Below are 40,650 nucleotides of genomic sequence, written 5' to 3'. Positions count from 1 at the left end.
TTAAAGTCTGGCGACCATAGCGAGGTGGTCCCACTCCTTCCCATCCCGAACAGGACAGTGAAACACCTTAGCGCCGATGATAGTGCAGATTACCTGTGTGAAAGTAGGTCATTGCCAGACACCCCATTAGTAGTAAAGACGTAGTAAACAAACCCCCGTACTCGAAAGAGACGGGGATTTTGTTTTGGGCGCAAGAAAAGTGTCCGAAGCGTAACGACCACCTTCTGTGCTTTGCTGTCGGGGTATGCATAATGCTGTTATCCCGATCTGTCCGGTTGGTTTTTTCAGATCTACCCACGGCAAAACTGTGTTTAAGTTTTAAGCTGCGTATGTTTTTTATTCTTTATTCCTGGATATTCTCTATTGCCCTGTATTTTTAAAAATACAGGGGTCTAAGTTTTCTCAAGGTTTTGTACTCCTCCAACTTCAGAATTATCTAAATTTTTGAACTAGAATTAATTGTGTCTGCATTTGGCTGTAAGAGTGTGCCGTGTCTTATCTATTGGGATGATCGCTGGTGATGGGCATTCATTCTTACGGATCGCATCAATAAATATTGAGGCGGGGGTATAGGGGGCTGATGAGTGGGGTACGTGGTGTGCAAACTAAAATAAAATTACTTTCGGGTGCAGAGGTATCGTCAGAATTTCAGCAGAAGCTTGCTGCAATTTCTGATGTGCATCTTCGTACCTTAGAGCAGAGTAAACAGAAACAACGGGAAACGGACGCAAATTATAAAAGTATTTTGAATTTTTCATCAGAAGCATTACTTCTGATTAATGCAGATGGAAAAATTATTTGGGCAAACCAAGCTTTTGCCGTTTTATTTTCATCTTCACCTTCTGTTTTTGCGGGAGTTGGGGCGGAGCAATTGCTGGTGGCTGATCAGAGAAAAGCATTTTTAGAGCAGCTGGATAGTTTTTCTTTGATGAGTGACGGGGAACAGTTAAGTGATAGCGCTACTTTTTCATGGCAATATTTAAATAGTGAAGTGTTTAGTGCTGAAATGCGTTTGCATTTGTTGCCGCATCAGAGTGAAGAGGGCGCGAGTATCTGTTTGTTAATCGCGGTTAACCCTTTGCTTAGTGATGCAATGAAAGCGCAAGAGCGGATTAAACAAATATTAGATGAAACATTGAGAATAAAAAGGGATTTCCTGGCTAATATCAGCCATGAAATTCGCACGCCGATGAATGCAATTATTGGTATGACTCATTTGGTGCTAAAAACCGATTTGAATATAAGACAGAAAAATTATATAGAGGTAATTCAAAGATCAAGCGAGCATTTATTAAGTATTGTGAATGATATGTTCGATTTTTCAAAGATGGAAGAAGGGAAGCTTAAATTAGAATTTTCCGCATTTTATTTACATCCTATTTTAGATGATGTGCTGAACAGACTTGGTGTTGAGGCCAAAGCAAAAGGGTTGATTTTGCTTTCCCAAATTTCCCCTTTATTACCTTCGTCTGTAATGGGGGATGCTAAGCGTTTAGAGAAAATTTTATTGCACTTAATTGAAAACGCGGTGAAGTTTACATCAGAAGGTAAGATTGAACTGATTGTTGATCTTGAATCAGAGGATGAAAATGAAGTAAACGTTAAGTTTTCAATTGTTGATACAGGCGTTGGAATAAGCAAGGAGCAGCAGGTTCAATTGTTTCAGGCATTTAATCAGGCCGATACCTCTGCAACCCGGAAATTTGGCGGTTTAGGCCTAGGGCTGGTTATTTCTAAGCAATTGGTTAATTTAATGAATGGCAATATTGGATTAATCAGCGAAGAAAATAAGGGAAGCTGTTTTTGGTTTAGTGTTCCTTTAAAGAAAAATAAGCAGGATGTGGAAGATATTTCACCTTCCGTATTAAAAAATCAGCAGCAGCATGCTTTAGCAAGCCGTTATGGATCGCGTATTTTATTAGTTGAGGATAATGCTTTAAACCAGCAGGTGGCGAGTGAGATATTGGTGGAGGCCGGGATGCAGGTTGCAGTCGTTGGCGATGGGCAACAGGCCTTGCAGATTATAGAAAAAGAAACATTTGATCTGATCCTTATGGATATTCAGATGCCGGTCATGGATGGCTGGCGTGCCTCTGCGGCAATACGTGCTGGCCGGCATTTAAAAGAGGTACCTATTATTGCGCTCACTGCGTTGGCGATGGATGAAGATAAGCAAAAGTGCAAAGAATCAGGGATGAGTGATCATTTGCTTAAACCAATTGATCCCGATTTATTGACAGAAAAACTGATTCAATGGTTGCCAGAAGTTAAAAGAGAATTTGTTGAAAAAGTAACTACCCCTGTTGTGAGCGATAGCCCGGCGGCTGCGGGCTTGCCTTTCTGTATTACGGGGCTAAATATGGAAGTTGGCCTCAAATACGCAATGGGAAATCCTGATTTTTATCGGCGATTATTAATTAAAGTACTGGATGAAATGCCGAAAATTCAACTTAGCTTAGTTGACACACTTAATACAGGAAATGGAATGGATGCCAAGCGGCATGCGCACACCTTAAAAGGAATTGCTGCAACGATAGGGGCAGATGTTTTGCAAAAAGTAGCTGCAGAGCTTGAGCTTGCTTTGGATAAAGGTGAAATTAATGAGCAGACTTACAAATTGCAACACGCGCTTTCTTTAGTTATGAATGAGCTGGTTGATGATTTGAATTCATTTTATTTTACACAAGACAACCTTAGTCTCGCAACCGTATCTCTTGCCAGTACTGAAGAGCTGTCTTTGGATCAGGATGAAAAAAAGAAGTTGTTTGAGGATTTAAAACGCTTATTACAAGAAGGTGATGCTTCCGCGGTCGAGTTTTTTGAAGAGAATCAGTTGGGATTTAAGCTCTTATGGCCAGGGCAAAGCCAGGACTTATTAAGGCTTATTAATCAGTTTGCATTTAATGATGCGCTTGAATGGATGAATAAATTTCCGATTTAATTGTATGAAAATGCTTAAGATGTAAGGAGTCAATATGGAACAGCTGCATATGCCTGAAAACAGGTCAACAATCTTGGTTGTTGACGATACGCCTGATAACCTGATGTTGCTCAATGGTTTGTTGAGGGAAAAATATCGTGTGAAAGTTGCGAATCATGGAGAAGTTGCTTTACGGCTGGTGCTGGCTGATCCACGGCCTGATCTTATTTTATTAGATGTAATGATGCCGGATTTAAATGGCTACGAGGTATGTAAGAAATTAAAGGCAAATCAGGAGACGGAAGATATCCCTGTTATTTTTCTGACGGCTAAAACCGCGATTGAAGATGAGGAAGAAGGTTTTTCGGCAGGTGGAGCCGATTATATAAGTAAGCCTATTATTCCTTCTATTTTGCTGGCACGTGTACAAACTCAATTAGCTTTAAAAGCTGCTCAGGTATTTTTAAAAAATCAGAATCAATATCTGGAACATTTAGTTCAGGAGAGAACGCGGGAGCTGGCTCATTTGCAGCAAGCAACGATTTTAGCGATGGCATCATTGGCAGAAACGCGGGATAACGAAACGGGTAAGCATTTACGGCGTACTCAGCATTTTGTGGCGCTGCTGGCTTTGGAATTATCGGATGATCCACGCTATAGCGATGAATTAACGCCAGCCAATATACAGTGGCTCTATAAATCTGCACCTATGCATGATATTGGCAAAGTGGGGGTACCTGATCATATTTTGTTAAAGCCGGGCAAATTGACAGATGAAGAGTTTAATTTAATGAAAATGCATACCGTCTATGGGCGGGATGTCATTACTTCGGTAGAGAGTTATTTAGGGACAAAAGAAGATAAATTTTTGCATTATGCGCGGGAAATTGCATACAGCCATCAGGAAAAATGGGATGGAAGTGGCTATCCGCAGGGCTTGAAGGGCGAAGAGATTCCATTATCGGCAAGGCTAATGGCGGTGGCCGATGTTTATGATGCACTGGTCTCCAAGCGGGTCTATAAACCTGCGTTTTCACATGATGAGGCGATGAATATTATTGTAAAAGGCGGTGGCTCGCATTTTGATCCTGCTGTTGTTGGAGCTTTATTGCGGATTCAATTTTCTTTCCCTGATATTTCACTTTTATTTGCGGATGATGAATCAGAGCCGCATCATTGATCTGAAATTATTTATTGAGTGGCTTGTTTGTTTGCTGATAAAAGCTCTTTTAACTGAGTTTTGATTGATGCAAATAAAGGGCGTTTATTTATATCGGGATGCGCACAGTCTGTTTGTAATTGCTTGAGCGAGCTTGTATCTGCTGTGTCTGTGAGATTGATTAATTCTTCAAGCAGGTAAGAAAACGCGCGCACTTCAATATTTTGCAGCAGCGTTTGCCCGGCGGTATAGAAAGACGCTGCACCAAAGTCTCCCAGCTTTGTTTCACCTTCCCCATTAATTAAAATATTATGCGCATATAAATCGCCATGCAAAATGCATGATGAATGCAGGTGGGCTGCAGCATCTGCAATACTGAGGGCGATATTCAATGTGGTTGCTAGTTTAAAGCGCTGATTTTCAGTGTAAATATCCCGCGTGCATGATTTCAGACTTGGGGGCGCTGCTAAATTGCGATAGTGCTCATCAATAAATGGCATCAGCAGCGCGGTGGCATTATCGGGATGATCCGTTACTTTGCCAATAGAGCCAATAAGATTCGGGTGCTGCCCGGCCGCAATGCATGCGGCCATTTCACATTGTGGCAGTCCGTCACTGGTAAGAGTGCCTTTAAATAGCTTGATTGCCACTGGTGAGCCACTGGCATGCTGCCAGTGCGCTTTATAAATAACGCCAGAAGCGCCTTCCCCTAGTTTTTCTTTGATGCTGAGATCTTGCCAGCGTACAGGCGAAGAAGCTTGCTCCGTTGCGGCTTGGCAAAATGGATTGCCCGCAAAAGCGAGCCATGCCAGCTTAGGCAGGCCCAATAGCCAGTTGGGTAAGTCAGACAGCTGGTTGGCAGAAATGCGGATCAGCTCTAGATTGGTACACTCCGCCAGCGTATCGGGTAAGGATTGCAGCCGGTTACCGGCCAGCATGAGTTTTTGCAAGGCATGGCAACGGCCCAGCTCATCTGGTAAATGGCTGATTTGATTGTCGGTAAGGATCAGCCAGCGCAGCTCAGAGGGCAGTGCGGCGGCACTGACTGTTTGAATTTGATTGGCTTTAAATCCCACCATAGTGAGCCTGCTGCAGCGCCCCAGCACTTCTGGTAAATGATCGAATTGATTATCCGAGCAAAATATCACTTTCAAATGCTTTAGCCGCGGCAAATCATCGGGCAGACTGGATAGCGCATTGCCAGATAAATTAAGTATCTCTAAAGAATCTGCCAGAGAAAAAATTTCTTCTGGGAACGTGGTCAGGCCACAAGATAAATCCAGCCGTTTAATGCCTTTGAGTTGCCCGGAGCGAAGTTGTGAAAGTGTGTGCATGCAAGAATGGCTGGGCGAAAGAAAGAGGGGATTATCCAGCAAAGAGCGGGGGTGTGCAGCTAAGCACATGGGTATTATGCTGTGTTTTCAGATTAAATGGCCCGCCACACGCTGGCTAGCCAAGGCTGCTGTTCTCGCGGGAGGCCTGCGGGGCGGTAGTAGTGCTCTAACTCGGTAAATCCTGCTGCGATTAAATATTTTTGCCAGGTTGCCAGATTGTAATAAGCACCGTAGCGGCCTTGATTCCAGCCCTCTTCATTATTGCCGCGTGGGTTGGAGCTAAATAGCACGCCGCCCGGTTTGAGTGTGGCATGAAGCTGGCTTAAAACGCGTGGCAGTTCCTGGCTGGGGATATGAAATAAAACGGCGTTGGCAAATATGCCGTCAAAGCGGGCTGCTGGTAAATCGAGCGCCAGAAAATCCTGCTGCCACACCTCTGCGCCGCTGTCTGCCTTCGCCATTTCTACAAAACGGGCCGTGCCGTCCAGCCCTACGGGGCGATGGCCAAGCGCCACAAACTGCTGCAGATCCCGGCCTGGGCCGCAGCCAAAATCCAGAATATCGAAAGGCGCGGCAGTGTGGACATGGCGCAGCAGCGCTGCAATATTCTGGCTGACATCATGGTTTGCCGTACCTGCTTTAAAGCCTTCTGCACTGGCCTGATAGTGGGCCAGTGTTTGTTGGCTGATCAGGCTAAGCGAAGGGTGTGTTTCTGAGCTCATTGTGTTCTCTCTGTATGCCGCGCTCTTGCTGCTAGCCGCAGTTGCCGGAAGATCGATATTTCTTTACTCTGGCCGATGGGTAGCTGTCTTGGTGCTTGTCTTATTGTAATTAATCTTTGCATCGGCCTTGCGCCTCTTTGTCTTATTACACACTAGCCTTTTATGTTTTCTCTGTGTTCTGCTTATAAACTTTGTGCTCTCTGTGCCCACAGATTTTAGGTCCGTGGTGATCAGAAGCGTTTCAATTAAATAGGAAGCAAATGAAAATTCACTCATGGCTTTTGGGCGTTTTACTCAGCAGCTCTGTCTATGCAGCCGATTATGCGGGTTTGGGCGCTGAAAGTGTCAGTAAAGAAACCATCGAAGCGTTTCGCCCTAAGCCACTTGAGCCTGCTTTATCGCGGCAGATTCAAAGCATGCTGGATATTTCCAGCCCATCGGCGGGCCTCTTAAGCCCCGATGGCGGGCGGCTGTATTTTAACTGGCGTGTAACGGGCGTGAGCCAGGTTTGGCGCCTGGATGGCCCGCAGCGTTTCCCCGTGCAAATGACTGGCGGGGAAGACGCCACTCAAATTGCAGGGATCAGCCCGGATGGGCAGACTTTAGTGATTCAGCGGGATCGCAAGGGTGAAGAGAACCCTGGTCTTTATTTGCAGCCCGCAGCAGGCGGGGCACTTAAAGAAATCCAGCACATTGCCGGAGTGCAAAGCCGCTTTGCTTTTGTTTCTGATGATAACCAGTACGTGTATTACAGCGCCAACGATAAGCAAAAAGACAGCTATACCATTTACCGCTATCACATTGCCAGTGGCTCTAAGCAGGCCGTATTTGATCAGCCGGGCTTATGGAATATTGCAGATCAGCGCCATGGGCGCATCTTGCTGGAAAAAACCATTACCAATCTGGCCGCAGAATATTACGAGTTGAATAATGGCGAGCTAAAGCCGCTGTTTGGTCAGGATGAAAAAGAAGAATACCAAGCTGCTTATGGCGCGGGTGCAGATGAGCTGATTGTGCAAACCTCAAAATTTGGCAATTTCCGCCGGCTTTATCAATGGAAAGCAGGGCAGTTCAAGCCGGTTTCCCCTGAGATTAATTGGGATGTGAGCAGCTTTCAGCTGGATCAATCCCGCAGGCATATCAGCTATAGCGTGAACGAAGCGGGCTATACCCGCAGCTTTGCGCTGGATGCCAATAGTTTGCAGCCGATTAAGCTGCCTGCATTTAAAGACGCCGACCATGTCATTATCAGCGGGCATAGCCCGGATGGGCGCTTTAGCCTGATCAGTGTTGAAACGGCCAAGTCGCCACGCTTAAGTTATCGCTATGAATGGGCGACGGGCAAGCTGCTGCAGTGGCAGCAGGCCATGAGCCCGGAAGTCGATACACAGCGCTTTGCCAGAGCCAGCCTAGAGTCTTATCCCGCAAGAGATGGCACACCGATTCCGATGTTTGTGCGCAGACCGGCGCAGTGCGCAACAGTGACTTGCCCGGTGGTGGTGCATTTTCATGGCGGGCCGGAAGGGCAGACCAAGGCGGGCTTTTCCCCTGTGGCGCAGCTCTATGTGGATGCGGGGTTTATTTTTGTTGAGCCGAATGTACGTGGCTCGGATGGCTATGGTAAAGCGTGGCTGGCGATGGATGATGGACCCAAACGCCTGCAGGTGGTGAGCGATATCGAAGACGCCTCGCGTTATATCCGCGCCAAGTGGGGCAAGGGCGGTCAAGAGCCTAAGGTGGGGATTATCGGCGGCAGCTACGGTGGTTATTCCACCCTGGCTGGCATGACTATGTTTGCGGGCAGCTACGACGCAGGTGTTTCTACGGTGGGCATCTCTAATTTTATGAGCTTCTTACAAAACACTGCGCCTTATCGTCGAGCGCTGCGTATCGCTGAATATGGCGATCCGGTGAAAGATCGTGAGGCCTTAATCCAGCTTTCGCCGATTAACCATATCGACAAACTGATCGCCCCGCTGATGCTGATCCAGGGCGTGAGTGATCCGCGTGTGCCGGTGGGGGAGGCTGTGCAAATGTATGAAGCAGCAAAAAAACGCAATGTGCCCGCCGAGCTGATGCTGTTTGCCGACGAAGGCCACGGCGCAGCCAAGCGCGAAAATCGCGTTTATTCGATTGGGCATACAATAAGGTTTTTGGAGACGTATTTAAAACCGCAGAAGTAATCCAACTTGTAGCTGGTTTGGTACTCCCCCCACAAAACCAGCTCATTTTTAAGCAGCATTTTTTCGCAGTCTTTGAGGCGTTCAGTATGAACGCCTCAGGCCATTGATCAAGTCAGATTCTGGCGATTTTAAAGCCAGCCGAAGCCGGTTCGACCGTTCCTGATCTATGCCGAGAGCACGATTTCTGCCTCTTTCTACAAGTGGAGCGCTAAGTTTGGCGGCATAGATATTTCGATGATGGTGCGCAGGGCGCGGCTATCTGCGGGCATTGGTAAGTGCAAGGGCTGATGCTTGCCGCATTTCATCAAATAACACGTGCATGGGCTGTATTTGTGTTTCGTCTGGTTCGTTTTTTCTGGCCCAGAACGCGGCAAGACGTACTAGCTCCGATAGTCATGCATGGGTTGCTCGGTAGTACCACGCCTGCTTACGGTGCAATAGGCCACTTTCAATACAAAACAATTGCCCGCGCAAATGGCTGTGCCAGTCGTACTCGCGGGTGCCGAGTAGAAACTGCCTGTCCTCATGCTCGGCACTCCACCGCTCGATCATGGGTGGCTTGCTCTTACTCACTAAAGTCTGGCCCGGCTAACTCTGGCTTGTCGCTTGTCATGGCTCAAACTCAGTATTTTTTGTCTTGATACTGTTATCTCATCTGGCATAAAGCGTCCAATAATAGGCCATCACCAATAAGTATGGGATGCCCGCATGATGAAGTCTCCAGTACGTGTTGCCATTATTGGCGCTGGCCCAGCCGGGTTGTGTCTGGCGCAAGGCCTGAAAAAACAAGGTATTACGGCACAGGTTTACGAGAAAAATGCAGCACTTTCGCCGCGCCATCAGGGCTATCGTCTGCGGATTGACGCCATAGGACAAGCCGCATTAGCGCAATGCCTGCCTGCTTCCTTGTTTGAGCTGTTTATTGCCAGCTGCGCTGCGCCAGCCACTGTGCAAACCCTGGACGCAGAGTTAAATGCAGTATCAGAAAAGTGGGTGGATCATTGGCACCGCACACCACATCAACCTGATCTGCGCGCTGATCGTCAGCTTCTGCGCGAGCTGCTGATGACGGATCTGGACGGGCAGCTGCACTTTGCTAAGGCGCTAAGCCGTTACGAGTGGCTGCCAGATCAAAGCATTGCGGCTTATTTTGAGGATGGTAGCGTGGCTGTGGCAGATATTTTGGTGGGGGCTGATGGCGTGCACTCCAGCGTAATGGCCTTGCGTTTTCCTGGGCTGCAAGCCGTCGATACTGGCGAGGTCTGCTGCTATGGCAAAACGTTGTTGAATCAAGCCACCTGCAATGCCATTGCCGCAAAGCTGCAAACGGGAACCTCTGTCATCTTTGAACAAGGTCTGGCGGTGGTTGTCGATGTAATGCGATTTGCCGCCACCACTGCTCACACCGCTTGGCACCCGCCCCATGACTATATCTACTGGGCGCTGATCGGCAAGCGCGCGCGCTTTGGTGTTGCTGCTGATGACAATTTGCGATACACCGATGCACAACTGCGCGGCCTGATCGCCAGCTTGAGTCGCTCATGGCCAGCAGAGCTGCGTGCCTTGTTTGAATTGGCTGCGCCGCAGGCAGCCATGTTGGTGCCTGTGAGAAGTATGCCGCGTATAGCGCCTTGGCCCGCCACTCAGGTAACAGCTATTGGCGATGCGCTGCATGTGATGAGCCCAGCGAGTGGTTTGGGGGTGAACGCGGCGCTTTTTGATGCCGCATCACTGTCGTCGGCGATTGCTGAAATCTACCGGGGCACGATGTCACTATTGCAAGCCATTACCGAGCATGAAAATCGGGTGCGTGCGCATAGCTTTGCCGCAGTTGAATTATCTGGGAAGGGTAACTGGCAATTGTTTGGCGAATCTCAGGCGCATCAGGGGGCGGAGCAATGAAATTAAACCACTTAAGCCTGCCAACAGCACACCCGGCAGAGCTGGCAGATTTTTTTGTTAGCTACTTTGATTTTGTTATCACTAGGCAAAAATCTGATTGCAGCATGATTGCACTGACTTACGACGGGTTTGATCTGGTGATTCAGGCCAGCGGCGCGGGCGGGGGCAGCTACCCCAAAGATTTTCATTTTGGTTTTATCTTAGGTGATATGGAGCAAGTTCAAGCGGCCCACGCACGCTTAAAGCTGCTGGAGATAAACAAAGTTGGCCAGATCGTGCATGGCGGGCGCGGTGCACAATTCTTTGTTACTGGGCCAGACGGAATCAATATTGAGATTGCTTGCCATATTTAGCAAATTGTCTTCGGCCTGATGAGTCTTCGTAAGGCTTGGCGAAGTGGGGGTGGGCTGGCGAATTAATGCTTATGCAATCTTTGCTGAGGGTAAATTTGAAAAAGAGGCGCTTAATTGTTTTCTCTCATTTAAGCGCTGTTATCCAAGAAAGCTAATTCAGGTGTCAGCACTGCCAACGCCAGCGGTTTTGGTGCAAATATCGAGTCTGCTTCGCGCAGGCATGGTGATCGGGTTGATCGAATTGTTCTGGAGTAGCTTTCTGCCTAGATGGCAAATACCAGTGTCTGACTGGCTTGCGGCCAAACCTGTGCTGGCGCTGGCGTGTTTAATTTATTACCACTCAGAAGCGCTAAAAAGCAAACAGGCGAACCACGAAAAACACTCAAAGGTACGAACAGAAGGCTTATTGATCCTGGTTTTTTCTTTGAAACTTCGTGCTCTTCGTGGTCGGAAATTTAGGCTTGGTTGCGTACCCAAGCCCCTGTCTTAATTCAAACCATTATGTCTCAGCAAAGCGGCCACTTCAGGCTTTCTGCCACGGAAGGCGGTGAAGGAGTCAATGGCCGGGCGGCTGCCACCCATGGCGAGGACTTCTTTTCTGAAGCGTGCGCCGGTTTCTGGATCCAGAATCGATTTGCCTGCGGCGGCGGCTTCTTCAAACGCAGAATAGGCATCGGCAGACAGCACTTCCGCCCATTTATAGCTGTAATAACCCGCTGCATAGCCACCGGCAAAAATATGGCTAAAGGTGTTAAACCAGCGGTTATAGCTTGGGGCGACCGGGGTTTCGAATTCGGCGACCAGCGCGGCATTTTGCGCGGTGGCGTCAATTGCCTCGGTGCTGGCGTGCAGCTCCATATCAAACAGTGAGAGCAAGACCTGGCGCACCATGGCACTGCCGCTCATAAAGTTTTTGGCCGCCAGCATCTTGTCGAACAGCTCGCGCGGCAGGGCTGCGCCGCTGTCTACATGGTGAGTCAGATCAGGCAAGACTTGCCATTCCCAGCAGAAGTTTTCCATAAACTGGCTGGGCAATTCTACCGCATCCCATTCCACGCCGTTGATACCGGATACGCCGGATTCATCCACTTCGGTGAGCAGATGATGCAGAGCATGGCCAAATTCGTGGAAGAGAGTAATGACATCGTCGTGCGTCAGAAGGGCCGGTTTGCCATCTACCCCAGCCGAGAAATTACATACCACCAGCGCTACAGGATTTTGTAAGTCGTCGCCTTTGCGATCACGGCTGAGTACATCGTTCATCCATGCGCCGCCTTGCTTGCCGGTGCGTGCATAGAGATCCAGATAGAGGCCACCCACGGCGCTGCCATCTAGGTTTTGCAGGGCGTAGTAACTGACATCCGGGTGCCATACCGGCGCGCTGGCCCTCACAAAGCGCAGGCTGTACAAGGATTCAATTACTTTAAATAGGCCAGATAAAACCGTTGGCTCGGTAAAGTAAGCTTTCACTTCCTGGGCGGAGAAGGCGTATTTTGCTTCGGATAACTTCTCGGCTGCAAAGCCATAATCCCATACGGCCAGCTCGTCCAAGCCCAGTTGTTCTTTGGCAAAGGCTTTGAGTTCCGCACGGTCTTTGGCGGCAAAAGGTTTGGCACCGTGGCCCAGATTACGCAGAAATTCAGCCACTTCAGCGGGGGTATCGGCCATTTTGGTGGCCAGCGATTCTTCGCCGTAATTATTAAAGCCTAGCAATTGTGCGGCTTCGGTACGTAAGGCGTGGATGCGGTTAATCAGCGGGCCATTGTCGCGCTCTGCGGGGCCAAACTCGGAGGCACGGGTGGTGTTGGCGTGGTAAACCGTTTCGCGCAGTTTGCGGTTGCTGCAGAACTGCATCACAGGGCCCTGGCTGGGCTGCTTAAGCGTGACTTTGTAGCCGGTTTTTCCATCCGCCTCAGCGGCAGATTTTGCGGCAGACAGCCAGTCTTGCGGCAGGCCATCCAGCTCAGCGATGTCTTCAATATAGAGGCCCCACTCATCGGTGGCATCCATCACGTTCTGGCCAAATTTTACCGTCAGCTCGGAAAGCTCTTCGGCGATTTCGGCAAAGCGCTGTTTTTGCGCTTCGGGCAGCTCGGCACCGCTCAGGCGGAAGTCGCGGAGCGTGTCTTCAATAATGGTTTTTCTGGCTGCGTTGTAGCCTGCGAATTCGGCGCTGGCGGCAATCAGCTTGTATTGCGCATACAGCAGCTCATTCTGGCCCAGCTCGGTATAAAAATTGGAGATGCGTGCGATATTGGTGTTGTACACCTCACGTAGCTCAGGTGTGGTCACCACGCTTTCTAAATGAGCAACTACGCCCCAGGCTAAGTTGAGCTTGTCCAGTGCCGCATCCAGTGGCTCTACAAAGCTCGCCCATGTCGGGTTTTGCACTTGCTCGGCAGCGGCAACAGCGGCAGCGGAGCTGGCTAAGAGCGTGTCCAGCGCCGGGCTGACGTGTTCAGGTTTAACGCTTGGATAGTCGGGTAATTTACCGCTTAAATCGAGAAGTGGATTAGTCATTCGGCAGGCTCGTGTGTAGTGATGTGGATATTTGTATCGTAGATGCGAGCGGTGTGCCTTTATTTCAAGCCATGAATGGATGGTTGTCCCATATTTGCCTAGCCCACATCAAAACCCAAATATTGAACCACAGAGAAAAACAGAAGAAAAAGAGGTTTTCTCCGTGTAACTCTGTGTCCTCTGTGCTCTCTGTGTTTCAAGGTTTGGGTTTTTACTGCGCAGTAGCGATTGCTTTTCAAGCCAGAATCAGGTGGTTATCCCATTTGACGCCGGGGTGGCTGGATACCGGGGTGAGTGTGCCATCTTGCGGGTCAAGCAGGGTAATCACCCCCAGCTCGGTACTGATATAGGCTTTATTCCCCCATGGTGCGATGCCTGCTGGGCGCAGCAGGCCGCATTGTCTTTGGGCTTTGCCCTGTCTGTCCCAAATAGCCAGCGCGTTGCCTTCCAGGCAGCTAAGGATAAATTGTGTGCCGACGGCGGCGATGCTGGCGGCGTAGCCTCCGAGGCCTGGCACGGTTTCAGCAAGGCTCAGCTTGCCATCCCGCAAGATAGCCAGGAGTGGCGCATCGTCTACGCTATCGCCAGCAGGCGATTCGGCCTGAATGGCAATGCCAAGCGCACCATCGCTGCTGAGGGCCAGATGGCGCAGGCTGAGGGTGGTGTCGGGCAGAATATGCTCGCTTTTCTTTTGCCCTGATGGCCAGGCAAGCAGCACGACGCTGGGCTGCATGGTGGCCAGATTCAGCTTTTCACGCCCGCTTTTTGGTAGCGTAAGGATGCCGCCGTTGGCAATTGCCAGTGTTTGCCTGTCAATAAACAGCAGCTCGTGCGGGCCAATGCCGTGGCTGGGCAGCTCGCCTAATCTTTGCAGTGTTTGCGGCTGATAAAGGCCAATGATGCCCTGGCCGGTTTGGGTATTGTTTTCGCTGGTGAGTAGGGTGCGGCCATCGGGGCTGAGTACGGCGTGGCCAAAGAAATGGCGGTTTTCTGCGGCGGAGACTTGCCGGATGATCTCTCCCGTTTGCCAGTTGATGCGCATCATCCAGTAGCCGGGGCGGCGCGCCATAAGGATGGCTTCGCTGCCTGCAATGGGGATAATGCCGTGGCCGCGTGTGGGGGTGGCAATCGCCTCGCCGCCCACTGCGCCAAAGTGTTTACCCAGCTGTGCGGCAAGCAAAACAGGTGCGGTTTCGCCCGCCGCCCATGCGGGCAGCGGCAGGGCTAAGAGCGCCAGGCTTTGCAGCAGGCGGCGGCGGGGAAGGTCAATCACCATCAGACTCAGACAATCCCAAGGTCAGGTCTAAAGCTTCGGCCACGTCAGTTTCGATGCTGTGTTTCAGTAGCTTAATGCTGGCCAAATAATTGCCGCGAGCTACGCTTGCTGCCGGGCTGTCAAATGCATCTGGGATGCTGGCTTGGGCTGATTTGGCCTGGCTAAGGGCTTGTTTTACTTTGGCGATTACATCGGGTTTATCGGCAAGCAAGCTGGCGATGCCACCGCTTGGGCTAAACAAGGTACTGCCGATGGCATTCAGCACGGCTGCAGAGCTTGCTTTGCCTGTGCCGCTGCGCCATTCGGCAAAGGCGGTCCGTTGTGCTTCTTTGGGCAGGCGTTTAGCCTGGCTGTCCAGCGCGCCCAGCATCAGGTTGAGTGTTTCTGGCAGTAAATTCTGGCGGAAAAATGGGTTTTCAGCGCCCAATTGCTCGCGGTAATAGCCCCAGCCATCGTTGAGCAGCGCGATGTCGCTGACAATGCGCTCACTGATACCCACAAGATAAAGGCAGCGCTGCTTTTCTTTCAGCTTTGTCAGTTGCGCTTTGGGATCATTATTCCCCCAGAGCAGGTATTCGGCGGCGGGCAGGCCGCGTGCCCCTACATTTCTTTCGTCCAAACCCTTGGGAATCATGGCTTCAATATCATCTGGGCGAGTTGGCCAAAAGTCTATTTTACGGCCCGTTCTTTCTAAAACAATCGGGCCACCGGGCGCGGCATCCATGGCATGCCAGGCTAAGGCCGTTTTTTTCCAGGCATGACGGGTGCTGATGAGGTTTTTTTCTGTTGGGGCCGCGCACAAGGCTTGGCTCTCAGTAGCAAAGGCATTGCTGGCTTTTACCAGTGCCTGATGGCGGGGCAAATAGGCTTCATCCAGCCAGCGCACGCTGAATTCAGGCGAGGGCAGAACAGGCTCTGCATAGGCTGGTGCCATGCAAATCATCAGGGCGGCAGTGATGCATTGTTTAAGTTGCATGGGGGTACCCAGTGTAAGGTAAGCGTATTTCTAAATTAAACTTGTGCCATGGAAAACATAAAAGACGCAAACACACAGGTTTTCTTCTGTGCGCCTTCCGCGCCCTCTGTGTTCTCCGTGGTTCAAGATTCAGGTTTTTGTGCGCTTTACAGCGACTGCAAAAACTTCAGTAAATTGTCTCTGTCGGCCTTGGATAATTTCAACACCGCTTGCTTGGCGTTTTCGGCTTCTCCGCCATGCCAAAGTACCGCTTCCATCAAATTACGTGCACGGCCATCGTGCAGGTAATTGCTGTGCTCATTGACGGCAGGTACCAGCCCCAGCCCCCAGAGCGGCGGGGTTTTCCACTGCTGGCCATTGGCTTTGCCGTCAGGGCGGCCATCGGCTAAGCCTGATCCCATGTCATGCAAAAGCAAGTCTGTATAGGGCCAGATTTTCTGTGCAGATAAGACGGGCACAGGTTTAAAGTTGCCTGTGGTATAGCTGGGTGTATGACAGCTTACGCAGTTGCTTTCTTTAAAGATTTGCTTGCCGCGCAGCACATCCGGGTTTTGCGGGTCGCGGCGCGAGGGCACGGCTAAGGTGCGGCTGTATAAAATGACTTTATCCAGCGTTTTTTCGCTGATTTCAGGCCTGCCGCCATTGGGTGCACGCAGGCAGTCTTTTTGGGCTGGCATGCATTCTTCCTTAGGGAAGTGCTTGGAGGTAATACCAATATCGCCATTGAATGCACCTGCAGACTGGTGTGCCACGGTGGCAACATTGGCCTTCCAGCCAAAGCGGCCCAGCATGGTTTTATTGGCGTAAACATCGTGCACATAATTAGGCTGGCCCTTAATGCCTAGGCCTTCTGCTTTTTGCCTTGCCGCATTAGCCAGAATGTCTTTTTCATTGATGGCTTCAAGTAAGCCAAGGCCGATCATTTGCGGGGCTACGCGGGGCGAGATCATCAGCTTAGGGTGGGTTTTGCCATAGGCCAGATCTGTCAGCGTGTAAGTGGGGGCGCGAAGGCTGTATTTTTCGCCGTCAGCAAATTGCCCGGCGATTTCCCGGTAAGTGATTTGAACTTTTCCCTCAGGCTTTACACCATCTACCGCATCATTATTAAACTGGCCGCCATAGCGCGGATCAGGCTTATTGCCGGGGACAGACAGGCGCAGCAGCAGTGAGAGCGGTTGCTCATCCTGTACGCCATTGCTAAATGCAGGCGGCGAGCCACGGCCATCTTCGGTATGACAGGCTCCACAGGAGCGGGCAACAAAGTGCGGGCCTAGGCCATCTCTGGCCGTGGTGGACGAGGGTGAGGCCACCCATGGTTTTTTAAAGAAGGAATTGCCTATGGCAAAGTCGGTTTTTTGCTGCTCGCTCAGCGCCTCTGCATCCAGCGAAAAAGCGTTGCGGCCATGGTCTTCGCTGGTTGCGTTTTCACCGCCCGGGCGGTCTTCGCCTGCTTCAAACAGGGCAAGAGGTGCGGTGCCATAGGCAATGGCGGCCGTTGCAAATAGCGTACTGCAAAAAGCAGCAAGGCGAATGGGGGTGATCTTGAAAATCATAGTCAGCTCATCAATAGCAAATGCCCTGCCACGAGTGATCGCTGGCAGGGCTGAATTGGGGGATCTGTTTGCGCATCTGTTCATGCAAAACCCAAATCTCACAACACGGAGTTACACGGAGAAAACACCTGTACTGATGTTTTTCTCCGTGTTCTCCTTAATTTTGTGGTTTAAGGTTTGGGTTTTGCAAGGGATTTTCTGCGTGGTACTTGCTTAAGGCTGCTTGGTCGTTAAGCGTTTAATTCCCAGTGTTTCTGCTGCAGCCACCAGATCTTTACCCTGTTTTTTAAGCGCATCAATCACGGCTTGCACGCGCTTACGGCCTGGCGCATCTTTTTTACCGATGATTTCCTGATCAAATGGAGCCTGAATTTCATTGGCGAGTTTTAAGCTTTGTGCAATATCTGCACTCACCAAATCTGCAACAGCAGGGTTCTTTTGTGCGACCAGTGCTTTCAGGCTGGCCCCTTCCAGTGTCTTGCCGTCTTTCCCAGTGTAGCGGCCTTCCCATACGTTTTGCATGCCAATGATATCGCCAACAACGTCGCGGTGGGTGTTGTCAGAGAAGCAGGAATGCTCGTCTTCCTGGTTTTGCGTGTCCATTGCCACTTCCATACGCTGCCCCGCCAGCTCGCCACGGGTGAGTACGCCAAGGCCCGTGAGGGCTTTTTTCAGGCTTTCTTTATCCCCGGCGATAAACTTGCTGCGGTAGTTTTGCTCCGCAGGGGCCCATTGTTTGGCCACGTTTTCCAGGTCTTCGATCATTAAGCCGGTAACTACTTTCATATACTGGCGGCGGCGGTCTGCATTGGGCGCTTTACCGTCAACAAAGTCTGTGAACTGACGATCGCCTGGGCCTTTAGCATTAAAATCCTGGCCCCAGAGTAAAAACTCAATCGCGTGCCAGCCGGTGGATACGTTTTCTTCGCCGCCTTTTTCATTAAGAGATTTCAGCTTTTCTTTGGTGATGGCCACTTTAGGATTATTGATAATCCCTGCTTTGGCTTTGCCTTTCACATAATCAATATAGCTTTCATCGATTGGCCAAGCATTGATCCGCGCTTCCGGGCCCTGGGCATCATCAATCGGGCCGGAATAAAAGCGGTAGGCTTCGGTTGGCAGATAGAATTCACGGGCGGCCAGCCAGGCTTTGCGTGCCGCAGCAAGGCTTTCTTCACTTGGCGCGGTTAAAAAAGCGTCAATCACGGTTTGCATTTCACGGGCGGCAGCAATGCTATCGCTGTAACTGGCATAAACCACGCTTGAATAGTGTTCGAGTACGGCGCTGTTTGTAATGTCTGCGGCCTGGGAGGTGACAGGCATAGAAAACAGGCCAGCAGCAAGGGCACCGCAAAGAATCTGATTCAATCGTTTCATTTAATAAGCTCAGGCAGATGGCATAAAAAATGAATGATAATGATTCTTATGGTGTATGCAATACATTATTAAAAATATATTGTGGACGATCACTTACAATAAGCGTTTTCAGGGGATAAAAATCATGGCAATAGGCTTATTCGATGGCATCAAGCCCGAAGTAAAAGCGGGTGCTTGGGTACATGATTCGGCGCAAGTGATAGGGGATGTGGTGCTGGGTGAAAACGCTTCGGTATGGCCGGGAGCGGTGATTCGGGGCGATGTTAATGCGATCCGCATCGGCAAAGAAAGTAATGTGCAGGATTGTGCCGTTTTGCACGTTACCCATAAACGCGCCGATGATCCGGAAGGTGCGCCATTAGTGATTGGCGATCGGGTAACGATTGGCCACGGCGTGATGCTGCATGGCTGCACGATTGGCAATGAATGCCTGATCGGCATGGGCACGATTGTGCTGGACAGGGTGGTCATTGAAGACAGAGTGATGATTGGTGCGGGTTCTTTAGTACCGCCGAATCGCCGCCTGGAATCAGGCTGGCTGTATACGGGCCGCCCGGCAGAGAAAAAACGCTTGTTGAATGAAGCTGAACTGGCCAATTTTAATTATTCAGCCGCGCATTATGTGCGGCTGATGGCAAAGTATCGAGATGCAGCGTAATCATTGAAGCGGCCGGGTGAGAATGAATCACCCGGCGCAAATCATCTCAGGCGAAAACGTGTGACAGAGGCACTGAGTTGTTTGGCCATATTATCCAAACCCAAAATGGATGAACTCATGCTACGCACGGCCACGGCATTTTCTTCTGTCATTTGGGCAATTCTTTCTACGCTGAGTGCCAGGTCGCGTGCGGCGGTGCGCTGCTGCTGCATCTGATCGGTGATATTGGTGACCGATCCCATTACATCGTGGCTGCTGTTGTTGATTTTAAGAATGCTTTCCCGTGCCTGATTGGTCAGCGTAAGGCCGTCTTCTACGCGGCGATGGCCATTTTGCATACTGCCAATTGCGTCATGCGCCCCCTGCTGAATGGCACTGACCATGCTGGTGATTTGTGCTGCAGATGAGGTGGTGCGTTCGGCCAGCTTTCTGACTTCATCGGCAACCACGGCAAACCCCCGGCCTTGTTCACCCGCTCTGGCGGCTTCAATGGCGGCATTTAAAGCCAGTAAATTGGTCTGATCGGCCACTTCACGAATCACCACCACAATGCTGCCAATTTCTTCAATTTGCTTGCCCAAGCCCTCAATTTTCTCTGAAGCACTACCCACATCCGTGGCGATTTGCTCCATTTCTTTGGCGGCGGCCTGTACATCGCTGCTGCCTGATTCGGCTAATGAGCCTGCTGCATGCGCTTGGCTGCCTACGTCTTCGGTATTGGATGCCACCTGATCCATGCTGGTGCTCATTTCCTCTACCGCCGCGGCCATCGAGCTGGCAGAGGATGTTTGCTGATCGGTGCTGGCAGAGACTTGCTGCGATGCGGCAGCCAGCTCTCTGGCTGCAGATGAAACAGATTGCGCATTATCAATCATCATTTGAATAATGCCGCTAAGGTTGCTCTGCATGTCTTTAATATCATTTTGTAAATGGCCAATTTCATCTTTATAAATCGTTATATTTTGCCAGTTATAAGAAAGATTACCCGCGGCAATTTGTTTGGCCACTTCAGCCACTTGTAATAAAGGGGCCGTAATTAAATTCGCGATATATAAAGCGATAATGATGCCTAATGCCAGCGCAGCCAGGCTGGCCGTAATGACCACGGTTCTGGCCGATGCATAGCTTTCATAGGCTGTGCTTTTGCCCTTTTCCATTAACTCTTCCTGAAAAGCAGCGAGTTCACGTAATGCTTTTACATAGGTATTATTGTTGGGGGCAATTTGGGTTTTAATATAGGGCCAGGCAGCAGCATGATCGTCAGCTATTTTCAGAAATTCATCAAATTTTTTATCCAGTACATTTTCAGACTGGCTGACGGTTTGGAAGAGTTCTTTTCCCTTAGGGGTGCTCAGTCTTTTTTCCAGATTAAGTAATTTATCTTTAGTTTTATTTCTGTTTTCAGTCAGGATGCCTAGTGCTTTAGCATCATCTTCTTTATCGTCAGACAGGGCGATATTACGAATCTGCCTGCCGCTATCGAGCGTGAGCACCATTAACTCATTTGAGATCGCTATTTTAGGATAACGGTCTTCCATTAAATCCCGAATTGCATCATCAATTTGCCCCATGCTTTTTAAGCTAAGCAGTGCCATAAAGGCCAGCAGAATTAAAACCACAGCAAAGCCAAGAAAAAGTTTGTTTTTAACACTCATATTATGCATGGCGAAATCCTTTGGCAGAATCGATGGCTGTGGTCAAAATCAGGCAATATCTGCGTTATTCCTATTAAGGGTGAATGACAATCGCGGTACAGCTTACCTAGCGTGCTTATAGGAAGTTGTAAGCTGTAAATGTGAGAAAACAAGCTGCGTTTATCAGTTTGTCCTGTTGAACGGTATTCATTTTTAGTGGCTGATTTTTGTGCGTTAAAAAAGTGAAAAGAAACAAGCTTTTAATGAAAGAATCAAATGGCTAAAGTGCGCACTGGCTTTATAATCGAGGCTTGTTCTCAGACAGGTTTTAGTAATGTCCCAGCATGTGATTGCCCCGCCAGCGCAAGGTACCAGCCCTAAGGCTTGGTACCAGGGCCTGAGCGCCAGCCCAAGTTTTATTCCTGATCCGGCTCAGGCCGAAGCCATTGAGCGGCTGGATGCGCTATACCATCAGCTTTTACATTTCAAAACCAAGCGCAGCCGCTTGTTTGGTAAATCATTGCTGCCACAGCCCGATTTACCGCGTGGCCTGTATTTTTGGGGCGGAGTGGGGCGGGGTAAAAGCTTTTTGATGGATGCGTTTTATGCGGCTCTGCCTTATAAACGTAAGAAAAGGCTGCATTTTCATCAGTTTATGCAAGAAGTTCATCATGAATTGCGTCAGTTAAAAAGCGAAACTGACCCGCTGGCGGCGGTGGCTAGTAAGATTGCCAAATCGGTGCGTGTGCTGTGTTTTGATGAATTTCATGTTTCTGATATTGCGGACGCCATGATTCTGGGCCGCCTGATGGAGCATTTATTCAAGCGTGGCGTGGTACTGGTGACTACCTCCAATTACCCGCCTGATGGCTTGTATCCGCATGGGCTGCAGCGCAATAATTTTTTGCCGACGATTGCTTTACTCAATAGCACGCTGGATGTGTTTAATCTTGATGGCGGCAATGACTACCGTATGCGTACGCTCACCCAGGCCAGAACCTATCTCACGCCTAATACGGCAGAAAGCAGCGCAGAGCTGGACGCCTTGTTTTCGGCGATGGCCACCAGCAAAGACGGGTCCCCTCAGCTAAAAATCGAAGGTCGTACCATTAAAGCCCGGCGGGTTGCTGCAGGCGTGGTGTGGTTTGATTTTTTTGCAATTTGTGGCGATACCCGCGGGCAGGCCGATTATTTGCAAATTGCGCATACCTATCACACCGTGATTGTGTCTGATATTCCTAAACTGGCCAGTAATCAGGCATCCGAAGCGCGGCGCTTCACCTGGCTGGTGGATGTGTTTTACGACCACCGCGTTAAGCTGATTATCTCGGCAGAAGTGCCCGTGGACGATCTTTACCAGGATGGCGTGCAAGCCAGTGAATTCTTCCGCACGGCCAGCCGTTTGACTGAAATGCAGGCCGAGGAATATCTGGCCCTGCCGCATCAGTCGATTGCGGCGCAGCTGACGGGGATTAGTGAGACTTAGTTTTCTGGTTATAGACTGATGCTATGCAACAAAAACCCAAATCTTGAACCTCGGAGGCCACAGAGAACACGGAGTTTCACGGAGAAAAGCATTTTGAATTGAGCTGTTTATTTGGGTTTGATTCGTTTCAACCTCGTAAAAGTAGATTTTAACGTGGCTCTTTGCACGGGGCTTAAATCACCCCTTGAAGCACGCCGAGCCGATTATTCGCAGTGAGGGGCCTTCGTGCTTTTGGGGTTGCGGTTTTGCTTCCTTTCTTGGCCGTTCAAGAAAGGAAGTCCCCTGCGGGGGATTCCCGCACCTAAATTAACGTGCCGGAGGCACTAAAAAGAGGGGCACTGCGTAACATCAGTTATAAAGAGTCTTCAGCCTGCCTTGATAGAATGCTAAACCTTGAACCACAGAGGAAAACGAGAACACAGAGCCCACGGAGAAAACCTTCAGATGATTGCTTTTCTCTGTGGGGATCGACGTGCTTAAAAATCTGGGTTATGCCACATCCGCTATCTATCCAATGCCCCTACTCAAACGCCCCCAAACGTTTTTGCTCCTGTACCGAGAAATACTGATCACGCAGTTTTTGGATGGCGGTGTTTTGCCCGGCCAGGGGCAGGGTGTTGAGTGCGTTATTTCTGGCTGCTAAGTAAGTTTCTATTTTGCTTTGCCACTGGCTTTCTTCCTTGTCTAAAGCGGCAAGGCGGTTTGCTGCATCTTCCCCTAAGCTTTGGCTGCGTATTTGGTGCAGTTGCTCAGTGCTCGCCCCGGCTTGCCTAGCTGTGTCAATCCGTGCGGCCAGTGTGAGGTGCTGTATCAGCTCTGCCCTTGCTTGCTGCGTGGCCGGGCTGAGTTGGGCATCGAGTGCTGCAAGTTTTTGTGCTTTTTGCGCTGTGCTTAGCCGGGTATTCTGGCTGATGGCTAAGCGCTCCAGCAGCAGATTATCCTGCTGATCATCTTCACCAAATAAGGCTGCGATTTCCTGGCGGCTAAAATAACGGCTGCGCGTGTCCTGGATGGCGGTAAGACGCAAACGAATGGTGTCTAAGGCTTGCCCTTCCAGCGCAGGGTTTTTAGCCAGCTCGCCTAAGGCCCGCTTAAATTGCAGATATTGCGCCAGAATCCGCCGTGCTTCTTTGGCGGCCTTAGGTTTTAACTTATGGTCTAAATCCCGGCCGATTTGGGCCATGATTTCGGCCAGCGGGCGCTCTCCTGTGGCAGACAAATAATAATCAAAGCGCATTAACAGCGCCTGATTCAGCTGCAAATCACCCTTGCCATGCGCAATTTCTCCATCGGCCTCAGTGCCGGATAGAGAAGGCGCAAAGGCAACCGATGGCTTTGCTGGCTGCAGCGCAGTGTGGCTGGCTGGGGCGGGTTTGAGTGACCAGGCCGCAGCCGCCACCAGAATAACGGTGGCGGCCATGCCTGCAAAGAGCCAGCGCAGCATCAGAGGCCTGCGTTTTTCAGGCGGTTGGCGTGCTGGCGGAATACGCTGACCGGGTTGGTTTCAAACAGGCTGACAATGCCCACAAATTGATTCACTTCATCGAGGTGATTCATCTGGTAATCATCACGCAGCACCTGGCCCAAATGGCTGGAGCAGGATGAAACCAGCCCGTCATTTTTTTCTTTAAAAGCCAGTGAAGTTAACCCCATTGCGGCATCGCTGACATCAATAATATTTGTGGCCGGGCTGGCACCGCTCCAGGAGTAATAGCGCACGCCATTCACCTGATAAGCACCTTCATTACAAGCCCCTTGTGGCAGGCCTTCGGGGAATTTGGCGTTGAATTTTTCCGAGCCCTGGGTAGTCAGTGCGTCGAGCGCTGCATTGGCATTTTGGGGCAGCGATCCATCTTTGGAGGCTAGGCCGATGAGTTTGGCTAGGCCTTCGGCAATCAATATGGCTACCGATTCGCTGACCGTGCCGGGCGCTGCGGTTTTTCTGATTACATCCGCCACTTTAGAGCCCTTGTTTACCCCTGCAATATTGGTGACAGATGCCACTAAATCAGGCCTTACCGAAGCCACATAACGTGTGGTTGGCCCGCCGTGGCTGTGGCCGATCAGGTTCACTTTACTAGCACCCGTGATGGCTAAAATTTGTTTTACCTGCGCTAAAAGCTGCTCGCCGCGTAATTCGCTGGAGTTCGTTGCTGAAACTTGCGCTACATAGACTTTGGCGCCATCCGCTTGTAAGGCTTGCGGCACTTTATAAAAGTAATCGACACCCAGCAGCTGATCAAAACCAAATAAACCATGGACTAAAACGATGGGATAGCGTGTTTCGGTGTAGCCCGTTGCAAGGGCTGGCATAGCAAGAGAGAACAGCAGCGCGAAGCATTTCAGCACAAATTTCATTCTAAGATCCTTATGATATTGAGCGTACCGGGGCGCCGGAGTGGCGCGTTTAAAACAGAGTTAAACGTGTGTTTTATCTGCTTGCTTACGTCATAGAATATTTTTTAAATTAATCCCATTTAAAACAGCAATTATTTTGTAATGAAAAACTGACAGGGTGCTGGCAATTGATTTTCAGATTTTCGTCGCCATCTTTGAGGCAGAGGTCAGCGATCTCTCTTTTTTCCTTCCTTAACAAGCAGGTTGCTATGCACGCTGTCATTCAAGAAAATCAAACTTTATTGCTGGGGGATGCTGCATTGCCAAAAGCTGCTGCCGGGCAATTACTCGTTCGTGTACACGCCGCCGGGATTAATCGCGCCGATTTAGCCCAAGCCGCAGGTCGCTATCCGCCGCCAGCAGGGGATTCAACAATTCTGGGTTTAGAAATAGCCGGTGTAGTAGAGGCGCTGGGCGAGGGCGTAGCCGGTTTTGCCGTGGGCGATGAGGTTTTGGGTTTGGTGGGCGGTGGTGCCTATGCAGAGTTTTGCCTGCTGGAATCCGCGCTTGCGATTAAAAAGCCAGCGAATTTGTCATTGATTGATGCAGCCAGCCTGCCAGAAGTGTGGATGACGGCATGGTTTAATCTGGTCGAAATCGGCAAGCTGGCAGCAGGCCAGCGGGTGTTGATCCATGCTGGGGCAAGCGGCGTGGGCGCGGCCAGCATTCAGCTGGCCAAATATCTGGGCGCTTGGGTAGCCACTACCGCAGGCGGGGCAAAGAAAACGGAATTTTGCCGCCAGCTGGGGGCAGATTTGGTGGTGGATTATAAGCAGCAAGATTTTGCCGCCTTGATCAAAGAAGCGGGTGGTGTGGATTTAATTTTGGATGGGGTAGGCGGGGATTACTTGGCAAAAAATCAGGCTTGCCTGAATACCGACGGGCAAATTGTACTGATTGGTTTATTAAGAGGCATCAGCACAGAAATTAATCTGGGCCAGCTTTTAATGAAACGCCAGCGCCTGACCGGATCAACGCTCAGAGCCCAGCCATTAAAGGTAAAGGAAAAGCTCGCCACGGCACTAAGGGATACGATTTTACCGGCCATTGTTTCCGGGCAATTAAAAATAACGGTTGATCGTGTTTTTAATTGGCAGGAAGCGGCGATTGCCCATAAATATATTGCAGATAATCAAAATATTGGCAAAGTGCTGCTGCAAGTTTCTTAAGAGTTGGGGATATCGTCATTCCCGCGTACAGTTGGCGGGAATCCAGCTAGGCTGCTGGATCCCCGATAAAAACATTCGGTGATGACGATTTTTAGGATTATTTAAGCGGCATCATCCGCTTTCATGGCTATATCAGGATGGCTCCAGCCGGGCAGCTGGAAAATCGCCGCCAGCCAGCGTTTAATATTGGGATAATCAGCTACATCTATGCCTGCCTGATCCAGCCAAAATAAATAAGCCGAGCAGCTGATATCCGCAATACTTGGCCCTGATTCTAAAAGAAATTCCCGCGCTGCTAGTTTTTCATTCAGCGTATTTAAATCAGCTAATACACGCTGCTGCAAATAGCGCATCACTTCCGGCGGCTGGGGCTGCCAATGCAGAGCAAAGCGATAATTCGGCAGGCTAAAGCCAATGCGGTTAGATTCCCAAGACAGCCATTCCTGCGCGCCTTGCCATTCATTCCCGCCTGTGAATTGCCCGCTTTTTTGTGCCAGATAAATAAGAATGGCATTCGATTGGCAAAACACCTGCCCCTGATCAAGCAATACGGGCACTTCGCCAAAAGGGCTAATGGCTAAAAATGCGGTGGGCTTATTGCTTAAATCTATCCATTGGTAATCATGGATTGTGTTTGTTAAAAGCAGAAAAGATCTGATTTTGTAAGAATGCCCTGAATCGCTGCTGCCAAAGAGTTTCATATAGATCTTCTGCTTAAATTTGTGATGAAAAAGTCAGTGTTTCCTGGCTGTCAGGCTCTTGTGTTTATCTTCTCATCATAATCTCAAAAAACTGCCATTCTGAACGTGGGTCTGTACGGGGAAGTATTCCGGTGTAATTGATTGTGATGGCATAAAAAATCTTAAATGGATAATGAATAAATATTGAATGCTAAATATGCTTTTAGTTTGTAATTTAAATGGCTTAAGATATTGTAAGTAAATCAGTTGATTGATTTTTATTAAATGCAAGTTATTGATTTTAATGTAATTATTTTTTTAAGAGGTAAGTGCGGCTTGGGGTTTGTGTACTAGGGGCCTTCTTGCTTAGAGAGTGCATTCTGCTAGGGTTAATTGCTAATTACTATTGATGAAATCTTAATCATACATCAATAAACAGCAGCGCTGAAGCATCAGTCCACTTTCTTTAAAAGGAATTGCAATGAGCAAGCTTGCCGCACTAATCGCCATGACCTTTGCCAGTATTGGCGTATCTGCCCAGGAAGGGGCCAGCCTTGATATTGGCAGCACGGAAACGGTGATTAATCATTTTATTGCACAGAATATTAATCCTCAGTCTGTATTGAGCCGATCATTGGGCGGGGTTAATTTGGGCGCTAATGTCAGCGACTACTTTTATAAAAATGGTCTTATTTCGGTGACAGGTACGGCGATTGATTCTAAAAATTCTGTGTTTGTATTAAAGGGCAGCAAGCAAAAATTATATGGCTATTTGGTTTTACACGATAGTAAAAAAGCATTTGAATATACCACCAACAGCAAGGGCATTGTATCTGTAACAGAAGTGCCTCTTAGCAAAATATATCCTGATCTGGATGAGCATTTTCCTATGCAAACCCAAGCCTTTGCCAATCTTGCTGTGGCTCATCCTCAATATAGCACTATGGCTCTGCGCCAGGCCCCGCATATCGGCCCATATCAGAATGAAGATGTGACTAAATTAGAAAGTAAACCGGGCAGCCCCTATGTTTTTTATTTAAATACAGCCTCCGTGATGAATGGATCAACCCCCTTAAATGGTGTAACAAAAGAGCAAATGTATCGCACATGGCAATCGGTTGCTGATCAGTATTCAATGCTGAATATGAATATCACCACTAATCTGGCTGTTTATAACGCGGCCAAAGCCAGTAATGTGCTTCGTACCGGGGTGATTAATTATGTTAATCAGGATGGCAGATCTAATGCGCCGGTCCATTCATTTGGCACGACGGCTGCGGGTACTTTATATCGTAATCCTTCGGCGGGTTTTGATTATGGTTACGGCATCGGGATGACGGCAGCGCATGAAATAGGGCATCAGATGGGTATGCAGCATGACCATGGCGGTAAAGGCGGTGAATATTTTGAAGGAATTGCCGCATTTCAGTGGGGGCCGATTATGGGCAATTACTGGATGGGGGGCAGCTGGGCTAATCAATTATTTACCTGGAGCAAGGGCGAATATAACACTGCAACTAATTTTGAAGATGATTTAAATATTATGAATTCTGGCGAATCCGTGCCCTATGCCACAGATGATAATCCAAGTGGCAAGCCTTTATTGCTGGAGGCAAATGGGGACATTAATCCGCAGCGCAATTTTGGCCAGATTGAGCGCAATACAGATAGCGATAGTTTTATGTTTAGTTTGAGTTCGGCGGGTACTTTGAACGCAAGAATCGATCCGATTGAATATTTGCGGATGCTCGATGTAGAGGCGCTGGTTTATGACAGCGGCGATAAGGTGGTGGCCAGGAGTAATTTAGCGGTAAATCGCTCAGCCGAATTTAATAATCTGATTTTAGCTGCGGGTAATTATCGCCTAGTGATTAAAGGCGGAGCCGAGGGCACACCACAGAATGGCTTTTCAAATTATTCGTCCCTGGGTTATTACGCAATCAAAGGCTCCTTGCTGGGTAAGGTGGCAGATACTGATCCCGTATTAAATAGCGGCGTACCGCTGACGGGGCAAGCAGGGGCAACGGGCGGCTGGAAGCATTATGTGATCGATGTGCCGGCAGGGATGGCTAAGCTGCAGTTCAGTATTGCCGGGGGCAATGGCGATGCAGATCTTTACGCACAGCTAGGGGCGCGCGCCACGACGACGAGCTACCTTTGTAAATCGGATGGCAGCACCAGCAATGAAACATGCAGCCTTAATCAGCCAGTGGCCGGTAAATATTACTTAAGCATCTATGGCTATGCTGCGTATTCGGCTTTAAGCGTGAGTGCCAGTTTTAGTCAGTGATGTTATGCAGCGTAACCCAACATTTATGCGTAAACAGAATGTTGGGTTACGCGATAAAGCCCGCTAACCCAAGCTGTGAATGCCACTTAAGTTGCCAGGGTTGGGGGCGACAGGCACGGCATATCTTTACACAAAGCCACCAAGTGAATGCATTCTTTAAGTCTGTGCAGAGAATATTAACTGCCCACCTTAGGCTTTGTTCATCGCAACTTACTAGCGGGCTGGGATTCAGAGACAAATAGCGAAAGTGATGTATGGCTTTGGTATGATGAGTGATTTGGTTTAAAGAGAACTCAAATGTTTTCCTGGCGCTGGTTTTTTGTTGTGGTACTTGTATTGGGGGCTTGGTATCAATGCCAGCACCGCGCACAGAAGCCGTTTCATCAGGCCAATGGCGTTTTGGTGCAGGGTGAGCCCGTGCAAAGCATGCTTGATCGTGGTGAGGTCTGGCAGAAAGATAATTACACCATCAAAGCCCTGGCGGATTTTGATATTGAAGCCCGTGTATTGTCTAAAGAAACGTACTCCAGTGGGCGCGAAGCTGATTTGTCCCCTGTCGATCTGGCTTTAGGCTGGGGGCCGATGTCCGATTCTGAAGTTTTGTCTGAATTAAGTATTTCTCAGAGCAATCGTTTTTATTTTTATCGTTGGGAAAACCAGCCGCCACGCCCTCCTGAGGAGATCGCCCGCCACAGCGCTAATATGCATATGATTCCGGCGGATGCTCAGATCGAAAAAATATTGAAAGCGGTCAGGCCAGGTCAAATCATTCGTTTACACGGCAAGCTTGTTGAAGTGAGTGCGCCCGATGGCTGGCGTTGGCAGTCTTCGCTGACGCGTGATGATACTGGCGCGGGTGCTTGTGAGTTGTTTCGGGTGGAAAGCGCTGAAATTCGCTGAAGCCGATCAGTCTTGCTTGTTTTTTAAATGTAAGTTCAGCGTTACTTTTTAAACTAGCGATCAGATCTTGCAGTGATACAATCAAAGCCATGAAAAAAGCGTGGCTTTTCTTTTTGTTGCTGTCAGTCCTTGCCTTGAACACGGCCATGGCGGGCTGGGTTGCGCCTGCGCCCGGCAAGGTTTGCCACATGATGCAAATGCCATCCGCTGAAAAATGCCAGATGGATCAGTCTTTGTTAATGGCCGATTGCCTGCAAACTTGCATGAGCCATTACACGGCTTTGCCCGTCGCTTTTAGTTTTGCTCCTCCAATCCTATTGCCGCCGGTATTCAATGCCGTGGCTCAGCTGCACCTGCCAGACCCTCTGCTTAAATCCCCCGATAAGCCGCCCAAATCAGCCTGATTGCTGATTAATTAAGCCTCAATTCATTGAATAACCTGCCATTGCAGGCCGCTTGCGGCTGGCTGGCTTATGGGAAAACCCATCATGAAAAAAATATTATTTATCCTTGCATTAACTTTATTGGCTCAGCCTGCGCTGGCCGCGATTAACGCGACTTTGTATAAAAGCCCGGCTTGCGGTTGCTGCGAAGAATATGTGAAGTATCTGGAAAAAAATGGCTTTAAAGTCAAAGCCATTAATAGCAACGATATGTCGGCGATTAAAGCGCAGTATGGCTCGTCCAATTTGGCAAGCTGCCACACCACCCGTATTGGCAATTACACGGTAGAGGGCCATGTGCCGGTGGCGGCGATTCAAAAATTGCTGCGTGAAAAGCCTGCTATTGCGGGGATTAGCGCGCCGGGTATGCCACAAAACGCCCCAGGTATGGGGCCGGAAATTAAAGGCACTTTAAAGATTTATCAGCTGGGCAATGCTGCCGTGCCTAAGCTATTTTCTGTTGAATAAGGGCTAAGCATCATGAATCGCAGACACTTCTTACATGCAGCATTGGGTTCAGCGGGCCTGGCTTTGGCTTCAAATCCGCTTTGGGCGGCGATAAATCATGGCGGGCACGCCGGACACGCCTCTGGCACGCCAGCCATGCCGCTTAAAATGGCGCCAGAAAATATCAGCTTATTGCCAGTCAATGCCCTGCCAGCCGGTCAGCCGCACGCTATTTTGTTCCGCCTGCCTAATCTCAGCTCTAAACCTGCCGTGGTTGCGGCCACTATTACCGCCGAGCCCTATGAGGCAGAGCTGATCCCCGGTAAAAAAACCGTGGTCTGGGCTTATAACCGCAGTATTCCCGGCCCGCTGATCGAGGCTTTTGAAGGCGATACGGTAGAAATTCGCTTTGTGAATAAGCTGGCACAAGCATCCACAGTGCATTGGCACGGCATGCCCGTGCCTGCCGATCAGGATGGCAACCCGCAAGATGCCGTGCCAGCTGGGGGTGAGCGGCTTTATCGCTTTACCTTGCCGATTGGATCGGCAGGCACTTACTGGTATCACCCGCATCCGCATGGCGACACGCCCGAGCAGGTGTATCGCGGCTTAGCGGGCCTTTTTATTGTGCGGACTAAAAATGATGTGCTGGCGCATCTGCCTGAACAGCACCTGGTGATTTCTGATTTGCGCCTCGCAAGTGACGGCAGTATTCCAGACAACAATATGAACGATTGGATGAATGGCCGCGAAGGGCAGTTTGCCTTGGTGAATGGCCAGCGTGAGCCGGTGATTACAGTAGGTGAAGCGCAGCGCTGGCGCATCTGGAATGCCTGCAGCGCCCGTTATTTACGGCTTAGCATTCCTGGCAGAAAAATCATTCTGGTTGGCAGTGACGGTGGTCTTTTAGAGCGGGCGCAAGAAGTGAGCGAGCTGCTGCTTGCACCGGGCGAGCGGGCCGAATGGATAGTCGCGGGGCCAGCGGGGGCCGTCAGCCTGATGGCGCTGACTTACGACAGAAGCAAAATGGGCAAGGTAGCGCCTGAGCAAGATATCAGGCTGGCCAGCATTCAATTTAGCCAGGATAGCGCAGCCAAACTGCCAGAGCGCTTACGCACCCTGCCGCCCAGGGTCAAGCCCGTGGCCAAAAAACGTGTGGTGTTTAGCGAGATCATGAGTATGGAAGGCGGCCAGCACAGCATGCAATTCTTAGTGAATGGCAAAAGCTACGATATGCAGCGGGTGGATTTGACCAGCCGCCTTGGCGATACCGAGCTATGGGAGATCGTGAATGACTCACATATGGATCATCCTTTCCATATTCATGGTACGCAGTTTGAGGTGTTGGATACCACGCTCAAAGGTAAAACCACGCCTGCGCCGTGGCGGGCCCCAAAAGACACCTTTAATCTGAAGCCCTATCAAAGCGCCCGTATTTTAATCACCCAAAAACACCTGGGCCTGCGTATGTACCACTGCCATATTCTGGAGCATGAAGGGCAGGGCATGATGGGGCAGGTGTTGGTGAAGTAAGGGGTACGTCATTCGTTGGGTGGGAAAAGCTCGCGTATTTGCATGCGGGGGTTTCCCATCCGCGTTAACCAAAGTCAAAAAGATCTTTTTAGTGCCTTTGGCACCTTGATTTAGGTGTGGGCATCCCGCTGGACCTTCCTTTCTTGTGCGGCCAAGACACGAAGCCAAGCCACAACCCCAATAGCACGAAGGCCCCCCAGCTGCGGACAATCGAGCGGGGGCTGCGGAACTCGCTTCGCTCAAACAGGCATCAAAGAAACCCCGCTTGTTCCTCGCTTCTGCGTGCTTCAAGGGGGGGTAAGTCCCGTGCCACTCGCTGCGGTATGAGTCCAGATTTCAAAGGTTGAAAAATACTAAAAACTTACAAAACAACTTCATTCAAGCCTTGTTTCCCTCCGTGAAACGCTGCGTTTTCTGTAGTTCAATGTATATACTTTTATTTTTTATATCAGTGGCTTAAGGAAAAAGCGGTTATTAGGGCGTTAGCAAAGAGGTTTTTAATGGGCTGCGTTATGCCGTATGGGCTTGGTGAGTACACGGCGCAATGCGTCTGAAAAAACCCAGGTTTATTACGCCCTACGGCTTAACATTGGCTTCACTGGTTGTATGCGATAAGCCTTAATCGCCATAACAATCGCCAGCAAAATCAGCCCTGCAGCAAGGACGAAGGTGATGTTCAGGCCGTGAGTCACCGCTTCGGGGCTGGCAGAGCTGAAGGTGTTTGTGCCTGCTGCCATAACAAACACTGCGCCCATCAGGGATGCGCCGGTGATCAGGCCAAGGTTGCGAGATAGATTAAGCAGGCCGGAAATCAGGCCGCGCTGACCTTTGCTAATCCCGCCCATCACCGCGGTATTGTTTGCGGTTTGGAACAGGGCGTAGCCGCTGGTGATCAGTACCATGGGGGAGATATAGCCGCCCAATGATGCAGGCAGCAGCGCCAGTGCAAAGCAACCGGCCGCCATGCTGCTCAGCCCGATCAGGGTGGAGGGCAGCGTGCCCAAATGATCTGTTATTTTGCCGGCAGGCACACCTGTTAACGCGGCAGCGATGGGGCCGATGGACATCAGCAGCCCCACATGGGTGGCGTCCAGCCCAAATGCGCGGGACAGATAAAATGGCCCCACCACCAGCGTTGCCATGATCACGGTGGCGACCAGTGCGCTCGTAGCAAGGCCGGTATTCAGCGCAACATTGCGTAATAAATCTAAGCGGATCAAAGGGGCGGCAGCGCTTTTTTCTGCAACGATAAACAGGCCGGTTCCGCAAGCCGCAGCCAATAATAAGGCCACATTCAGCAGCCCAAAATGGCCTCGCCCCATCGTCATGGCCAGCGCATAAGCCGCAAGGGTGAAGGCCAGCAAGAGCGTGCCCAAGTGATCGAAACGAGGGCGCCGGGCAGCAGGCCGGTCAAGCGGCAAATGGCGCTGCGCCAGTAAAAAAGCCAAAATGCCGGGCGGAATATTAATCAAAAAAATCGCCTGCCAGCCTGGCCCCGCAATCAACACGCCGCCCAGCGACGGCCCCAACGCCGTGCCCACGGCCGACATACTGCCCAGCAGCCCCATAGCGCTGCCGGTTTTTTCTTTTGGAATCACCTCGCCCACAAAAGCCATGGTTAAGCTCATCATCATGGCAGCCCCCAAGCCCTGAACGGCGCGCGCGGCAATCAGCCAATTGAGCGTGGGTGCGATGGCGCACAGGATGGAGGCCAGCGTAAACAGCAAAATCCCCGTCATCAGCAGCCGCCTGCGCCCAGCCAGTTCACCCAGCCTGCCCACGCTGACAATCAAAGTGGTCATCGCCAGTAAGTAAGCGATCACCACCCATTGCACCTGTTGAAAAGTCGCGTTAAACGCCTGCGCCAAAGCAGGCAAGCCCACATTGGCGATGCTGGTGCTTAGCGATGGCAGCAAAATAGCCAGCGACAGGCTGGCGAGTACCCAGCGCGCTGAGGCTGCGTTTTGCATCACGGCTGGATTAGGTGGATATAGTTTCAAAATGAGCACCTTAAGGGTTATCAGATGTATGCCATGCATCCCGCTGCGCGTTTGCAAACATCAAATCATCGCAGGGCGGGTTTCACCCCAATCCTGTTAACGTAAGAAAAACCAACGGGAGAGGGGACTTTTGTAGATACAAGGTTGGGTTACGTGATAAAGCCCGCTAACCCAAGCTATGAATCCCCCTTAAGTCGATAGGATTGCGTTTCACCCGCCCCACAAAAGCCACTCACTGCAAGATAGCCCCTTGTTTGGAGTGGCGGAAGACGCATGGTATGCACTTTATTCATGCATTTAACGCCATAGCAAATTAGGCTAATATCCAGCGATGACGACACCAGACTTCAATTTGCTGATTACTCTTAATGCCGTGCTGGCCGAGGGCAGTGTGGCTAAAGCTGCCAAAAGGCTTGGCCTTAGCCCCTCGGCGATGAGCCGTGCCTTGGCACGCTTGCGGGATACGATGGGCGACCCGCTGCTGGTCAGAGCCGGGCGCGGCCTTGTGTCTACGCCGCGCGCACTTGAGCTGCGGGAGCAGGTCAGCCAGTTAGTGCAAGACGCAGAAGCCGTGCTTCGCCCCGCCGGTCAACTTGATCTTAAGCAGCTGGCCAGAACATTTACCTTAAGAAGCAGCGACGGCTTTGTAGAGAATTTTGGCCCCGCGCTGATCGCCCGCATCAGTGCGGAAGCACCCGGCGTGCGGCTGCGCTTTGTGCAAAAGCTAAATAAAGACAGCGCTTCGCTAAGGGATGGCTCGGTTGATTTAGAAACCGGCGTAATCAGCGAAACCACAGGCCCCGAGGTGCGCACCCGGGCCTTATTCAGGGATCACTTTATCGGCGTGGTGCGGATGGGGCATATACTTAGCCAAGTGGAAATCACTGCCGAGCGATTTGCCGCCAGCTCGCATATTCTAGTTTCAAGGCGCGGCTTGGATAGGGGCTTGATCGATGAAGCCTTGCAGCCCTTGGGTCTTACGCGAAAAATCACCACTATCGTCAGTGATTTTTCCGCAGCGCTGGCACTTGCCAGATCCACAGACCTGATCGCCACCGTGCCAGAACGCCATACTCAAGCTTTGAGCGCCGGAATGCACCTCTTCCCCCTGCCTTTCCCCGCCCCGGAAATCACCATATCCATGTTATGGCACCACATGAAATTAGCTGGATGTTGCAGTGCCCTAATACGCGCTGCGTAGGATGTTTGCAATGCTTAGCGAGCGCACATTTTTGTATGTGGATTCAGTAAAGCGGGCATCTTTTGGTGTCTTGAACATATATGCCCGTAAAGTATACTTACTGTTGGCATAATGGATAGTGACAATATAAAAAAGTAAAAAGAAAGAATATAGTTTTATTTTGTTAAATTGTGGAAGTAAATTTCTTTGTTTATTGTAAACTTACAGCCATTAAGAGCTTGCAAGAGCTGTGTGTTTGAAAATGCGAAAGATGAAAAATCTTTTTATATAAATATTATCTAATTTGTTGTTTATTAATATGTCAATTTCTATTTTGTTCCCTTTTGTATATTTAATGATAGGAGTAATTCTTGGGCGGTTTTCATTTGAAGTAAAATACCGCGCATCTGCATTGCTTACAAAGACAGTAATTCCTTTCGTCATTGTTTTTAATATTGCCACATATCAGTCTGGTGTTTTTATTATCATGGCTGGCATTGTTATAATCATGCTGATGATGCTGGTGATGATCCGAATTGTTAATAAAGATCCTGTTAAAAATTTATGCTTCTGCTACTTAAATATTGGCTGGCTTGGCCTGCCGATTGCAAGCTCATTTTTTGGCAGCGGAGCAGCGATGGTCATTATTGCTGCATATATAGGTAGCTCTTTATTTGGGAATTCAGTGGGTTTAGGGTTGATGGCCCAAGGGGAAAATATGCGAGCTAGGATAATTAAAATTTTCAAAGCTCCTCCCGTTTTGGCTTTAGTTATTGGGCTGGCCCTCTCCCCATTGAGCATTCAAATTATGCATTATGGTAAGCCCAGCTATGAAGTAATTAAATTTATAATGAGTTTTTTAGGTATGGTTATATTAGGTGTATGGCTGGCTGAAACATCATTTGAAAAAGCAGACTTCAAAAATTCATTATTAAATTTTTTTGCCAGATCTTCTTTGTTTTTTATTTTAATAAATTTATTTATACAAATATGTACATATTACGAAGTAAAATTAGTTGAAGAAAATATTCTTACTTTATATTTGATCTGCCTTCTCCCTCCCGCCGCCAATATTATTGTCCTTGAAACACATTATATGAAGAGCGGGAGATCAGCAAGCATGATTGCATGGGGGACTTGTATTAGTATTGTAGCTATTGCTATTTACCTTGCTTTGATTATGACTTTTAAGATTAACCCTGCTCATGGTTTGTTTTATTTGGCTTAAACTACGAGAGTTTTTATAGTATTAACTACAAGGTAATTTATACTGAATGGGTAGGTTGTTTTTTATGGGTATAAAATATTGAATAAATAAATTTTGCATATCAAAACTCCCACTTGCACACTTGGGAAGAAACCAGCTGGCAAGGGGAGCTTGTTGCATATTTTTTTAGTTTGCTAATTAAATTATATTAAAAATTTTTTCAGTACTTTTCAATAATTTGCTTAAGCACATCTTCCTGATAAGGGTGTACTTCGCTGGCGTCTTCCATATCGGAAAGTAATTGAGGGTTATTAAATTTTCTGCGTGCTTCTTCGTAATAGGGGATTTGCACGCGGCGGTACAGGTCGACAAATTCATCGAAATCGAGCACATGGCAGTAATTGCGGTATTGGCCGCGTGCTTTGATTTTGCCAAGGCTGATAAATGAGAGCAGATAGGTGCTGCCTTTGGTGCCAAGGAAATCATTCAGGGGCACAGACGAGGGATAGGATGGCGGCTCGCAGACAAATTTATGGATGATTTTGAAATCAAAGTCACGCTGATTGCTATCGTGCTGCCAAATTACATAGCCTTCATCTGGGGATGTAATTGTTTTGCCGCAGCAATCGCAAATCCATTCTTGCAGTGGTTTTAGCATCGCCATCTCCTGAGCGTATTTTTATTTACTTTAGCTCGTTTCATTGGAAAGGCCAGTGGGCTGCCTCCGTTTGGCGGGTCAAAAATGCATAAAAAAATAGCCCCTGTGTAAGCATAGGGGCTATTTTTTTGTTGTGGTTTGCTTATTGATTTAGCGCTTCATTCACTAAATCACCTAATTGCTGGTAGCCAAAACTGAGCAGCGGTTTGCCATTTACAAAATAGCTTGGTGTTTTATTAACGCCCAGTGCCTGTGCGTCGGCCTTTTCTTGCTGGATCAGCATTTGAATGCTGTCTGACTGCATATCAGTTTGTAATTGCGCCATATCCAGCCCCAGCGGGGCGAGTAGCGGCAGCACGAGGCTGGCATTGGCCTGGTGGTTTTGGGTCCATTTATCTTGCGCAGCAAGCACAATTTCTAGTGCCGGCCAGTATTTTCCTTGCTTGCGTGCGGCTTCTAATACGGCAATGACCTGGTCTGCGCCCTGATGCAATGGGGCGTAACGCATCACGAGGCGAATTTGCTCTGGGTTTTTGGCCATCAGCTCTTTTACAAAAGGGTAAAACGCAGCACACGCTTCGCAAGCGGGATCAATAAATTCAACAATCGTCACCTTGGCATTTTGCGCGCCAATGATGGGCGAATGCATACGCATTAAGGCTTCCTGATTAATCTGGATATTGGCTTGAGCGGCAGATTGCTGATTGTTTTTAAAGGCCAGCGTTCCGACAATAAATAGCGCTAATAAAATTAGCGCTGTGATGATAAAAATGATTTTTTGCTTCATTTCTTACCCTGAATCAATGTAGCGACTAAAGAAATGCTGATCAGCGCAAAGGCGCAGACCGACATCAGTGGAATAGTCAGAAAGCCCAGCCATTCGGCTTCGATTTCAGAGCAGGATGAACCTTGGGCGCAGGGGCTGGCGGCGGGCGAAAGCAGGCCCATTTGTAAAAACCAGTGAAAAACCGCAAATCCAAGGCCGATCAACGCCAAAGGCAGGGCATAGCGGGCGACTTTAGTGTCGAGTGGAAACAGCGCCAGCGGCAGGAAGATGGCCAGTGGAAACATAAAAATCCGCTGATACCAGCACAGGGTGCAGGGGGGAAGCCCCATCACTTCTCCAAAAAATAAAGCACCGAGTGTGCCGCTGGCGGCAATCAGCCAGGCAATAAAAATAAGCATCCAGCTGGCGGAATCGCTGGCGGGGACGGAGCTTGGGGGGTGATCAGGCAAAATATTCCTCTTGCGTGCAGCGTTTGGAAAAGAATACAGACCAGAATCACGGCTCAGGGTTCAAGACTATTTAGTGGTAGAAGTTGCACCCAAGCTTGCGTGCGGTGGCTTTGCAATGTGGCTGATATTATTTAAGGCGGTAATTTGCAGACAGGGAGAATTCTTTAGTGAGGGCTAATCCATTTAATTACAAAGCACTGACTCATCAGTACAATCCTTGGCATCTGCCGCCTGAAAAGATATTGCTATGACTTGGCTTGATCACTATTTAAAACGCCTTTCGCTGACAAGCTGGCCAACGCCTGATCAGGCAGGGCTGGCTTTTTTGCAAAGGCGGCATGTTGAATCCATTGCATTTGGTAATGTTGATCTCTTATTGGGCACCCCCCCTAAGCTGAATCATGATGCATTAGTTGAAAAACTATTAATTCACGGCCGCCCCGGGTATTGCTACGAAATTAATACGCTGTTTGCATCACTATTAAATCACCTTGGTTTGAAAACCACATTGCATATGGCGCGGGTATTACTGAATAAAGAGCGGGTGCATGAGCGGCCCAGATCGCACTTAGTTTTGACTGCGGAGCAGGAAGGCCAAACGTGGCTCTTGGATGCAGGCTTTGGCGGCGGCGGGATTTGCGAGCCTGTTCCATTGCAGGCAGGCGTGGTGTTTGATCAGGGTATTGATCAATATCGCTTATTGCCCGAGCAAACGCCCGCAGGCTGGTATTTGCAGCGTGAAATAAATGGCGAATGGAATAATTTATATTGGTTTGATTTAGCCATTGCTTATCCGCCGGATTGCCATGTTGGTAATCATTTTGCGGCAACAGCAAATGAATCCATTTTTTTGCATGATCTGATGGTTACACGTATCGACGGCATGCAACGCTTGGTGCTGCATAACCGGAAATTGAGTATCCGTAGCAAAATGGATAGCAGCGTTAAAATAATTCAGACCTCTGATGAGTTGCAAAACATTCTTGATCATTATTTCGGCTTTAGTGTGCAGCCTGATCAGGCTGGGTTGCTTTTTCAAAATGGTTTTGAGCAGGAATTACTGCCTGCGCAGAAATGACTGAGCGGAAACAATCAGCGTTTTTCTCAATCATCAGCAGGAAATCTCATGGCAATGTATTGCTTATCTATCCACCATCCCAGTGGCTACAATCCATCTGTTTCAGAAGACCCAGCCATGGGCCTTGCCATCGACGCGCTTGATGGTGAAATGGTGGCCGCGGGTGTCAGAGTTTTTGTCGGCGGCCTGCATCCGGCAGAGCACGCAAAATCAATCAGGATGCAGGCTAATGGCCAGCTGCAGGTCAGCGAAGGGCCATACCTGAATACCACAGAACATGTCGGCGGCTTTTGGGTGCTGCAAGTGGCAAATCTGGAAGAAGCCATGGCCTGGGGCCGCAAAGCCGCAGTAGCCTGCCGGGCACCAGTAGAAGTTCGTCAGTTTCATTGATTGTTTAAACCAGCCTGCGCTGCCCCAAAGCGAGCTGGTTCAGGTCGGGCTGGCTTACAGCGTATTCAGTTCGAAGGTATTTGCATCACTTTATGCTTCACTGCAGTGGTCCAGATTCCTCCTTTGTAAAAGGGAGAAGGAGGGGATTTACAGTTGCAGTGGCCAGATATCTTTTTATCAAAAGATGCAAAGCTACCCCCTCCTGACCACTCTTCTTTAATGGGGGCAATAGCGAAAACTGATGCTAAGACTTATACATTCAGGCCTGTCCTTGCTATTTGCTTTTTGCAATACCAAATACATTTTCAGTCTGTTGTCATTATGTAGTTATTTACTGCGGAGAATCTATGTCTGCCCGTCCAATGCAAAAATACGCTGGCAGCTGCCACTGTGGTGCTGTTCGCTTTGAGATTGAAACCGATTTCCCCGAGCTGACCATGTGCGATTGCTCAATCTGCCGCAAGAAAAACGCGCTAATGATAAAGGTGCATGAAAGCCAGTTCCGGCTGATTGCCGGGGAAGAGGCGCTGACTGAATACCAGTTTCACACCAAAACTGCGCGTCATTTTTTCTGTAAGGTCTGCGGCATCTACCCCTTTCACCGCAAGCGCGTCACCCCGGACAACTTTGGCATCAATGTTCATTGCCTTGAAGGCTTTGATCCAGCCGGGATACCGGTGCGGCAGGCGGTTGGGGCGGCGATGACGTAAGGCAGGGGTAACGCAAAAGCTAAGCGTTGCAGGGATTGATGACGGCAGGGGCACCAGCGATTCAGCCGGGTAATTCGGGCGGTAATCCAGTTTGTGCTGTGTTGCTGGCAATATCATTAACCTTGTTTATCGCACTGACAAAAAAGCCCACTAAATGAACTGACCCCAATTAGTTGGACAGTATAAAAGCTAGGCGCTCAAGGGCTGGGTTCTGTATTGCACAGGACTCAGCCCTTTTAACTTCAGTTTGATTCGGTCGTGGTTATAGTAATGGATGTA

36 protein-coding genes, 1 rRNA gene and 1 pseudogene are annotated in these 40,650 nt (G+C 49.4%); 21 read left to right on the top strand and 17 right to left on the bottom strand.

Translation table 11 applies throughout. The features are described from left to right. Positions 1 to 6: 6 nt before the first annotated feature. From rrf to CSQ88_RS14255, 3 genes are all read left to right on the top strand, one after another. Positions 7 to 120 (top strand): 5S ribosomal RNA (gene rrf / locus CSQ88_RS14265). A gap of 460 nt (positions 121 to 580) precedes the next feature. Beyond that, positions 581 to 2,941, top strand: coding sequence for a response regulator (locus CSQ88_RS14260; protein ID WP_099398753.1), 2,361 nt, complete (start codon positions 581 to 583; stop codon positions 2,939 to 2,941). A gap of 34 nt (positions 2,942 to 2,975) precedes the next feature. Beyond that, entirely contained in the window at positions 2,976 to 4,100 is a 1,125-nt protein-coding gene (locus CSQ88_RS14255) for an HD-GYP domain-containing protein (RefSeq protein WP_099398752.1), read from the top strand. Between the two features lie 11 nt (positions 4,101 to 4,111). On the opposite strand, the gene CSQ88_RS14250 is transcribed toward CSQ88_RS14255, so the two are convergent. Continuing rightward, entirely contained in the window at positions 4,112 to 5,413 is a 1,302-nt protein-coding gene (locus CSQ88_RS14250) for a protein kinase (RefSeq protein ID WP_099398761.1), read from the bottom strand. A gap of 92 nt (positions 5,414 to 5,505) precedes the next feature. Further along, positions 5,506 to 6,135 carry a bifunctional 2-polyprenyl-6-hydroxyphenol methylase/3-demethylubiquinol 3-O-methyltransferase UbiG gene (locus CSQ88_RS14245; protein WP_099398751.1) on the bottom strand — a complete coding sequence of 210 codons (630 nt, stop codon included), beginning with the start codon at positions 6,133 to 6,135 and terminating at the stop codon, positions 5,506 to 5,508. Between the two features lie 260 nt (positions 6,136 to 6,395). Here CSQ88_RS14245 and CSQ88_RS14240 point away from each other — a divergent pair, with 260 nt between their 5' ends. Then, positions 6,396 to 8,318 (top strand): prolyl oligopeptidase family serine peptidase, encoded by a 1,923-nt coding sequence (locus tag CSQ88_RS14240; RefSeq protein WP_180273666.1) that lies wholly within the window; start codon positions 6,396 to 6,398, stop codon positions 8,316 to 8,318. Positions 8,319 to 8,434: 116 nt separating this feature from the next. Beyond that, positions 8,435 to 8,600 (top strand): annotated as a pseudogene (locus CSQ88_RS14235) (IS3 family transposase); the annotation flags it as partial. A 111-nt stretch (positions 8,601 to 8,711) separates the two neighbouring features. On the opposite strand, the gene CSQ88_RS23195 reads toward CSQ88_RS14235, so the two are convergent. After that, complete coding sequence (locus CSQ88_RS23195; RefSeq protein WP_218963097.1) at positions 8,712 to 8,870, bottom strand: hypothetical protein; 159 nt, start codon at positions 8,868 to 8,870, stop codon at positions 8,712 to 8,714. 156 nt (positions 8,871 to 9,026) lie between these two features. Here CSQ88_RS23195 and CSQ88_RS14225 point away from each other — a divergent pair, with 156 nt between their 5' ends. Genes CSQ88_RS14225 through CSQ88_RS14215 form a run of 3 tightly spaced genes read left to right on the top strand, consistent with a single transcriptional unit; the run spans position 9,027 to position 11,063 of the window. Continuing rightward, positions 9,027 to 10,220 carry an NAD(P)/FAD-dependent oxidoreductase gene (locus tag CSQ88_RS14225; protein ID WP_099398750.1) on the top strand — a complete coding sequence of 398 codons (1,194 nt, stop codon included), beginning with the start codon at positions 9,027 to 9,029 and terminating at the stop codon, positions 10,218 to 10,220. Further along, positions 10,217 to 10,573, top strand: coding sequence for a VOC family protein (locus CSQ88_RS14220; RefSeq protein WP_099398749.1), 357 nt, complete (start codon positions 10,217 to 10,219; stop codon positions 10,571 to 10,573). The genes CSQ88_RS14225 and CSQ88_RS14220 overlap by 4 nt, the downstream gene beginning before the upstream one ends. Positions 10,574 to 10,622: 49 nt before the next feature. Next, positions 10,623 to 11,063 (top strand): hypothetical protein, encoded by a 441-nt coding sequence (locus tag CSQ88_RS14215; RefSeq protein WP_143449485.1) that lies wholly within the window; start codon positions 10,623 to 10,625, stop codon positions 11,061 to 11,063. Here the strand turns inward: CSQ88_RS14215 and CSQ88_RS14210 are convergent. The 5 genes from CSQ88_RS14210 to CSQ88_RS14190 form a co-directional block, all read right to left on the bottom strand. Further along, positions 11,060 to 13,093 carry a M3 family metallopeptidase gene (locus tag CSQ88_RS14210; protein ID WP_099398747.1) on the bottom strand — a complete coding sequence of 678 codons (2,034 nt, stop codon included), beginning with the start codon at positions 13,091 to 13,093 and terminating at the stop codon, positions 11,060 to 11,062. The two genes, CSQ88_RS14215 and CSQ88_RS14210, sit on opposite strands and share 4 nt — an antisense overlap. 235 nt (positions 13,094 to 13,328) lie before the next feature. Next, positions 13,329 to 14,369, bottom strand: a complete 1,041-nt coding sequence (locus CSQ88_RS14205; RefSeq protein ID WP_099398746.1) for a DUF1513 domain-containing protein — start codon at positions 14,367 to 14,369, stop codon at positions 13,329 to 13,331. Then, the gene (locus tag CSQ88_RS14200; protein WP_099398745.1) at positions 14,359 to 15,345 is read right to left on the bottom strand and encodes an imelysin family protein; all 987 of its coding nucleotides are present in this window, start codon (positions 15,343 to 15,345) and stop codon (positions 14,359 to 14,361) included. The genes CSQ88_RS14205 and CSQ88_RS14200 overlap by 11 nt, the downstream gene beginning before the upstream one ends. A 146-nt stretch (positions 15,346 to 15,491) precedes the next feature. Then, the gene (locus tag CSQ88_RS14195; RefSeq protein WP_099398759.1) at positions 15,492 to 16,898 is read right to left on the bottom strand and encodes a di-heme oxidoredictase family protein; all 1,407 of its coding nucleotides are present in this window, start codon (positions 16,896 to 16,898) and stop codon (positions 15,492 to 15,494) included. Positions 16,899 to 17,111: 213 nt separating this feature from the next. After that, positions 17,112 to 18,275: an imelysin family protein gene (locus CSQ88_RS14190; RefSeq protein WP_099398744.1), complete on the bottom strand. Its 1,164-nt coding sequence runs from the start codon at positions 18,273 to 18,275 to the stop codon at positions 17,112 to 17,114. Positions 18,276 to 18,399: 124 nt separating this feature from the next. On the opposite strand from CSQ88_RS14190, the gene CSQ88_RS14185 reads away from it, so the two are divergent. Then, positions 18,400 to 18,933, top strand: a complete 534-nt coding sequence (locus CSQ88_RS14185) for a gamma carbonic anhydrase family protein (protein ID WP_099398758.1) — start codon at positions 18,400 to 18,402, stop codon at positions 18,931 to 18,933. 41 nt (positions 18,934 to 18,974) lie between these two features. On the opposite strand, the gene CSQ88_RS14180 is transcribed toward CSQ88_RS14185, so the two are convergent. Then, positions 18,975 to 20,597 carry a methyl-accepting chemotaxis protein gene (locus tag CSQ88_RS14180; RefSeq protein WP_099398743.1) on the bottom strand — a complete coding sequence of 541 codons (1,623 nt, stop codon included), beginning with the start codon at positions 20,595 to 20,597 and terminating at the stop codon, positions 18,975 to 18,977. 304 nt (positions 20,598 to 20,901) lie between these two features. Between CSQ88_RS14180 and zapE the strand changes: the two genes are divergently transcribed. Then, positions 20,902 to 22,053, top strand: a complete 1,152-nt coding sequence (gene zapE / locus CSQ88_RS14175) for a cell division protein ZapE (RefSeq protein WP_099398742.1) — start codon at positions 20,902 to 20,904, stop codon at positions 22,051 to 22,053. A gap of 520 nt (positions 22,054 to 22,573) precedes the next feature. Here the strand turns inward: zapE and CSQ88_RS14170 are convergent. Next, the gene (locus CSQ88_RS14170) at positions 22,574 to 23,497 is read right to left on the bottom strand and encodes a lipase secretion chaperone (protein ID WP_099398741.1); all 924 of its coding nucleotides are present in this window, start codon (positions 23,495 to 23,497) and stop codon (positions 22,574 to 22,576) included. Then, positions 23,497 to 24,411, bottom strand: coding sequence for a triacylglycerol lipase (locus tag CSQ88_RS14165; protein ID WP_099398740.1), 915 nt, complete (start codon positions 24,409 to 24,411; stop codon positions 23,497 to 23,499). Before CSQ88_RS14165 ends, CSQ88_RS14170 begins: the two co-directional genes overlap by 1 nt. A 248-nt stretch (positions 24,412 to 24,659) precedes the next feature. Between CSQ88_RS14165 and CSQ88_RS14160 the strand changes: the two genes are divergently transcribed. Next, positions 24,660 to 25,619, top strand: coding sequence for an NAD(P)H-quinone oxidoreductase (locus CSQ88_RS14160; protein ID WP_099398739.1), 960 nt, complete (start codon positions 24,660 to 24,662; stop codon positions 25,617 to 25,619). 101 nt (positions 25,620 to 25,720) lie between these two features. Here the strand turns inward: CSQ88_RS14160 and CSQ88_RS14155 are convergent, their stop codons facing one another. Further along, complete coding sequence (locus tag CSQ88_RS14155) at positions 25,721 to 26,320, bottom strand: glutathione S-transferase family protein (RefSeq protein ID WP_099398738.1); 600 nt, start codon at positions 26,318 to 26,320, stop codon at positions 25,721 to 25,723. 460 nt (positions 26,321 to 26,780) lie between these two features. On the opposite strand from CSQ88_RS14155, the gene CSQ88_RS14150 reads away from it, so the two are divergent. The 5 genes from CSQ88_RS14150 to CSQ88_RS14130 all read left to right on the top strand — a co-directional run bounded on the left by CSQ88_RS14150 (position 26,781) and on the right by CSQ88_RS14130 (position 31,912). Next, the gene (locus CSQ88_RS14150) at positions 26,781 to 28,589 is read left to right on the top strand and encodes a pre-peptidase C-terminal domain-containing protein (RefSeq protein WP_099398737.1); all 1,809 of its coding nucleotides are present in this window, start codon (positions 26,781 to 26,783) and stop codon (positions 28,587 to 28,589) included. Between the two features lie 297 nt (positions 28,590 to 28,886). Further along, a complete protein-coding gene (locus CSQ88_RS14145; protein WP_099398736.1) occupies positions 28,887 to 29,489 on the top strand; it encodes a hypothetical protein in 603 nt (200 codons plus the stop codon). A 146-nt stretch (positions 29,490 to 29,635) separates the two neighbouring features. Then, on the top strand, positions 29,636 to 29,893 hold the full coding sequence (locus tag CSQ88_RS14140) for a hypothetical protein (RefSeq protein WP_143449484.1): 258 nt from the start codon (positions 29,636 to 29,638) through the stop codon (positions 29,891 to 29,893). 84 nt (positions 29,894 to 29,977) lie between these two features. Beyond that, the gene (locus CSQ88_RS14135; RefSeq protein WP_099398734.1) at positions 29,978 to 30,400 is read left to right on the top strand and encodes a DUF411 domain-containing protein; all 423 of its coding nucleotides are present in this window, start codon (positions 29,978 to 29,980) and stop codon (positions 30,398 to 30,400) included. 12 nt (positions 30,401 to 30,412) lie between these two features. Further along, complete coding sequence (locus CSQ88_RS14130; RefSeq protein ID WP_099398733.1) at positions 30,413 to 31,912, top strand: multicopper oxidase family protein; 1,500 nt, start codon at positions 30,413 to 30,415, stop codon at positions 31,910 to 31,912. A 569-nt stretch (positions 31,913 to 32,481) separates the two neighbouring features. Here the strand turns inward: CSQ88_RS14130 and CSQ88_RS14125 are convergent. Continuing rightward, positions 32,482 to 33,921, bottom strand: a complete 1,440-nt coding sequence (locus CSQ88_RS14125; RefSeq protein WP_374700466.1) for an MFS transporter — start codon at positions 33,919 to 33,921, stop codon at positions 32,482 to 32,484. Positions 33,922 to 34,243: 322 nt separating this feature from the next. On the opposite strand from CSQ88_RS14125, the gene CSQ88_RS14120 reads away from it, so the two are divergent. Together CSQ88_RS14120 and CSQ88_RS14115 are read left to right on the top strand one after the other, a co-directional pair. Then, positions 34,244 to 35,113: a LysR family transcriptional regulator gene (locus CSQ88_RS14120; protein WP_099398732.1), complete on the top strand. Its 870-nt coding sequence runs from the start codon at positions 34,244 to 34,246 to the stop codon at positions 35,111 to 35,113. 298 nt (positions 35,114 to 35,411) lie between these two features. Further along, positions 35,412 to 36,320, top strand: a complete 909-nt coding sequence (locus CSQ88_RS14115; protein WP_180273665.1) for an AEC family transporter — start codon at positions 35,412 to 35,414, stop codon at positions 36,318 to 36,320. A 199-nt stretch (positions 36,321 to 36,519) separates the two neighbouring features. Here CSQ88_RS14115 and CSQ88_RS14110 read toward each other — a convergent pair whose 3' ends face one another. The 3 genes from CSQ88_RS14110 to CSQ88_RS14100 all read right to left on the bottom strand — a co-directional run bounded on the left by CSQ88_RS14110 (position 36,520) and on the right by CSQ88_RS14100 (position 38,193). After that, positions 36,520 to 36,957 (bottom strand): hypothetical protein, encoded by a 438-nt coding sequence (locus CSQ88_RS14110; RefSeq protein WP_099398731.1) that lies wholly within the window; start codon positions 36,955 to 36,957, stop codon positions 36,520 to 36,522. A gap of 142 nt (positions 36,958 to 37,099) precedes the next feature. Beyond that, entirely contained in the window at positions 37,100 to 37,744 is a 645-nt protein-coding gene (locus tag CSQ88_RS14105; RefSeq protein WP_099398730.1) for a thioredoxin domain-containing protein, read from the bottom strand. Beyond that, on the bottom strand, positions 37,741 to 38,193 hold the full coding sequence (locus tag CSQ88_RS14100) for a disulfide bond formation protein B (RefSeq protein WP_218963096.1): 453 nt from the start codon (positions 38,191 to 38,193) through the stop codon (positions 37,741 to 37,743). Before CSQ88_RS14100 ends, CSQ88_RS14105 begins: the two co-directional genes overlap by 4 nt. Positions 38,194 to 38,440: 247 nt before the next feature. On the opposite strand from CSQ88_RS14100, the gene CSQ88_RS14095 reads away from it, so the two are divergent. From CSQ88_RS14095 to CSQ88_RS14085, 3 genes are all read left to right on the top strand, one after another. Next, on the top strand, positions 38,441 to 39,271 hold the full coding sequence (locus tag CSQ88_RS14095; RefSeq protein ID WP_099398729.1) for an arylamine N-acetyltransferase: 831 nt from the start codon (positions 38,441 to 38,443) through the stop codon (positions 39,269 to 39,271). A gap of 48 nt (positions 39,272 to 39,319) precedes the next feature. Continuing rightward, complete coding sequence (locus CSQ88_RS14090) at positions 39,320 to 39,661, top strand: YciI family protein (RefSeq protein WP_099398728.1); 342 nt, start codon at positions 39,320 to 39,322, stop codon at positions 39,659 to 39,661. A 347-nt stretch (positions 39,662 to 40,008) separates the two neighbouring features. Beyond that, on the top strand, positions 40,009 to 40,371 hold the full coding sequence (locus CSQ88_RS14085) for a GFA family protein (RefSeq protein ID WP_218963095.1): 363 nt from the start codon (positions 40,009 to 40,011) through the stop codon (positions 40,369 to 40,371). 189 nt (positions 40,372 to 40,560) lie between these two features. Here CSQ88_RS14085 and CSQ88_RS14080 read toward each other — a convergent pair. Continuing rightward, a partial coding sequence (locus CSQ88_RS14080) for an IS3 family transposase (RefSeq protein WP_143449393.1) occupies positions 40,561 to 40,650 on the bottom strand: 90 nt, incomplete at its 5' end.

Source organism: Iodobacter sp. BJB302 (assembly GCF_002735645.1).
Classification (GTDB): Bacteria; Pseudomonadota; Gammaproteobacteria; order Burkholderiales; family Chitinibacteraceae; genus Iodobacter.
Note: the sequence above shows the minus strand (reverse complement) of the source record. Positions and strands in the feature narration are given on the sequence as shown.

Excerpts from the sequence above, each read along its gene's own strand:
- CSQ88_RS14170 (WP_099398741.1), bottom strand. The coding sequence starts at position 23,497 with ATGCTGCGCTGGCTCTTTGCAGGCATGGCCGCCACCGTTATTCTGGTG.
- CSQ88_RS14090 (WP_099398728.1), top strand. The coding sequence starts at position 39,320 with ATGGCAATGTATTGCTTATCTATCCACCATCCCAGTGGCTACAATCCA.
- CSQ88_RS14150 (WP_099398737.1), top strand. The coding sequence starts at position 26,781 with ATGAGCAAGCTTGCCGCACTAATCGCCATGACCTTTGCCAGTATTGGC.
- CSQ88_RS14220 (WP_099398749.1), top strand. The coding sequence starts at position 10,217 with ATGAAATTAAACCACTTAAGCCTGCCAACAGCACACCCGGCAGAGCTG.
- CSQ88_RS14120 (WP_099398732.1), top strand. The coding sequence starts at position 34,244 with ATGACGACACCAGACTTCAATTTGCTGATTACTCTTAATGCCGTGCTG.
- CSQ88_RS14250 (WP_099398761.1), bottom strand. The coding sequence starts at position 5,413 with ATGCACACACTTTCACAACTTCGCTCCGGGCAACTCAAAGGCATTAAA.
- CSQ88_RS14160 (WP_099398739.1), top strand. The coding sequence starts at position 24,660 with ATGCACGCTGTCATTCAAGAAAATCAAACTTTATTGCTGGGGGATGCT.
- zapE (WP_099398742.1), top strand. The coding sequence starts at position 20,902 with ATGTCCCAGCATGTGATTGCCCCGCCAGCGCAAGGTACCAGCCCTAAG.
- CSQ88_RS14245 (WP_099398751.1), bottom strand. The coding sequence starts at position 6,135 with ATGAGCTCAGAAACACACCCTTCGCTTAGCCTGATCAGCCAACAAACA.
- CSQ88_RS14165 (WP_099398740.1), bottom strand. The coding sequence starts at position 24,411 with ATGAAATTTGTGCTGAAATGCTTCGCGCTGCTGTTCTCTCTTGCTATG.
- CSQ88_RS14105 (WP_099398730.1), bottom strand. The coding sequence starts at position 37,744 with ATGAAGCAAAAAATCATTTTTATCATCACAGCGCTAATTTTATTAGCG.
- CSQ88_RS14195 (WP_099398759.1), bottom strand. The coding sequence starts at position 16,898 with ATGATTTTCAAGATCACCCCCATTCGCCTTGCTGCTTTTTGCAGTACG.
- CSQ88_RS14180 (WP_099398743.1), bottom strand. The coding sequence starts at position 20,597 with ATGCATAATATGAGTGTTAAAAACAAACTTTTTCTTGGCTTTGCTGTG.
- CSQ88_RS14135 (WP_099398734.1), top strand. The coding sequence starts at position 29,978 with ATGAAAAAAATATTATTTATCCTTGCATTAACTTTATTGGCTCAGCCT.
- CSQ88_RS14085 (WP_218963095.1), top strand. The coding sequence starts at position 40,009 with ATGTCTGCCCGTCCAATGCAAAAATACGCTGGCAGCTGCCACTGTGGT.
- CSQ88_RS14145 (WP_099398736.1), top strand. The coding sequence starts at position 28,887 with ATGTTTTCCTGGCGCTGGTTTTTTGTTGTGGTACTTGTATTGGGGGCT.
- CSQ88_RS14115 (WP_180273665.1), top strand. The coding sequence starts at position 35,412 with ATGTCAATTTCTATTTTGTTCCCTTTTGTATATTTAATGATAGGAGTA.
- CSQ88_RS14205 (WP_099398746.1), bottom strand. The coding sequence starts at position 14,369 with ATGGTGATTGACCTTCCCCGCCGCCGCCTGCTGCAAAGCCTGGCGCTC.
- CSQ88_RS14260 (WP_099398753.1), top strand. The coding sequence starts at position 581 with ATGAGTGGGGTACGTGGTGTGCAAACTAAAATAAAATTACTTTCGGGT.
- CSQ88_RS14130 (WP_099398733.1), top strand. The coding sequence starts at position 30,413 with ATGAATCGCAGACACTTCTTACATGCAGCATTGGGTTCAGCGGGCCTG.
- CSQ88_RS14185 (WP_099398758.1), top strand. The coding sequence starts at position 18,400 with ATGGCAATAGGCTTATTCGATGGCATCAAGCCCGAAGTAAAAGCGGGT.
- CSQ88_RS14225 (WP_099398750.1), top strand. The coding sequence starts at position 9,027 with ATGATGAAGTCTCCAGTACGTGTTGCCATTATTGGCGCTGGCCCAGCC.
- CSQ88_RS14190 (WP_099398744.1), bottom strand. The coding sequence starts at position 18,275 with ATGAAACGATTGAATCAGATTCTTTGCGGTGCCCTTGCTGCTGGCCTG.
- CSQ88_RS14200 (WP_099398745.1), bottom strand. The coding sequence starts at position 15,345 with ATGCAACTTAAACAATGCATCACTGCCGCCCTGATGATTTGCATGGCA.
- CSQ88_RS14110 (WP_099398731.1), bottom strand. The coding sequence starts at position 36,957 with ATGCTAAAACCACTGCAAGAATGGATTTGCGATTGCTGCGGCAAAACA.
- CSQ88_RS14095 (WP_099398729.1), top strand. The coding sequence starts at position 38,441 with ATGACTTGGCTTGATCACTATTTAAAACGCCTTTCGCTGACAAGCTGG.
- CSQ88_RS14210 (WP_099398747.1), bottom strand. The coding sequence starts at position 13,093 with ATGACTAATCCACTTCTCGATTTAAGCGGTAAATTACCCGACTATCCA.
- CSQ88_RS23195 (WP_218963097.1), bottom strand. The coding sequence starts at position 8,870 with ATGATCGAGCGGTGGAGTGCCGAGCATGAGGACAGGCAGTTTCTACTC.
- CSQ88_RS14140 (WP_143449484.1), top strand. The coding sequence starts at position 29,636 with ATGGCGGGCTGGGTTGCGCCTGCGCCCGGCAAGGTTTGCCACATGATG.
- CSQ88_RS14255 (WP_099398752.1), top strand. The coding sequence starts at position 2,976 with ATGGAACAGCTGCATATGCCTGAAAACAGGTCAACAATCTTGGTTGTT.
- CSQ88_RS14155 (WP_099398738.1), bottom strand. The coding sequence starts at position 26,320 with ATGAAACTCTTTGGCAGCAGCGATTCAGGGCATTCTTACAAAATCAGA.
- CSQ88_RS14240 (WP_180273666.1), top strand. The coding sequence starts at position 6,396 with ATGAAAATTCACTCATGGCTTTTGGGCGTTTTACTCAGCAGCTCTGTC.